Consider the following 55655-nt stretch of genomic DNA (forward strand, 5'->3'; position numbering starts at 1 on the left):
GAACTCAGGCAAAGACAAGCCCTTTTGCATTTGGATGCCATTGACGGACATGATTCACCTCCGTAAAGCAGAACGTTCGTTCACTTTACGCCGCACGAATTGCTAAATCAAGGGTTCCGGAGCAAGAGACATAATCAGGTAGGTTTTTATAATCAGGCTGAAACGCATGCGCAGAATTAGCCATAGAAAATAGTAGTCCAATTATAAGTAAACATTTCTTTAATAGCATATTTAATACCCTATTCATTAATGTGTAAGTCAATCGAGTTACACATAATAATAAAAGCTACACCATTTGGTAAATATGCTATTTTGTAACATGTGTAACCAAGCTGAAGTTAATAAATTCAAATACACAAACCGCTCGTTTATTATTTGAATGTGGTACTGTATTGCAAATTAAAATTTATTTACACATATTGCATACAGGGTATTTAAGTTATTTACTTCAACGCTTCATAGATTGTTTTATTTAAAGTATTTATGACTAAACCACTATCCCCAATTGTGATTGAATTATCTACGCCTTACCTGGCTGGGGATGAGCCCCTACGTTACCAATCCCTGTGGTTGTTAGTGCGCATGGTTTACGCTCAGCAAATCGAAAAACGTCTCTTAACTGCCGCCATCATCCGCGCTAATTTTCCACAGGCACAAGCTATTCGGATGTTAATTTCACGCGCATTTGCAGAATATTCACGCCTACACATCACCGTAGGCTGGGGGCATGATCAACAGCTAAATGTCGCGATGTTAAATCCGGCACAACGCAGCCGAGGGCCGTTTTGGCTAACGCAGAACAGCTTAGAATGCCTAAAATTTACCCAGCAAGGCGTAAGCCTAACCCCCTGCGACCTGGCAACCTTTTTAGGATTACCAACCCCTGCACTACCCAGAATGGGCATATCAGGTGAGCGCAAGGGTGTGGATTATGTCATGCAGGATATGAGTTTTTGGAAGCACCTCACTCAAGGAATGCGTGAAGGTCACGATGGCTTTGTCCGTCCAGCCGCTTTACGCATGAGTGATCCATTTTTGCTTGCTCAAGAGTGCGCCCACGATGATTTTCAGCAGGCGCTCGCCCTGATGAAAGCCAGTCTGGCATGGCGTCGCAGCGATTTATTGCCTGAGAGCAAACAAGCCTTAAAGCGCTTTGAACATATTATTGCGGTGGGACAATTAGCAAGTGCTCAGCCCACATTTGCGGCAATGGCACAAATCGTACACGCATGGGATCGCTATACTCATAGCGATATTGAAGCAGCACGCATGCTACTGCTTCAGCTAGAAGCCTCAACCACACTTGGCCCTGTGGTGCGCTACAACCCTCGCGTACGCTTTGAATACCTTAATTTAAGTGCCTTATTGTACAAATATGACGCGATGGCCGAAGGCTGTACGCTGCGGCAAGAATCCGCCGATGCTGCATTACAAGCGCTAAGCTATGCCTTAGAAGCCGCATGTGAGGCCGATTCTATTGATGCCGTACAACACGTGGCAGCTAATATCGGCTGGTGTTTATGGCTATTTAGCCAACTCAAATTATTAAAGCTCACTCAAGCAAGCGTGCAAGTTCAGGCCATGCGCTGGCTAGGCTTATCAGAATGGATTTGTGATCGGTTTGGTGTTGGTAGTGCCTCAGCGTGGAACACCATTTTTATCCTGCGCATTGCACGCGGTAATTGCTTGCCTGAGGGTGCGGCTTCCTTAGAGGCATTTCGCCTACAACAGCCTTTATCATTAACAGCAGCGGCCACGGCATTACAACCTTTCCCAGCCCCATTTTCAGCGAGTAAAGGCTTTAGCAATTGGTTTTCTTGGGCGCAATTTACGCTAGAAGAATACGACAGTGGCCGTGTCAACTTCCCCGCTTTACAGCTAGCCAATCTCTTACTAGAAGCAGCATGGTTTTGTGTATATGAGCAGGGAGCAAGCCTCATCGCCTATCAAATCATAGAGCGATTGCGCGCCTTGCTATTTGAATTACGCCCAAGCGAGCGAGTATTTTTTCGTGATGCTTTGACGTATATTCCCCTGCCCTAATAAGTAAACGTGTGCCATATAGGGTAAGGGGTGCGCAAAAAAGTGATCAGAAGAGGGGCCTCCAGCAGCGCAACTCAATAACGGCCAGACTTTGCATCTGGCCGCTGGTTTATTTCTTCAAACAAGAGCTCATAAAGGCTTTACGCTCATCACCTTTTTTACCCGTTGCGTCTTTATTACATTGCTTCATTTTATCTTGCTGAGTCATGGGTGCTGAGGCAGGGGCCGCCTTTAAACAGCTACTCATAAATGATTTACGTGCATCGCCCTTTAAGGATTGCGTGGCTGCATCTTTATTACACGTTGCCATTTTTTCTTGCTGTGGGCCCGCATAAGCGCTGCCAACACACAGCGCCAACAAGCTAGCTACTAAACTTAATTTCAACATCGCCATCTCCCTTTAAAAAAACAAATTAAAACTGATTTCCCAGCATCAAGTAATAACGCAGTTTTTTATTATCCCCATAAGCAGCGCCTAAGTAAAAAGGCCCGAGGTAGGTGTCTGCAGCCCAAAACCCTGTTACTGAATTATGCCAACCATCTTTATCATCATTTAAGGGATTGAACGTGCGGCCAGCTTCAAATGCCGCCCCCAAATAGCTGCCCCCTACGCTCAACCCTAATAGAGTCACCGGTGAATAAATCTGCGCCTTGGCGTAAATGGTGTTTTCCCCAAGCAATTCATTTTTGCGATAACTAGATAAATTTAAAAAACCACCCAGCGACTGTGAATCTGGCAAAAATGGCGCGTCTTTATGCGAGTAATGACCGCGTACAGCAAAGTTACCTCTTACACCCCCCACAGAAAACGCATGCTGAGCATCTAAGATCACTCGGCCATAGGGCTTAAAATCACCTTGCCCTTGTAAAGCATAATAAGAAGATAGATGAAATAAATTGCCCTTTGAGGGAAAATTAAGATTATCTAATTGATCATAATACATACTCATACGAACACCGTAATCCCCCATAACATCATAGGAGCCTAGGTTTTCTCCGATTTGCTTTACTGCATCATAGTGCTGATACGCCACACCTAAACGCACCTCACCAAAGCGCGTCAAACTTGATCCTAAATCAATACCAATGCCTGATTGTGTATAACGATATTGAGCGATATTTTCGCCATTCCTCCAGATAGAAACAGGGCTAGATTTAAACTGAACAGAGGGTGCAATAAAAGCATAACCATCTAATTGCAATGGCTGATAAAACTCTGATTGAAACTCCATTGTGTCCCCAACCCTAAACGAGTTTTTCCACTCTGCCCCTAAAGAATTAATCCACGTACGGCGGTACATGCCCGTTAAGCTATATGGATTATTACCTTCAAAATCAGTCCCCATTCCCAAACCAAAGGAAAGAAAATTAGGTCCCCAATCTTTTTCTATTGGAATTAAAGTAAGACGCTGCGCACCATCGTGATCTGTAAGCTCATAATCTAACTGAGAAAAATCTCCTCGAGCGTAGACTTCAGATAAGCGCTTATGAAAAATCTCTGACTCTAATGGTATGCCAATTCGCACATCAACCGCTTCTTTCAAAACGTCTGGATTAATTTTGCGCATAGGCGTTACTTCAACCATTTGCACAGGCTGCGGTGCCATTTTTTTAGCTAATCTTTGCTGTTGCCAAGCTTTATATTCTGCCTCAGGCAAAGCATATTTACTCAACTGATATAAGCTGAGCGTTGCGGCCTCTTCTCCCTTGCTAATCAAATCTTTACCACGTTTAAAATCAGAAGAACTTAAGCCACCTAAATTAGGCGTAATCAAAATATCACGTGGAGTAAGGCTATCTAATTGCGGCTTTACATTTTGTGCCACCATTAAGCGCGTATATTGATCGGCAGTACTTAAAATACTATTAATGTCTTCTCTATTTAAAGGCTGAGCGCCCACATCCACGGCAATAATCACATCAGCACAAAGTGAGCGGGCTACATCCACCGGCACATTTCTCGCCAATCCCCCATCCACTAATAAGCGCGAACCTTGAGCAACCGCAGGAAACAAGCCTGGCACTGCCATACTTGCCCGCATGGCGGTTACAATATCCCCATCTTTTAGTACCACCATTTCACCGTTTTCAATATCAGTCGCCACCGCCCGATAGGGAATCGCTAGCGCATCAAAAGATGAAATCGTGCCGCCAAAAGTCATTTCACGTAGAAATAATTCAATTTTTTGTGTGCTAATTGCAGCAGAAGGCAGAGCCACTTCGCCAGAATCTCTAAGCCCCAACTCAATGCCCACTAAATTGAGCTTATCATCTTGTTTTTTACGAATAGCGCTTAATTGCCTAGGTAAACTAGAGCTTAATAAATCATCCCAATTGGCATCCGTTGCCCTTTTTTCCATTTCAGCCGGTGTGCGGCCTGCAGCGTAAGCACCCGCAACTAAGGAGCCAATACTGGTCCCCACGACACAATCAATAGGGATTCGTGCTTCTTCAAGTACCTTCAATATACCAATATGGGCCAAGCCACGTGCGCCGCCGCCGCCCAGCACCAAGCCAATACGAGGACGATCTGCTGCAGAGGCAAGCTGCGATAGGCCCATCACTGCTAATAAACAAATAATGCCGGATTTATTCAGAAAACTTCTAGCACGAAGCATGCACCGCATCCTATTATTGAAACATCAATTTTTTTCAAGAGTGTAACCCATTCTATGTTGCGACTTGCACATCGCGGTTTACACCGTACAGCTCCAGAAAACACGCTTGCAGCCTTTGCATTAAGCTTAACCGCAGGTTTTAAAGGAATAGAGACAGATGTTAGGCTGGCCGCCGATGGCGAGGCCATTTTATACCACGATAGAAATGCCCCAAATGGCATAGCGGTAGCAGCATTAAGTCGGAATGAATTGTCTCATTTAGCCGGCTATTTAGTCCCTACTTTAGCCGAAGCGCTCGATGCATTTCCAGATGCTTATTGGAATATTGAAATAAAAACCCCATCCGTATTACCTAGCTGCATGAGCATACTAAAAAACTATGTTGATCATCACCAGCTGCTTATCACCTCTTTTCGCCATGAAATTATAATAAGTGTAGCTAAAGAATTAAAAATTGATTGCGGCTTGCTCATTGCTCACCGCCCAGCACAAATCCACGAACTCCTCCTCTCTGCTTTACCCTACCCACGTTTACGTACCTTAGTGTGGGATTACGAAGCCCTAGACAATGAGTTAATCCAACAAAGCCATGCGCAGGGGTTTAATAACTTTGCCTATGGCGCACAAACAGAAGCCGAGCACCTTATTTGCCAAACGTTTTCCTTACAAGGCATTATTACTGACTATCCAGAATTTATTGGCTTAACGCCTCCAATCGCGCGGCAATAAGCCATATTGCTGGCGCTGGGTAAACAAAACCTACCGTTCTTATTTTTTAATGAGTTAGGTGAATAAAATGCATTTAATAACTCGTAATTGCATATTAAATTTACTGTTAATCGTTAGCCCTCATCTTTTTGCTGCTAATGATATGATTAAAATTCGCCTTTCCAATCAAGAATGGGCTCCCTATATGGGGAAAAATTTAGCTTCTTATGGTATTTTTTCTAAGTTAGTTTTAGAGGCCTTTGCCCGAGAAAATGTTCAAGTTAGCTATGAGTTCTACCCCAATAATCGCACCTTAGAAGTGGCACGCAAGGGGATTTTAGATGGTAGCTTTGGCTGGGCCATATCGGCAGAGCGGCAATTAGATCTGCTTTATACCGATCCCGTTCTTTCTGCCAATATGGTTTTCTTTGAGCGCGTAGGTGCAAAAAAAAAATGGGAAAAGCTCAGTGATTTAAAAAAGTCACGCATTGGCATTACTTTAGGCAATTTTTATTCTGAAGAATTTGCTCAACTCCAAAAACAACATGTATTAATAACGGATACCGGCACAGATGATATTACTGGCTTTCGCAAACTGCTTGCAGGTCATATTGATCTGTTTCCTATCGATGTAGAAGTAGGGCAATATTTATTGCAGCAAAATTTCCCCGCAGATAAACGTGCACAAATTACTTGGCAGAAACAAGCTTTTTGGATCGCCCCAATGCATGTGGTTATTTGGAACAAACACCCCCGTGCTGAGGAACTGATCGCCCGTTTTAATCTAGGCTTAAAAAAAATGAAGGACACTGGTGATTTTCAAAAAATTCTTGATGAAACTCGCAAGCAAATTAATCAAGAAAAATAAAGAAGAGGCTAAATTCACTCTCTTTTCTGGGGGCCTCGAAAAATCTATATTGCTAAATAAGACAGCACTTTAAAAAATAGACGCTGCGTATGTTTGATATGTAAGGAGATTTTTTTAAAGCAGAACGCAGTATTATGAGATCAGATGGGTTTTTCGAGGTTACCTTCTGTGCTTTTTGTAGATGCAAAATTGTTCTACATAACATCAGTGAAAAAAGCCGTAAAATGCAGATCTTCATGCCCTTATTAGAATCTGCCTTATGCTGCCTTCAATTCACCAACGTATTGCCAGCGAAATCGTCTGCCGCCCCGCCCAAGTTGCAGCGGCAGTTCAGCTATTAGACGACGGTGCCACCGTTCCTTTTATATCCCGCTACCGCAAGGAAGTGACCGGCGGGCTGGATGACACCCAGCTGCGTAATCTGGAAGTGCGCCTTAGCTATCTACGTGAATTAGAAGAGCGCCGTAGCGCCATCATCAGCAATATCACCGAGCAGGGCAAGCTTAGCCCAGAGCTAAATATCCAGCTGCTTAGCGCCGATAATAAACAGCGCTTAGAAGACCTCTACCTGCCATTCAAACAAAAACGCCGCAGCAAAGCACTCATCGCCAGAGAAGCGGGCCTCGCCCCGCTGGCCGAACAGCTGCTGGCTAACCCTAATCTCAATCCAGAACACGCCGCCAGCACTTTCCTGAATGCAGATATCACGGACACCAAAGCGGCGCTAGAGGGCGCGCGCGCCATTTTAATAGAAAGCTTTAGCGAAGACGCCGAGCTCATTGCTAAGCTGCGTAGCCATTTGCATAGCCAAGCCAGCAGCAAAACAACCGTGATTGAAGGCAAGCAAGAAGAAGGCGCTAAATTTACCGATTATTTTGATTACCATGAAAAAATATCAGCCATGCCATCGCACCGTATTTTGGCGATTTTGCGCGGTAGAAATGAAGGCGTTTTGCAATTATCGGTGCTGCTACCCGAGGAATTAGAGGCTGCTAGCCTGCGTAATGCGCCCCCAAATAGCTGTGAAATGCGCATTGCCGAGCGCTTTGGCGTGCAAAACCTAGGCCGTCCTGCCGACAAATGGCTGAATGACACCGTACGCCAGAGCTGGCGCACTAAAATCTTTACTAGCTTAGAGGCAGAACTACTCAGCCAGCTGCGCGAGCAGGCTGATATTGAAGCCATTAAAGTGTTTGCCAGCAATATGAAAGACCTGCTGCTGGCCGCGCCTGCTGGGCCCAAAGTCACCATCGGTCTAGACCCTGGGCTGCGTACTGGCGTAAAAGTGGCCGTGGTAGACCGCACTGGCAAGCTACTCGATATCGCAACGATTTATCCGCACGAGCCGCGCAAAGCGTGGAACGATGCGCTCGCGACCCTTGCTTCGCTAGCAAAAAAACACCGCGTAGAGCTCATCTCAATCGGCAATGGCACGGCCAGCCGTGAAACCGACAAATTAGCCATTGAGCTGATCAAGCTACTGCCTGAGCTGGCGATGCAAAAGCTGGTGGTGTCTGAAGCGGGGGCATCGGTTTACTCCGCGTCCGAGCTGGCTGCCAAAGAATTCCCAGAGCTGGATGTCAGCATCCGTGGCGCGGTATCGATTGCCCGGCGCTTGCAAGACCCGCTGGCAGAGCTGGTAAAAATCGACCCCAAGGCCATAGGCGTAGGCCAGTATCAACACGATGTAAACCAAAATGAGCTGGCTAGAATGCTCGATACCGTGATTGAAGATTGCGTAAATGCGGTGGGGGTGGATGTAAACTCGGCGTCGGTGCCGCTGCTAAGCCGCGTCTCTGGGCTAACGGCCACTATGGCGGCCAATATTGTGAGCTATCGCGATCAACACGGCGCTTTTGCAGAACGTAAAGCACTGCTAAAAGTACCGCGTATTGGCGATAAAAGCTTTGAGCTGGCGGCAGGATTTTTACGCGTGATGGCGGGCAGTAATCCACTAGATGCTTCAGCGGTTCACCCAGAAGCCTATCCGTTGGTAGAAAAAATCATCGCTAAGGTTGGCAAGAATATCGGCCAAATTATTGGCGACAGCACGCTGCTCAAAAGCCTAAACCCCAGCGAGCTGGCCGATGCGCAATTTGGCGTGCCCACCATTAAAGATATTCTGAGCGAGCTGGAAAAACCCGGCCGCGATCCACGCCCAGAGTTTAAAACGGCCAGCTTTGCCGAAGGCGTAGAAAAAATTTCTGACCTGAAACTGGAAATGGTGCTGGAAGGCGTAGTGACCAATGTGACCAACTTTGGGGCATTCATTGATATTGGTGTGCATCAAGATGGCCTTGTACATATCTCGGCACTGGCCAACCGCTTTATTAAAGACCCGCGTGAAGTGGTTAAAACCGGCGATGTGGTTAAAGTGAAAGTGCTTGAAATCGACGTGCCCCGCAAACGCATTGCACTGACCATGCGCCTGAGTGATAGCGTAGCGCCAAGCGCGGATATGGCCAAGCAAAGCATGACACCAAAAGACAGGAAAATAGTGGAGCGCCAGCCAGAAGCCCAAGGCGCAATGGCTGCAGCATTGGCGGCTTTAAAAACGAAGCGGTAAAAGGATGAAATATAACTTGGGCTAGGGTCTGTTGACGTTTCATTCGCAATTGCGCTGAGCCGAGAAACGTCAACAACCCCTAGGCTTATCAAGCCCAAGTTATCTCTTTATCAGCGCCTTCAAAATCAATTTAACCCAGGCTAAGCGCTGGTTGCCAAGCCTGCCGCAGACTCGGCCTCCCCAATGGAGGCAATAGCCTGATACTTTGCCAGCGCATTTTCAACCCGCTGCGCTTGCCGAGGATGAAAAGGCGTCTCCTGCCTAGTGTTTGCTTGCTGAGCTGCATAGATAGCGGGAGCCATCCAAATTTGTGACTGCAATAATTGATTTTCTACCGATTTGCTACTGGCGATATTTCTTGCTTGCTCATCTGAGGGAGCGGGAGCACTTGCTATTTGATTAGCACGATTGCTAACTTGCTGTGCCTTAATCTCGGCCTCGGCGCGCGCAGCCAACCCTTGCAAGCGAAACTGCTGCTTTTGGTTCGCAACATCAAGTTGATTGCGCGGGCTCCTAGCCGGAGCTGAGATTTGCATTTGGGCATCCATAGCCCCTATCATCTGCGATTTTTCTTAGATCCGGCCAGTGAGCATTACCCAGAGTTAAAGGTAATATTCTTTATATTACAAGAGGATACGTGCCAAAGCGAAGCCAGAACCCACTGAAACCACGGAGCAGACTAGCCCTGGCAGCATAAAGCTATGATTCAGTAAATATTTGCCAATTCGGGTTGTGCCGGTGCGATCAAAGTTAATTGCCGCAATCACGGTTGGATAATTAGGGATAAAAAAGTAACCATTAACGCTAGGAAACATAGCAATAAGAGCGGGGGCAGGTATGCCTAAGGCGATCCCCAAAGGTAGCAAAGCGCGAATCGTTGCAGCTTGCGAATAAAGCATGATGGACATACCAAACAAGGCAATCGAGAACAACCAAGGTTGTGCCATCACAATCTCTTTTACTGATCCAGAAAACAGCGCCATATTGGCGTGAATAAACGTATCCCCCATCCATGCCACACCAAAAATCCCAATCACAGCAGCAGAGCCCGCGCGGAATACCGATCCCTTCACCACCTCATCTGGCTTTACTTTGCAAAACAATAAAATCAGCGCAGAAGCAGACAGCATCACAATTTCAATCGCTTGAGACATCTCGAGCTGCACGCTTTTACCCGCCACATCCCAGCTAGGGCGCAAGGCTGGAAAAGTACCTAGCATCACCACCGAAATCACCGCAAGCAGAAAAACCCATACCGAACGGCTAGCCTCTTTAGGCAGCAGTAGTTGTTCTGCCTTTTGCAGCGCTTGAATTTCACCCCGCTCTAATTTTTCGCGGTAAACCGGATCAAGCTGTAATTCACAGCCTTGCCGGCTTGCGGCAAACGCCCCAGCCAAGGTTCCCAATAGCGTGGCTGGAATAGCAATCTGTAAAATATCACCCAAATGAATCCCAGCAGGGGAAAGCAAAGAAAGCAATGCCACCGTTGCTGCAGAAATAGGGCTTGCCGTAATGGCGGCTTGTGATGCAATCACCGCAATAGATAAAGGCCGCTCAGGCCGTACCCCCGATTCATGCGCAACTTCGGCAATCACGGGCAATACGGCGTAGGCAACGTGGCCAGTGCCTGCAAAAAGAGTAAAGCAATAAGTCACCAAGGGCGCATACAAGGTGATGCGCTTGGGATCTTTGCGCAGCAGTTTTTCAGCAATGCGCACCAAAAAATCCATCCCACCTGCCGCCTGCAAACACCCAGCCGTGGTGATAACGGCAAGAATCATGAGCATGACATCAATGGGAGCGGTGGTCGGCTGTAAACCAAAGATAAATACCAAGATTGCCAAGCCTAAACCTCCCATCACCCCAAGGCCGACTCCAGAGAGCCTTGCCCCAAGCAAGATGGCAGCAATAACTACCAAAAACTGTAAAGCAATCACAATCAATATCCTTATAAAATGCCAATGGGCATACTGCCATGCCCATGATGAAACTCTAATGAGGTAACGCAAACCTATTCCAAATTTAAAGATAGTGACCACAGGTCTGTGTTATGGCGTGCGATGATTGAAGCTATTCGCGCAGCAGAGTATGGTTAAGTAGGAACTTCTGGGAGAACACGTCATGGCTATCGGTATATCAACTAACCTGCCCTCGCTGAATGCGCAAAATAGCTTAAGTGGTACACAAAAAGCGCTCGGCAATACGCTTAGTGAGCTTTCCTCTGCACAGCGCAGCACAACAACAGACCCTGCTAGCACCATCCTGATCGAGCAGTTTGCGGCGCAAATTGCCGGCAGCAATCAGGCTATATCTAACCTTAATGATGGCATTTCACTCACCCAAGTTGCCGATGGTGCACTTGAAAGCCTGCAAGACAATACCCAGCGTATCCGTGAACTATCCGTTGCGGCGGGCAACGACACGCTCAGTAGCCAAGATCGATCCGCCATTCAAGAAGAAGCCAATCAACTGGCTTTATCTAATAGCGATATCGTACAAAACAGTAATTTTAATGGCCAATCTTTGCTGCAAGGCCAGGGGAATTTGAATTTTCAGGCAGGTGCCAATGCGGGTGATCAGCTCTCTATTTCAAGGCCTGACCTGACTCAACTTAATAGCAGCTCAGGGCAAATCAATTTATCCAGTGCCGCATCTGCTGGGCAGGCGTTATCTAAGCTGGATAGCGATTTAGCCTCGGTTTCTAGTGCCAGATCCGATTATGGCGCAGTCAGTAATCGGCTCACAGCAAGCGCCGCCAATTTGCAAAACCGCGCAGAAAACCTTTCCGCAGCAAAAAGCCGGATTGCAGACACAGATTACGCAGCCAGCACTGCAAACCTAGCGCAGCAACAAATCCGCACACAAGCCAATACAGCCGTGCAGGCGCAAGCAAACGCAGCCCCACAACAAGTATTGTCTTTGCTTAAATCCGCCTAGGTTTAATTTGCAACGGTGCTGATCCATAAACCTTATCTAGGTAAAGCCTAGATAAGCGCCAGTTCATCTTGCACCACACAATTGCGGCCCGATGTTTTGGCAATATAAAGCTGAATATCTGCGCGCTGATACAGATGGCTTGGGTCTGTACCATTAGAAACTGCAACACCAACACTCACCGTCACAAATTCAGAGATCGTTGAGGCTTGATGTGGCATTGCTAATGCTTGCACCGTTTGCCTGATGCGCTCCGCCACCACATACGCGCCTGCTAAGGTTGTTTCTGGTAACAAACAGGCAAACTCTTCACCACCGATGCGGGCAGTTAAATCAGCGGGGCGGCGTAGCTCGGTAGTAATCACACCAGCAATACGTCTTAGGCACTCATCCCCTGCGGGGTGTCCATAGCTATCGTTGTATCGCTTAAAAAAATCCACATCGATTAAAACCAAGGAAAGTTGCCCACCCTGCCTTTGTAATCGCTGTGCCTCTTGTTTTAAAGCCTCATCAAAATGACGACGATTGGCTAGCCCAGTTAAAGCATCGGTAATTGCAAGACGATGCAAAAGCTCTCGGGTGCGCTTCATTTCAAGCTGATTGCGAATACGCGCCTTAATACTCAATGCTCGGCAAGGCTTCACAATATAATCAGCACCGCCTACGGCAAAGCCTTTTTCTTCTTGCTCAGGATCGCCCAAAGATGTCACAAAGATTACAGGAATATTGGCACAAAGAGGATCATCTTTGATTCTTTCACAAATGGCATAGCCATTCATATCCGGCAGCATCACATCTAATAAAATGAGATCCGGCTTAGGCAACTCTTTCAGTGCAATTAATGCATCATGGCCGCTTACGGCAAATCTCAGCTCATATTGATCATCCAGCATGGCTGCCAACATTTCAATATTACTAGGCTCATCATCGACAATAAGAACAATAGGCTGGTGAATCAAGACAAGCTCCAATACATTAAACGGCTTCAAACTTGGTCATAAACTTTAAGAGCCCGATGCTCCACGCTCATTAACTTAAATAACTTATCCAAAATTACTTTTTATATCAAAGGATTGCAATGCATTCCTTGCCGCTTGAAAATCTAACTGATCCAAAGCTTGTGCCATCACCAGCGCCTTACTTTTATTAAGCTTACGCAAGCTCGTTTGTAGCTCTAAAAAGCACTTACGCGCACGCAAACTTCTTACCCTAAGCAGCTCGTCTAGCTCACTCACTCTTACCAAGGTAAGCTCTTCGCCGCCACTTGGCACTTCAACAAGCAACTCATCCGAGCCCTTCTCTCCTAGCCAAGCATCAATACTTGCCACCACCACGCCCAGTGCGGTGTTTAACTCAGTCAGCAAGGCATCTACCTCGGTATGCCCAAGGTGCAGCTGATCTTCTAATTTTTGAGCTAAATGATAGACAGGTAAAGCTTCTAATGTACCAGCCACGCCTTTAAGAGAATGAGCCAAACGCTCCGCCTCAAACAGCTCCCCTTTCGTGAGCAATAGCAGTAGCCGTGGGGCTGTATCGGCGTATTGATCACGCAGCCTAGGTAACATGCGTTTTAATAATGCCAAACTACCTAAACGCTCTAAGGCCTTATCTAAACCAAGCCCTGCCAGCTCGGGCAGGGCCTCTGCTACATTATCAGTAGCGAATAACAAGTTTGTGTCGCTCACATTACTTCCTATCCAACGTAACAAGACTTTCAACAAATGCTGAGGATTGATGGGTTTTGCCAGATGGTCATTCATTCCTACTTCTAAGCAACGACGGCGTTCTGCATCCATGGCATGTGCAGTTAAGGCAATAATGGGTAAATCTACTGGGGATAATTTCATCCGAATAATGCGCGTTGCCTCCATACCATCCATTTCAGGCATTTGCACATCCATTAAAATCACATCGTATTTTTTTTGCTGCTGCAAAATAAGATCAACCACCTCACGCCCATTCTCAACGGAATCCACTACCGCGCCTAAGGAGCTTAATAGAGCCGTACTCATTTCACTTAATAATGGAGTATCTTCTGCTAATAAAATACGCATCCCCAGTAATGGCTCAGATTTAGGGGAAAGTATCATTTTTGAAATGGCAGCGTTGTTTAATTCCAAACTAGATTCTATTGTCGCATATAGTGAATGCGCAATAATAGGTTTACTTAAAGAATAAACAGGAGAATGCGGACCCCAACGGTTCATTATTTCATCATGACTTAATACAGAGGTCAGAAAAACCGTCGCCATTTTTGCACGGATATCCCATATTTTTTGCACCGCCTCTATATTCGTATTTTCTAATACATAAGCATCAATAATGAGCACATCATAAGGCTGCTGCACCCTTTCTAGCTCCTGCACTACTTCAACAGCAGTGCAAACACTTTTAACTTGCACGCCCATTTTATCTAAATACAAACACAACTGAATTCGTGTTGCCGTATGTGCTTCGGCCAGTAAAACTCGGCGCCCTAAATATTGAGGGATGAGCATTGCAGCTTGATTACTTTGTTTTAAACAAAGTGAAAATTTAAAACTAGATCCTCTTCCAAGCGTGCTATCAACACTAATCCCCCCACCCATAATATGCGCCAACTGCTGGCTAATCGCCAATCCTAGGCCCGAGCCACCAAAGCGCCGAGTGGTGGATGAATCTGCCTGAGTAAAAGGCTGAAACAAACGGTTTAATACCTCAGGACTAATTCCAATTCCTGAGTCATGGATACTAAAATTAAACTCAAATTCTTGATTGCCTTTATTACAACAAGACACCGCTAATTCAACCTCGCCCGACTCGGTGAATTTAATCGCATTATTAATTAAATTAAGTAATATCTGCCCTAAGCGCAAAGAATCACCAATCAGCCACTGAGGTGCATTCACATCCACACTATAAACCAGTGCCAATTTCTTTTTTTCTGCCTGAATAACACCAACACCCGCTAGATTTTCTAGTAAGAGAAACAAATCAAATGGTGACTCTTCTAACTCTAATTTACCCGCTTCTATTTTTGAAATATCCAAAATATCATTAATCACCCCAAGCAATAAATTAGCCGATGATTGCACCTTTGCCAAGTAATCTCGTTGCCTATTGGCGAGAGGCGTATCAAAGAGCAAATGGGTATAACCCAGAATTGCAGTTAAAGGCGTTCTTATTTCATGACTCATATTGGCTAAAAAATCGCCTTTAACTTGCAAAGCGGCTTCTGCCTGATCCCTCGACACAACTAATTCTGCTGATTGAGCCCTTAATAAAACACTGGCATTTCTAAATACCAATAAGCTTTGTGCCATAACAGAAATTTCGTCTCGACCACTGGTATTAATTTCCACATCCAAATGCCCATCGGCAATATTCTGCATATTGCTAGATAAATTGACTAATCTGGAGCTAATCCTCCTTCTGATATAAATAGAACCAATTCCAAGTGATATCAGCAAACTAAAAAATGTAAGCCCAGCCAAAAGCCATGTACTTTTAGTTAATCGCTGTGATAGCGTTGACATTTCTCCATTTAGCTCATGTTTTAGTGCATATTCAGTTGATTGTGCTTGATTAACGAGTAATTGAGTAGCCATCTGATTTTTTATAATAAGCTGCTGTAATTCATTATCTAACTTAATTTTTTTAAAGCTAACAGAAAATACACCATCTTCTGCCTCGGCTAAAAGAATCAGACTATATAGCTCACGATGTAAATTTTTCAATTCATCGCTATGTTTAATTTCAAGCAATGTTTTTTTAGCCTTAGCCGTAGCCTGCTCAAACATTTTTTTTATTTCTTCTAAGCGAATTAAACTTTGGGCATTGGCAGCTTGGGCAATTAAACTAGCTAGCAACACCACATCCCCCCGAAAATGCTGCACAGCACTTAAAGATGCCACCTGCTCAGCGACTAAAACCACCACGGCATTGGTGGAATCAAGCGTGATTTGATCACTGCGTGAAATCATTTTTAGAGTGGTTTGACTAATTAAGGGCACTAAAACCGCATCAAATATCGCCACCGATCGTGCAACCTCCCGTCTTACATCAAGCAAAGGGCGATGCAAACTTGCCGCTAAGTTTTTTCCAGCCTCTTGGGCTAAGGGATCAGCGTGCAGTAAATTGGCTTGCATGCCCGCAAGTAAGCTCATACCCCGTTTTGCCAAGCCCGTTTCACCTTGCTCACTAACCACCGCGGCCAAACGAAAGGCCTCAGCCCGCGCCTGTTGTAAGGCATGCAATTCTGAAAATTCGGTATCAATCAAAGAATGGACGGAGGCACCTGCAGCAATCGATGCTCGCCTAGTTGCCGAGAGCAAATCTGCATTTTTAGCCAGCAAAATAGGATCAATCGCCTGCAAAAATCGCTGCTGAGCGTCACCCGTGTTTTGCAAAATAATATTTTTTCGCTCGCTCAACAGCAATTGCTGAATCACCAACTCATCCGTTGGAAGTACATTTTTTGATAATTCAAGTACTAAGGTAGTTAGCGTTTCAGCATCTTTTGTGCGGCTCAAGGCCAAAGCATCAATTTGCTTAGGTAGATCTGATAGCGCTAGCTGAACGCGGGATAAGGCGCTGTCTCGGGCTGGCAAATTTTGGGCATTCGCAAGGCTAGCTAGCGCGGATGAAAACTCCAAGCTACTGGCCTCTAAACGGGCGGAAGCAATCGCTGCAGGGAAACTTTGCTTAGAAACCACCGAGTACGTGCTGTCTACAGAATGAAACGCCCATAAAGCAGCGCCCGATGCAAATAACGTCGTTGCAGCAACCACACCAAAGGCTAAGCGAAGGCGCAGCGCAATCGACTGCCTGAATAATCGTTGTTGTGTGGGCATTACCCCCATCTCCAGCAAAACAGCCTAGGTTTCATTTCACTTTCTTGAATATTAATCTACCGAATAGAAACATTCTTTAAAATTTCCAATACCTTACATTCAAATGAGATATATGATTTTAAAATCATCTTTACATGCGCTATGACGTCAATTATGTGTAACCGTTATCTGGAGCCAAACATGCTAAACGCTTCGCTTATGTTCGCAAATATTCCCAGCAAGCAACCATCATTACGGGCAGCATATGAAGCTTGGCTTAACGCTCGCGCAACACAGCCTAAAATTGAAAAGCAAACTAATGCTAATCAATTAAGAGTGGGTATTGTTGGTGCGGGCATGGCGGGGCTGTATGCGGCTTTATTGCTTAAAAGTCGGGGGATAGATTGTCATTTATATGAGGCACACCCCACTCGATTAGGCGGGCGCGTGTATACCCATCGCTTTAATCATGAACCCAATCAGTATTTTGAAGCGGGTGCAATGCGCTTGCCAGAAACCCCTGAGCAACAGCCAGTATTTGATCTAATTGGCTTTTTAAATGAACAAGGTGCTCCCGAATCTAATATCGAGCTTATTCCTTATAATTTATATGATCCAAGTGGCAACTTAGTGTATGTCAATGGCAAGCGGGCTTTTAGTGGCTCCACGATGACTTTGGATTACGCCAATCAGCATCCAGAAGCGCTTGGCTTTAAGCTGCCACCCGATGAGTGTAACAAAACAGCCTCACAGCTACTTGATGAAGTGCTGCAACCCTTTTTCGACTTACTAGAAGTCGATTTCGACTTAGGCTTTGCCAAAATTGTGCAGTACGATAATTACTCGCTCTATACCTATCTAACAGAAATTGCAGGCTGGAGTATGGAGAAAGTTAATTATGTAGAGGTCATGACCTCGGCCACCAATCAGTTTCACAGCAGCTTTACCGAGCTGGTGATTGAAAGCATGGATTTTTCTGGTGCTAAATGGCGCACCATTGCCAATGGCATGGATAGGTTGCCTAATGCTTGTGCCCAGTTAATGGGTGAGGACGCCATTTCAATGGATACTCCTGTTCGGCAAATTGAAAACCTGACGGATGGCCGCGTTGCGGTGCATTACGGTGATGTGGGCGAATTCGCCATTTTTGACCGCGTTATTATGGCAATTCCGCCTGCGGCACTGCGCATGATAGACACCCCTCAGTGGTCTCCCACCAAGATGCAAGCGATTCGTGCTATGCATTACGAGCCTCTGTATAAAATTGGCTTACGCTTTAAAACGCGTTTCTGGGAGCAGGGAGCACACCCCGCTATGGGCGGGCAGTCTGCCACGGATTTACCGATGCGCTGGTGCGTTTATCCCTCCTACGGCCTTGGCGATTCGGGAGCCGGTGTGCTGCTGCTGTATTCATGGATGAGTGATGCCTACAACTGGCTGCCTCAAAGCCAAGAAGAACGAATACGGCTGGCAATCAGAGATTTACAAAATCTCTACCAAGATACGGTGGATATAGAGGCCGAATTTATCGAATCCTATGATGTGGCTTGGCCATCCGAATGGGCCACTGGGGATGCGATGTTTTTCCCAGGGCAATTTAGGCAGTTATTTAATAGCGCTCGGCAACCAGAGCAGCACATTTACTTTGCGGGAGAGCATTTAAGCGTGCATCACACTTGGATTGTGGGCGCTTTAGACTCTGCGCTACTCGCCTGCCAACAGCTACTGGGTGATGACTCACTCAGCCCATTACGCGCCAGCGCCATGCCTGCCCTCAGCCCACATCAGCACGACTACAGCAAATGTGTCGCCGCCCCCGTGTTGCAGCGCTAAGGATTCCGAAATGTGGACTAAATTAACCATCATCGTAGCGCTGCTCCTCAGCCCTCACCTTCACGCCGAAGAAGAGCCCGCCGCCGAGCCACTTAAAGCCATTGGCTCTTGGAGCATGCTGAGCCAGTTTAAAGATTATGAAAAACCTTTCTGGACCGAGCAACTCCCCAAGCAAAGCCAAGGCAGAATCAAAGTAAGCCTCAACGCGTTTAATGATGTGGGCTTAAAAGGCAGCGAAGTCTTGCGCTTGATGAAGCTAGGGATGACTGACTTTGGCACCACCATCTTGGCGTATATCTCCGAGCAAGATCCACGGGCAGAGGCTGTGGATCTTGCTGGGCTAACCATCAATGCTGAGATGGAGCGCAATGTAGTTAACAGCTACCGCCCCGTGCTCGAGCAGTATTTTGAACAAAAGCATGGCATTAAAGTACTGGCGATGTGGCCCTATTCTGCCCAACTCTTAATGTGCAATAGCCCAGTTAAAAACCTAGAGGGGCTAAAGGGCAAAAAAGTACGTGTCAGTATGCGTACCACCAGCGATCTAATCGAAGCCTACGGCGCAATCACGCTCAGTATTCCTTTTGATCAGGTGTATAACAAAATGAAAGATAAGCAGCTAGATTGCCTGATTACTTCGGCGCTAGCCGCCCACACGGCGCACTTTTATCAAGTTGCAACGCATATCTACAATTTGCCGTTAGGCTGGAGCGTGGTGATGCTTGGGGTAAATCAAGCCTCATGGGCAAAGATTGAAGAACGTGATCAAAAAAGTATTGAAACAGGTATCAAAAAGCTCGCGGATGACCTGTGGCAAGCCGCTGATACACAAACGGCCTTGGGGATCGCCTGCAACACGGGGAAAAACTGCAGCCTTGCCGAGCAAGGATCAATGACGCTCATCACCCCCAGCGCAAACGATGAAGCGCGATTAGCCAAAACAGTAAAACAAGTTGTACTTAAGCGCTGGGCCGAGCGCTGCGGCAAAGAGTGTGTGAATGAATGGAATAAAAGCATAGGAAAGTTGCTAAACATATCCTTAGTAGAATAGCTGTGTGCTTTTGATCCCCCGCGTGCCTGACTGAAGTCATGGTTCGCCATGCTTTATCAGCTTTAAAATCGCCGAATAACACAGTATCTTTACAAAACAATGACCGTTAAGTAGCGGTGCACAAAAAATAAGCAGTTCTATTTATCTTCAAATAAACAGCAACTTAAGCACAACATCAACAGCTTATCCACAGCACAGCACTTGGTTTTAGGGGATAAAACCCAAGATATCCACAAGCCCCTCTAGTAAGCTGCAGTGAATCACTCATCTCATCCCTTGGACACCATGCCTATTCTTTTAAACCGCTGCGCTTGGTGCAGCGACGATCCGCTCTACCAAAACTATCACGATTATGAATGGGGCGTGCCGCTGCATGATGATCAAGCACTGTTTGAGTTGTTATGCCTAGAAGGCGCGCAGGCGGGGCTATCGTGGATCACCATCTTAAAAAAGCGTGCTCACTACCGCCTAGTATTTGATGGTTTTGACGCGCAGAAAATGGCCAACTACGACGCAGAAAAAGTCGCTAGCCTGCTGAGCGATGCAGGCATTATCCGTAACCGTGCCAAAGTGGCGGCTTTTATTGGCAACGCCACAGCTTATTTGAAACTTCGCGAAGAAACAGGCTCGTTTGCAGATTTTCTCTGGCAGTTTGTAAACCACCAAACCATCATCAGCCACTGGACAAGCCCTAAAGATGCCCTTGCCACCAGCCCTGAATCGGAAGCCATGAGCAAAGCGCTTAAAAAACGCGGCTTTAAATTTGTTGGCCCCACCATTTGCTACGCTTTTATGCAGGCTAGCGGCATGGTGGATGACCACAGCCCCGATTGCTGGAAGCGTCATCCTAGTTAAGAGCGGAGTAGCAATCAAGTTGAGATAAGAGGCCTCTATGAGGCACTCTTTAAAAATCCAAACAGCAGAAAATTTGAACCCGCAGTCACTTAGAGTTTGAAGCGCCCAACCACCAAGCGCAACTCACCCGCCAGCGCATTTAAATTAGCGATAACAACGCGGGCTTCTTGCAAAGAGGCATTACCCTCTAGTGCCATGGCGCTGATTTTTTCTGCAGAGCGAGCCATTTCAGTGGTTGCCGCTGACTGCTCATTGGCCGACTTAGCAATATCTTGGGTGCGCATAACCACTTCTTGCATCCGCTGGCGAATACTGCGAATTTGTAGCGAGGCCTCACCCGCCAAGCTTGCCCCGCCACGCACAGCACTATACGTGCTGCCCATACTAGTCACCGCCTGCTGCGATTGCTCACGCATGGCACCTATCATTTGCCCAATTTCTACGGTTGCTTGACCGGTGCGTTCCGCTAGCTTTCGCACCTCATCCGCCACCACCGCAAAACCACGCCCCTGCTCACCAGCTCTGGCCGCCTCAATTGCTGCATTGAGCGCTAATAAATTAGTTTGATCCGATATGTCTTTAATTACGCCAACAATGGTACTGATCTGCTCTGAGCGTTTATCCAGCGCATTCATTACAGCGGACAATTCTTCTACATGCGCGGCCACTCGGGCAATTTCATCAGCCACCCGCTCCACTGATTGCGCCGATTCCTCAGATAAATGCCCAGTACTCTGTACAACCTCATCCGCCTCACGGGTATTGGAAGCAATTTGATTAATACTATGGGTAATAGATTCTATGGTGTTTGCTGCGGATGCTGCCATATTACTCTGAGTATTAGCGTCACTAGACAAGGTTTGCGCCAACTCATCAATGCTGCGTACCCCCTCCACCAGCTTCACCGTTTCTTGCTGCACACTCAGAAACATCGTCCTGAGCTGTGACATAAACGTATTGACATGCAAAATAATTTCGCCGATTTCGTCTTGTGACTGCACCGGCAAGCAGATGGTTAAATCCCCATTGCCCTGAGTCAGGCTTTGCATCATGTCGCGTAATCGGGTCAGAGGCTTAGAGATTAAATTACCTAGTAAGGCAGACACCACTACAGCCAGAGCCAACATCACGGCCCCCGTTAGCACCGCGCTTAGTGCCGCCTTTTGCACCGAAGCGGCGATCACATCCGCATTCATATCGGCACAGGCCACATATGGCAAGCCTTTAGAGGTTTTAAGCGGCAAGATAATCGAACGCAAGTGCCCATATATTGGGTCATCTGTTTCTATAAATTGCGCCTTGCCTGTTTGTAAGGCCAACAAGACAGCGGGCTCTTCAGCCGGTACATCACTTGGTTTAAGGTAGAAGTCAAATTGTTTATCGGCAACTTGGGCCTCAGCCATAGAGGCTTGGGTATAAAACACTTTGCCATCGATCACAGTAAAGCCATAGATATACATCACATCCATAAAGTGGGCCGCTTCGGTCAATAAAAGCGATTCACGCCGCTTGGCGGCAAGATCAACCTTACTTCTGTCTGGCAATGTATCGGGGTAATCGCGCCCAATAATATAAACATAGGCTTGAGCCGCAGCGGTCAGCTGGGCATCCACCTTATTTAAGGCCGCTTCACGGGTGAGTATCACTTGCTTAGCAGTGAAAACACCAATGGTTAGAAATGAGACTAGCAAAAAGGCCAGTTGCAATTTGAAGCGCAAATTAATACGCGAAAAAAAATTCATTTATGCCACCCCTATTGTCAACAGCAGCTTTAACGATAGCTTAAGTGCAGGGAGTGGCAAGGTATTAGATTAGACTTGGCTAATTTAATTAATGACTCAATAAAAAAGCAATCGGCACGCCTAGGGGCTGTTAGTGTTTGATTCACAACTGCGCTAAGACGAAAATCCAGCACGGATACTGGATCTCCGACTAAAACCCTCAGAGACGACGACTTACTCAGATCGCTCCTCGGGATTTATCACAAGGCAGCCATTTCTTCCGTGGTAAATAAGCGTGAAATCAAAGACTTTTCAAAGCCCTCTTCCATAGGAATAGAGATTTTCACGCCATTGCCTGCGGCGATATCGCAAGGCTTGCCGCTTTTATCACGCATTTCTGCCAAGGTAATAATCCGATTACCACTTGGGTGAATGATTTCTAGCTGATCGCCAACGGCAAAGCGATTTTTCACTTCGATTTTAGCCCAGCCATCTTTAATACTAATCACTTCGCCCACAAACTGGCTTTGTTTGGCTTTGGAATGGCCATCCAGGTAATTTTGCGCCTCGTGGGTGTAATGACGCTGATAAAAGCCATCGGTGTAACCACGGTTGGCCAAGCCATCTAGATCTGCCAACAGCGCCGGATTAAACGGGCGCCCCGCCACCGCATCATCAATCGCTTGGCGATACACCTGAGCAGTACGCGCCACGTAGTAAAGCGATTTAGTCCGGCCTTCAATCTTTAGCGAATCCACACCAATTTTGCTGAGACGCTCAATATGCTGCACCGCACGCAGATCTTTGGAATTCATAATATACGTACCGTGCTCGTCTTCCAGAATCGGCATCAGCTCATCTGGGCGGCTTTGCTCGGCAATTAAATAGGTTTTATCGGCAGCAGGATGGCGCTCAGCACCACCACAGGCGGCAAAGCTTTGATTCGCCTCTGCCATGGCCTTATTAAAATCAAACTGAATCACTTGTGGTTTTACATCGCCAGCGTCATCTTCCACCGTGTCATTCATTTTGTAATCCCAACGGCAGGCATTGGTACAGGTGCCTTGGTTAGGATCGCGGTGGTTAAAGTAGCCAGATAAAAGACAGCGGCCAGAATAAGCAATGCATAGCGCGCCGTGTACAAACACTTCTAATTCCATATCTGGGCAAAGCTGACGGATTTCTTCGACTTCATCAAGACTCATTTCACGGGATAAAATCACCCGCTCCAGCCCCATCGATTTCCAGAACTTCACCCCAGCATAATTCACCGTATTGGCCTGCACCGAAAGATGGATGACCTGCTCAGGCCATTTCTCCCGCACCATCATAATCAGGCCTGGGTCGGCCATGATCAGCGCATCGGGTTTCATGGCGATCACTGGCTCCATATCCGCTAAATAAGTTTTTACTTTGGCGTTATGCGGCAGGATATTGCTGGCAACAAAGAATTTCTTGCCCCGCTGATGCGCCTCAATAATCCCCTGGCCAATTTGTTCAAGCTTAAATTCATTATTACGTGCGCGCAGCGAATAGCGCGGCTGGCCGGCGTAAACCGCATCAGCGCCAAAATCAAAGGCAGCACGCATTTTATCTAAAGTGCCAGCGGGGAGGAGAAGTTCAGGGGCTTTCATGGGCGTAGTGTCTCGTGCGGCCTGAATTATGCAATTCAAGCGAGGAAAAACCGCGATTATAGCACGGTCTTCTTTGCCTATTTTTTAATCAGCCGCAAAAAAACATCTGAAAACAGCAGCTTAATAGGCTTATCCACAAGCCATCCACGGACTTACAGGGTTATTTATTGGATAATAAAATGCGTTGCTTAAAATTTAAGCAACGCAAAAAAAACCTGCCAGAGCAAGGACTTGGCTAACTTGTCCACAGGACGTACACAGCCTTGTTCGCCCTGAACGGGGATAAGCGGTAGAAATAACGGCTAGAGGCTCAGCGAAACAAGCGCTGAGCCCCAGCTACAGTAGGCCATACAAGGCTAATTTGCTCAGCTTGGCAACAAAACCATCACAATACCAGCGTCTTAAAAATTAGTTCTTTACCAGCAAAACCGTTAGCTTTTTTACCAAGGGCAGCACCAATAAAAGCGTAGGAAATGCAACTAACCAAGACAGGCCCCATGCACTAGGCCATAGCTCAAACAGCCGGTAGCTAAAGCCAACACCACGTAAAGTACTAATCAAAGAAACAACGCAGGTCATAAAAATAGAAAGTAAAAAAGGCAGCACAAAGTGCGCGTACTTAGCCGGAACTTTTAGCCCAGCTTTTGTAGCAAGAGAGGAAGAATTTGAAGATTTCATAGCAGACTCCATAAGCCGAACAAGCAAGCGCCCTCTTTTTGCTAATAGCAAAAGAGACAAGCACCGGACATGTCCGGCGGCTTTGGCGCGTTGATTGACGTAAACGCTTACGGCAAATCAAGAGATGATTTACGCAATTATCATATCAAAACACAAATATCACTGCAATAGACTTACCCATTGTTGAATTTTCCAAGTCCAGCGCTTAATCAACAATGGTGGGGTATAAATTATAAAAACACTATCCCCTGTGCAGCTCACCCAGCCAGCCTCTTCAATCAGGAACGCCTCACCCTCCGCTAACATCACAGTTTGAGGCAGCAATAACTCTCCCAAGTAATGCGATGTAAGTTGCAGGTGCAGCTTGCCATGCTGCACCACAATCTGTGTTCCAGCTCTCAAATAACCACGTAGCATCTGCCCTTTGCGTAATAACTGCTTTTCCATTGCGAAGCTCCCATGTAGAGCAAGCTATTTTATTACGTAGCTAAATGCAAAAACAGCGACAAGATGGGGGTATCTGCTACGCAGCAGAAGCCTAAAATACACGCTGTTATGCTGTGATTTTTAGCCATCTATATCTATGGCAAAGGCATGATTTAAAGCATGATGGTCTTAAGATAAAAAGCAGAGGCAGCTATGGATTATCTTTATCAGCGTTGGGCCGCACATTATCTGGCCGCTATCCTTGCAGGTGCGCTCAAGGTTGGCGAGCGCATGCCATCCCTAAGGGAGCTGATGCGCATGCACGACATCAGCCTCTCTACCGCCTTGCAGCTCTGCCGCCAGCTTGAATCAGATGGCTATCTAGAGGCTAAGCCACGCACTGGTTATTTTGTTCGCCCCCGTATGCAAATCAAACCGGTTACCGAGCCGCAGCTGAATATCGATCCAGCGCAATATGTAGGGATTCATGCCCGTGTATCAGATTTTATTGCGCGAGGTAGGTTACAGCCCATTAAGCATAATTTTTCTGTAGCACGTTGCTCTCCCGACCTATACCCAGGCGAAGCACTTAAAAATGCTGCCATACGGGCGCTGCGGCAAACGCCCAATCTATTTGTTAATGCGGTCCCCAATAAAGGAGAGTTAGCATTCAGATCGGTACTGGCCAAACGTGCCATGAAAATGGGAGTGCTCATCTCACCCGACAAGGTACTTGTCACCCACGGCTGTATCGAAGCATTGAATCTGGCGCTAAGGGCAGTGGCTCAACCTGGCGACACCATCGCGGTAGAATCGCCCACCTTCTATGGCCTATTACAGGTTTTAGAAACCTTAGGCATGCAGGCGATTGAGATTCCCACCAGCCCGCAAACCGGCATTTCTATTGAGGCGCTGGAGCTGGCTTGCCAGACTTACCAAAATATTAAAGCCGTGGTGGTGGTGCCACATTTGCAAAACCCGCTGGGCAGCATCATGCCCGAGGCACATAAAGACCGGCTGGCCGCATTGTGCGAAGCACGCAATATCCCGTTGATCGAGGACGATACCTATAGCGAGCTGGTAAACGATGACATCACGCTGCGGGCAATTAAGGCGCGGGATAAAACCGGCAATGTGATTTACTGCGCGTCGCTACATAAGATTTTGGCCCCCGGCATGCGCTTAGGCTGGATGACAGGTGGGCGCTGGCAGGCACGAATTGAGATGCTGAAATACGCCCAAACCCGCGATAACGAAGCTTGGTCGCAGATTGCTGCTGCAGAATATATGGCATCTAGTGCTTATGATCGGCATTTGCGTCAATTACGCAGCACGCTTAAAACCCAGCGTGAACGCACAGCAGAGGCGATTGCCCGATATTTTCCGGCAGGAACACGGCTAAATATGCCCAATGGTGGGCTAGCCTTATGGGTAGAGCTACCTGGGCAGTTGTCTTCAAAGCGGGTATTTGATGCGGCACTGAACAAAGGAATTTTGATTGCCCCTGGGTTGATGTTTTCAAACTCCAAGCGCTTTGAGCACTTTATTCGCATCAACTGCGGCTGGCCGTTTAGCCCAGAAATTGATCGTGCTTTGCAAAGCTTAGGTGAATTAATTAGCGCCATGAGCAACAACACTGCCGAACTAGCCTACTAAGCCCACTAGGCTTAGATTTCTCTTAGCTGCGCAATTAAATCTTTTAAGGCCTCTTGGGTAACGCCATCTAAGCTAGGTGCTCGCCGCTCAATTTCATTGGCTAAATCAAACAACATCCATTCCATTTCGCTCAGCATAGCCTGCAATTCCGCCAGCATTTCTGGGTCGTTTTCGCCAAAGGCATAAATCATTTTTACATCATCAGGATTTAACCCAGCCTGTAAAATCAAAGAGCGAATACTATCCATACGCTCAAATAAAAAACTTAGCGGAGAGTAGCTCACCCCGCCTGCTTTTACCTGCCCTTCTAGCATGGCATGCAAAGCCATCCACGCTTGCAGCAAGTCCGCAATATGAGCTAATTGCAAGGAAGCATCTTTACTCACCACCGGATAAGTCACCTCATGCGGAGATGAGCGCAGCAAATCACGTAACACTCGCACCGCCGCAGGATCAAAGCGGCATTGATTCAAAGTAAAGAGAACATCCAATCGTGGCAAATCAAACCGGCGTAATACGGCATCAGAAACATCAGCAATGGCAATAATCTGTGCCAGCGAGTGAATCGCTTCTTTACGTAAACCATAGGGATAGCCACTGCCATCTAGCCGCTCATGGTGGTGCAAAATAGCCTGTGCAGCGGCAATAGGAAACTGTGGTAAAGCATGCACCAGTACATAACTTGTAATCGGGTGAACGTGAATATAGCGCCGCTCTTGTGGCGTAATATGGTGGCCCTTGGTGAGAAGCTCTGGATCGGTATGCATCTCACCTAAATCATGGCACAAAGCAGCTAAAGCGAGAGACTCATACTCAGCAGAAGATAAGTCAAGCTGCTGCGCCATCGCATTCGAAACAATACACATTCTAAGTGCATGCTCAAATAACTCAGGCCGCTGATCTTGCATCACCGTTAGCCTAAATCGAATTGGCATCGGCAAAGATAATGCCGCGAGCTGATGCTTAATGGCTAAAGGATCACCCGCTCTAGTCAGCAACCTAGCCAAAGTTGCATCTTTTTCTAGTATTTTTCCAACCTCAAAAGCCAGCTGCCCACCATCAACAGGCCGATCCGTTACCAAGAGTTGGTCGATCGGCGTGGCTAATTTGTGCTTAGCCAAAAGATCAAATTGGCGACTATTAATCTTCGCCCCCTTGGCCAGCAGCTTCATCCCATTGGCGGCAAAAATATCTTGGTCCGCAACCACATCACGGTGATCCCCCATTTGCATAGCTGCACGCACGTAGTGAGGGTTTTCATCGGGCAATTCAGATAACTGAGATAAAGGGTCTGCCGTCATGATGGTGCAATTTAGCAAGAAGACTTCACTAGTCTAGGTTATTTAAAACCTTACAAAAACTTATCTTATTTAAATCAGATTGAATGCCCGATAGCCTTTCCCCATCGTCGCTAATGCCCCTAAATTTTGCTAGCAATAACACGTACTCTTTTACATATAAAAAAACGAGGCATCGCCTCGTTTTTTATCCGCAATCAAAGCAGTGCTTTATATCGCCCAGCGCTCACGAATGCTGGCTTCAATCCCTGCAGCATCTAAGCCACACTCTGCCCATTGCACCTGTTGCTCTGCGTGCTCGATATAACGATCAGGAATCCCCAATTGCAAGCATGGCTTACAGCTAAGCTGCGCCATCATGCTCTCTAGCACTGCCGAGCCTGCTCCACCCATAATCGAGCCTTCTTCAACCGTGACCAGATAATCATGGCTCGCTGCCAACTCAAGAATTAACGCTGCATCAATGGGTTTCACAAAGCGCATATTCACCACAGTAGCGTCTAGCGCCTCGCCTGCCTCTAAAGCCGCAGCAAGCACCGTACCGAACGCGAGGATCGCTACTTTACTGCCACGGCGGCGAACGTCTGCACTGCCCATGGCAATAGCCGTCATGCTGCTTTGCACCTCAACACCTGGGCCAGTGCCACGAGGGTAGCGCACCGCACTTGGGCCATCGTGCAAAAACGCCGTATATAGCATTTGGCGGCATTCGTTTTCGTCGCTAGGCGTCAGCACCACCATATTGGGGATACAACGCAAAAAGGAGATATCAAATGATCCTGCATGAGTTGGGCCATCTGCCCCTACCTGCCCTGCGCGGTCAATCGCAAACACCACGGGTAGATTTTGAATCGCTACATCGTGAATCAACTGATCATAAGCGCGCTGCAAGAAAGTTGAATAGATTGCCACCACGGGCTTAAAGCCCTCACAAGCCAAACCAGCGGCAAAGGTCACCGCGTGTTGCTCGGCAATACCCACATCAAAGTAACGCTCAGGGTATTCTTGCTCAAAGCGCACTAAGCCCGAACCTTCGCGCATGGCAGGCGTGATGCCAAGCAGGCGTTGGTCTATTTTTGCCATATCACACAGCCAATCACCAAACACCTTGGTGTAGCTGACTTTGGTGGCTTTAGCCCCCAACATGCCGTCTTCTTTTGCAAATGGGGTCACTGCGTGGTATTTCACCGGATCAGCAACCGCTTTTTTATAGCCCTCGCCCTTACGTGTCACCACATGCAGAAACTGTGGGCCTTTTAGCTGCTTGATGTTCGCCAGTGTTGTAACCAGCGTATCTAAATCATGGCCATCGATGGGGCCAATATAATTAAAGCCAAACTGCTCAAACATCGTACCCGGTGTCAGTAGACCTTTGACGTGTTCCTCACCTTTTTTGGCGAGTTCTTTTAAAGGCGGTACAACATCTAGCACACGGCCAGAAGCACTACGAATCCCGTTATAAAACTTACTAGAAAGCAATTTAGACAGGTAATTTGTCAGCGCACCGACATTCGGTGAGATCGACATTTCATTATCGTTCAGCACCACCAGTAGATTCACATCACGATCACCCGCATTATTGAGCGCTTCAAAAGCTTGACCAGCGGTCATTGCACCATCACCAATCACGGCGATCGCATGGCGATCCTCACCTTTTAGCTTCGCCGCTTCAGCAAAACCTAAGGCAGCAGCAATCGAGGTACTGGAATGACCCACACCAAAGGTGTCGTATTCGCTTTCTTCGCGCTTAGGAAAAGCAGCCAAGCCGTGCTGTTTACGCATGGTATGCATACGCTGACGACGACCGGTGAGAATTTTATGTGGATAACTTTGATGGCCAACATCCCAAACCAAACGGTCATACGGCGTGTTAAACACGTAGTGCAAGGCCACCGTCAGCTCAATAGCTCCTAAATTAGAAGCAAAATGTCCGCCCGTCTGGCTTACCGAATCTAGTAAACAATTGCGTAACTCGTTGGCTAATTGTGGCAGATCATCTCGGGCTAGCTTTTTTAGCTCGGCAGGACAGGCAACCGTGTCAAGTAAGGGATAACTCATCTCTAGCTTCTTCATATTTTTTATGCGTTCCACTGTAAAACCAGCCAGCAGACGCAATTTATGGGCTGCGGCAAGCTGTTCTTTGCGCGTTTGTTAAGCACAACGATTTAAGGGGTGCAACTAACTAGAACGCTCCACAATAAAATCCGCCAGCATGATCAAGTAGCGTGCTTTCTCACCAAATGGTGCAATCGTTGCCAAGGCATCGGCCTTCAGTTCGGCAGCCTTCTCTTTTGCCGCAGCTAAGCCCAGCAAAGAAACATAGGTCGGTTTATTATTGGCCGCATCTTTACCTGCAGTTTTACCCAAGGTTGCCGAATCAGCTTCCTCATCCAAAATATCATCAACCACTTGAAAAGCCAGCCCAATACAGCGCGCGTAGTGATCTAATCGGCGTCTATCCTCATCACTGATCGCTTCGCCACAATAAGACCCTAATAACACTGCGGCCCGAATCAAAGCACCGGTTTTTAAGCCGTGCATCCGTTCTAGCTCAGGCAAGCTCAAGGCTTGACCCACGCTGTAAAGATCAATCCCCTGCCCGCCGCACATGCCTAAGCTACCTGAGGCGCGGGCTAAGATATTCACCATCGTGAGTTGATCGCTCGCCGAATCGGCAAGGGTATACATAGAAAGCAGATCAAACGCCACAGTCTGCAGCGCATCCCCTGCCAATAAAGCCGATGCCTCGCCAAAAGCCACATGACAGGTAGGCTTGCCACGGCGTAACACATCGTTATCCATCGCGGGCATATCATCATGCACTAGGGAGTAAGCGTGGATCAGCTCCACCGCTGCGCCCGCATATTGCAAGCGCTCTAGAGGTGCATTCACGACCACACCAGCGGCAAACGCCAGTAATGGGCGAACGCGCTTGCCACCATCCAACACGCAATAACGCATGGCCTTATGCAGCTCTGCCGGTAGGACATCTTGTGCAGGTAAAACAGCCGCAAGGGTTTGTTCCATCTGAGACTGGACGCTTTGCATCCAGTGGTTAAATTCTAAAGTCATTTATGCATTATCCGCAGGGAAGGGCTTGAGTTCTGCGCCTTCAAGCACTCGAATACGTTGTTCTGCGTCTGCCAATCGGCTTTCGCAAAACTGCAGTAATTCTGTGCCGCGCTTGTAAGTAGTAAGAGCAGTTTCTAGCGGCAAATTGCCCGCTTCCATTTCAGCAATCAAGCTCTCCAACTCTTGGAGGCCTACTTCAAAGCTCTCGGGGGGTTTAGTTGCTTTCGGCATACGCTAACTTTCCCGAATAAAGTTGTAAACGATAGTCCTCAGGGACTACCCAGTCAATCTTGATAATTACGGTTATCTAAGCGCCACTACCGCCCATCAAAAATAGGCGAGTTGCCTCTCATACCGCAATTTATAGCTAGCAGAGCAGGCAAACAGCTTAAATTCTTTCAACAGACTGAAATGAACTCTTACAATAGTCAATACAAACTGCGCCAATTTTACCTCAAAAATTATTTATAAAATATTCGAGTTAGAATAAAGCGCTATTTATTTATGGTTATCTCAATGCGTATTGCCTATTTGATCCTTTGCCACGCCCATCCAGAACAATTAGGCAGGCTTTGCCAGCAACTTCAGCATCGTGATGCACGCATTTATATTCATGTGGATGGCAATACCGCGGATCAAACCGTGCAGGCCATGCACGCCAATGTGCCTGATGGGGCTCAGTTTATTCATCGGCAAGCTTGCCGCTGGGGTGGTTTTTCATTGGTCAGTGCCAGCCTTGAGCTTATTAGGGCCGCACTGAAAGATGGTTGTGATTATTTAGTTTTGCTTTCTGCTCAAGATTTTCCACTTAAAACGCATGAGCAGATTGTGGCAAAACTCAGCGGGCACGCAGGTTTTATTGAGTTTCGCCGCCAACCCGATCCCCATTTTGATATCCGTTACCGCTATCAAAGCTATCATCCTGAGCGGCTTAATGGCCGTTTAGCTGGCAAATTATTACAAAAAATACAGCGGCCTTTAAACCGACTCGGCTTATTCAAGCGGCCATTACCCCCGCCATTAAAGGCGATTTACTCGGGCTCGCAATGGTGGTGCTTATCAGCAAACGCCTGCCAAACACTGCTTGATTATTGCGAAATTTATCCTGAGTTAATTCGCTTTTTTCGCCACACCTTGGTGCCCGATGAGATGTTTGTGCAAACCGTGTTAATGCACACGCCATTGGCCGATGTGCTGATTAATGATTCTTTGCACTATTTAGAATGGAAAACAGGCGCTTGGTCACCGCGTATTTTTGATCTCAAGGATCTGCCTTGCTTACAAAACAGCTCGGCGCTTTTCGCTAGAAAATTCTCTGTCGATGGCGAGTTAAGCAAGCAATTAAGCCAGTATTTAAGCCCTATATAATTAAGCACCAACTAACAATTCTTACAAAATTAGCCATGCCATTTTATATTTTATGCCCGATAATTAAAAGATTGCATAAACACTGAGAAAAAATATGGGTGCTTTGATTGGAGTGATTGCCCAGGACAATGTGCTAAAAAACATCAACCAGCACCTCAGCCCCCTTATCGAGCAAGGTTATTGCAGCGCAACCTTGCTGCGGGAGCAGAGCACACCCCTTGCCTGCCCTATTCTCACCCTGCACTTACACTTAAATGATTTAAGCGCAAAACGCAGCTTGATCCGGCTAGATTGGGACAAGCCCAATAGCACAAGCATCGCTACCTGCCGCGAAACACTTTCAGTCTGCTGCCGTGGCCTGATTGAAAATACCGAAGAGCTACAAGACAGGCTCGCCATTTTGGGCTATCTGCACGATAAACCCAGCACGGCACAACTTGCCGCAGATCTCATCCATTGGCATTACCGTACCCAACATGATTTACTGCAAGCCGTGCATTTAGCCGCGAGTGAAATCATCGGGGTCTTTGCATTAGGCGTAGTTGCTAGTGATGATCCTGAGCACATCGTTTGCACCTCCAAGCATATCCCGCTGTTTATAGCCCAAGGTAAAAACACGGCAGGGTTTAGCGATCAAGCACAAGCATTGCAAAGCATTGCTCCTGAAATAGTGCGCTTAGAGTTTGGTGATACCGCTAGGCTTAGTAGCCATGACTGCCGTATTTTGAATCAAGAGGGAAGCCCTTGCCAAAGAGTATGTGATGAGGTTCAACAGGCCCAAATAAAGTTACACGGCTTTCATCACTATATGCAAAAAGAAATCAATGAACAGGCGGCTATTTTTGCCGACATTCTTGACCACACCCGCTCTGATGCCAACCTAGCCCAGCTACTTGATGGCGATGCGGCCAGTATTCTTTGCGATGTAGAAGGCGTTACCTTGCTAGCCAGTGGCAGTAGCTACCACGCCTCCCTCCTTGCGCGTTACTGGTTTGAATCTTTGGCTGGCCTACCCTGCTCGGTGGAATTGGCCAGCGAATATCGCTACCGAGAGGCCGTGCAGCACCACAATACGCTGATCATTGCGATATCTCAGTCTGGTGAAACCGCCGACACCATTGCTGCACTTAAATATGCACAAAGCCAAGATCATAAGCACACCCTTGCAATATCAAACGCCTCCCCCAGTACCCTGATGCAATTAGCCCGCTTTCAGTTTTTTTTAGCCGCTGGCCCAGAAATTGGCGTGACCTCCACCAAAACATTCAGCACCCAGCTGCTCGCTTTGTTTCGGCTTGCTCTGAGTTTTGGAAAATTACGCGGCCATCTTACCCCCGCCTCTGAAGCCAGTGCGATTGATGATCTGCAAAGACTACCCCGTGCCGCTAGCGATTTATTCTCCATCACCCCACAAATACAAGAATGGGCACATAGAATATATAAGAGTAAGCAGCTGTTTTTTGTGGGCCGCCATCTTTATTACCCCCTTGCACAGGAAGCGGCGCTAAAGATGCAAGAAGTGGCCTATATTCATTCTTTTGGCTTTCCTGCTGGCGAGCTAATCCACGGCCCACTAACCATGGTAAACAAAGACTTACCCGTCATTGCCTGTTTACCTTGGAACCGCTTAACTGAAAAACTACTGGCTAATTTACAAGAAGTACGTGCGCGCGGTGGCGAATTATTTATCTTATCCGATACCGGATTAGCCTCGGCGGATCACTTTAATGTGATTTGTATGCCGCATAATTTGCACGACTTAACCCCTATTCTCTACGGCATAGCCTTACAAACTCTTGCATATGAAACTGCAATACTGCAAGACAATGAAATAGATTCACCAAGATTTTTAAGTAAATCAGTAACAAAAATATAAGAAAAATTAAGTTTAAAAAATAATGACGACAGCTAAGATTAAACAAAATAATTTGATCGGTAAGTCGTATTTTTTCACTAATTTTTTGTCATAACAATGCAATGCAATAGTCATATTCTTCGCCGTTTTTCTACCTCACATTGATCTAGAGACGCCCGATGAGAATGACCACGCAATTAAAATGGGTGAGTAGCCTAACTGTAACCGCCTTGGTTTTTCTTGCTGGCTGGATGACTTGGGAAACCAAAGCGCTAGCCCATGATTTTCAATTTAATCGCGATAGCCAAAATGCAGTGACTGCACTGAATAAAATTCGCAACACCATGTTGATTATTTCACGGCTAGATCCACTTGCAGATACCGCTGCCAAACAATTAAATAACGCAGAGCAAGCAGTCTTAGCGGCCCTCCCCAGCATTAAAAACCAACTTGCCAGCGCTGAACAAAAGAAACTAGATATAGCCCTTGCTGAGCATTGGAGCAACTATCTCACCCAATTCAAAAGTGCCGTTAAAATTGCGGCAAACAGCCCACAAGACGCGTTAAGCATCCCAGAACAAATTTATAAAAATGATTTAGAGCCTACTTTAACCACCATAAATCAATTAGAAACCGGCCTACAAAGCCAATCACAAGCCGCCAATCAAGCCATTGATGCCCACATGACTCAACTTTTACAGGCCGTGCTTCTCCCGCTGTTATTTAGTGCCTTACTGATCGTGGCCAGCCAATTGCATTTTGCCCGCAAACTTAAACAGCGTTTAAATGCCATGGCCATAGAAACAGCAAGGCTAGAAACCGGTGATTTAACCGGAAGAATGGCAGAAACCCCAGATGAAATGGGCGAATTAGGCAGCGGGATTAATCGCTTTTTAAACCAACTGGAAATCACGCTACAAGAAGCACGCCAAGCCTCACAACTTTCCCGCGATGAAGCCAGCCACGTCACTCATCTGGCCAAAGCCAATCACGAAGGCGCTACGCTACAAACCGATCATTTGCTAGAAATTGGCTCAAGCAGCGTATTACTGCAAGACTCTATCAGCCATATTAGTCAGCAAGCAGTTCGCACCGCCAGTATTAGCCAGCAATCTTTACATAGCGTGCAAGCAGCCAATTCGGCAGGCCAAGATTCAATGCTCAAGCTAGAAGCGCTGACTTGCGATTTCAGCCAAATTGAAACCGCCATGCAGGCCCTAACCGGCGCAATCTGCCAAATCGTTAGCGTTGCAACTATGATTGAGGATATTGCAGGGCAAACCAATTTACTTGCCCTAAATGCCGCCATTGAAGCCGCCCGAGCAGGCGAGCATGGTCGTGGCTTTGCGGTAGTGGCAGATGAAGTACGTAAACTCTCACATCTAACCGCAGGCTCTACCCAAGATATTCGCCGAATTCTTAAAGACACCCAAACCCGCAGCAAAGAAACACTGAATGCGATGCAATCTGCCGCATCTCGGGTAACAGAATGCCAGCAAGACAGCCATACCATTAGCCATGCTCTGGGCGAAATCAATCTAGCAGCCAGCCAAGTCAATAATATGATGGAAACGATTGCCAATGCGGTGGAGGAACAAAATAGCTCAAGCGAAGCCATTAACGAGCGCTTGCGAGATATTGGAGGCAATGCATTAGCAAGTAGCCAGCGCAGTGAGCAGATGCTCAGTGAAATGAACGAGCTCACCCATGCGGCAAATCATCTAGATACACAGCTGGCTTTTTTTCAATTTCGCCGCCATGCACACAATAATAAAGATCATCGACGTATGATCAGTAAAACCCAAACTCCGCATGGTTTACCTTTAGCTGCTTAAACAAAAAGCCCCCAGTGTTGAAGATCTGGGGGCTTTGTTTAACGACGTATTTTTATGATAAATCGGGCAATTTGCAAGAGGCCCATGCCAATCGCAAGGTGTTTTTTCCAGCCTTCAGAGCGTAAAGCCAGCCTAGCTAATTTAAGCCAGCCTAAGATGCCCGCTTGAGGCTGGCTCATGGCTAAGCCCTCTTGCAGCACATTCATAGGCTGGGCCAAGGCTCTTAATTCTTGCCTCAGCTCTTGGCGCTGCTGCTCTGCCTTTAACTGCAAAAACTGCTTACGGTAGAAGCGCGCTAGTTTCATGCTTCATCCTCAGCCGTTTGGCGCAATAAAGCCTTGCGATCTCTCGCCAACTCAGCACATGTGGCTGGAAATAAATCAGCCGCATGCTTTAAGCGATAGCGCAGCCAACACAGGCAAGCCAAGGCACTGCCGCCGTAAACCAGCATCAGCCCAAGCGCAACTGCAATGCGATGACTATCCCAAAAGATAATCAACAGTAACACCGCAGCTAAGGCAAGGCTTAATCCACCCAAGACCGCCGCCAGTATGCCTAAAATTAAATGGCCCAGAAAACGCTGCGAAGCATCTTGCAGCTCTAAACCAAATAGCTCTAGATGAGTACCTGCCAAGCCCACAGCCTGTGCTAAAACACGCTGGATACCTGCCAAATAGGGCAAGGCCACAATTAGCGGCGCGAGATCAGCATGCCTACCAAAGCACCTACAGCAGCAGCCACGCCAATGGCTTGCCAAGGGTGATCGTGTACATATTCATCAGTGACTTTTGCAGCTTGCTTAGCCTTTGCCACCGCCACTTGTTCAACTTCAACTAAACGTGTTTTAGCGGAGCGCAAACGCTCAACAGCTCGTGCATACAGCGCCTCAGCATCTTTACCCCCCGCTTGCGAGGCCTCTAGCAAAAGCTGTTCAGCTTCTTGTAAAATATCTTGGGATTGGTCGAGTAAAGTTTCACTTTTGGTATTCATAAGAAAAGCTCCTTAGAACTACGTGAGAAAAAGACTGACACTGCATAGAATTACTTTTAAAGCAAAAGTTCCATTTACTTGTAATACATGACAACCATAGCAAATAAACATCATTCACGACATATACAAAAATTACGAATAAATGCAGCGGGCTTTATATAAATAAAAAGCATTAATAAATAATTTCATTATGCCAACTTATTTTATTTTTTTCGACTTTTTTATCGTAAATAAAAATCGTTTTAAGCCTCATCAGCAATCAAGAAAAACGCATTGATAAATCTATTGCTTGAATATCTTTAGTTAATTTACCAATCGAAATTCTTTGCACGCCCGTTTCCGCGATCTCGCGCACCGTGTTTTCATCCACGCCGCCAGAGGCCTCTAAAACTGCGCTCTGCCCAGCCAAAGCCACCGCCGCACGTAAGTCAGTTAAATTCATGTTATCTAATAGCACCGACACTGCCCCTGCGTGCAAAGCCTGTTCTAACTCATGAATAGTTTCTACTTCAATTTGGATCGTTACATCGGCTGGAGCCAACTTTACTGCTGCAGCCAAAGCAGCCGCAATACTGCCCGCCGCCATAATATGGTTTTCTTTAATTAAGATGCCATCATATAAACCAATCCGCTGATTGAGGCCCCCGCCCACCGTAACTGCATATTTTTGCGCCAGCCTTAGCCCAGGGATTGTTTTACGCGTGTCATGAATCTTGGCCGAGGTATGTGCCACCAAATCTACATAACGGCGCGTCTCAGTAGCCACCGCAGAGAGGGTTTGTAAATAATTAAGCGCACTACGCTCGGCAGTCAGTAAGCTACGTGCTGGGCCAAGAATAAGGCAGAGCACTTGATCTGCCGCGATACGCTCGCCTTCTTCCACCATCCACTGTACTTGCACCTCATCATCTACTTGGCGGAACACTTCATCAAACCAAGCCCGCCCGCACAATACCGCACTCTGCCTTGCAATCACCGTGGCACTACTTTGGATATCTGAAGCAATCAGCATGGCCGTCCAATCACAGCGACCAATATCTTCCTGTAAGGCTGCAGCAACGTGAGAGGCGATGAGGTGTGAAGCAGGAATCATTGTTTTTCCAATCGTGGTTCAATTTAGGGTATTTATTAGAAACTTTGCAAAACATTATGGCATTAAATAGGAAGCTGTAGCGGTGCAATAGCCGCCGCTAATTCGGCGCGAATCCTCGCCAAACCCAGCGCAGTTTGCGATTCAATTCTGAGCGTTAATACTGGTGTGGTATTTGATGCCCGAATCAAGCCAAAACCATCGGCATATTCAATCCGTAAACCATCAATCGCAAAAATACGTAAGGCCAGCGGAAACACGGCTTTTTTAGCAATCTCAGCCACCAGTTGATGGCCATCTTGCGCCAGGCTCACTTGTAATTCTGGGGTAACTAACGATCTAGGTAAAGCTTGCAGAGCCTGTGCTAAATCTTGCTCTGACATCATGTGTAAAAACTTCGCCCCAGCAAACAGTGCATCATCATCGGGCCAATCATTAAAGGCAAAGTGCCCAGACAACTCACCCGCCACCAGCGCCTTTGTGGCCTGTAAATGGCGCTTCATATGTCCATGCCCCGTTGGAATCGCCTCACAACTACCGCCTTTGCTCCTCACCCAATCTGCAATCAGACCGCTCGATTTTACATCGTAGAGAATGTGCCCAGGCTGCTTGGCTAAGGCGGCTGCAGCAAAAAGCATTAATAGCCTATCGCCTGCAATGCTATCGCCATGCTCTGTTACTACACCTAAGCGATCCCCATCGCCATCAAATGCCAAGCCTAAGTCGGCAGCATGTGCTACGACGGCCCGTTTTAAATCAGCCAGATTTTCTTCTACCTGTGGGTCGGGGTGATGGTTGGGGAAAGCACCATCCACCTGACAATACAGCTCAATCACCTCACAGCCCAAAGCGCGATACAACGCTGGGGCAAACGCGCCTGGCACGCCATTCCCACAATCCACCACTACCTTAAAAGACCGTTGCAGAGGAACAGCCGCCGCCACAGCAGCGTAATAAGCTTGGCAGACGTCTAAAGGCTGAACTTGGCCTTGACCCGCAATAAAATCATCGTTTTCTATACGCTGGCGTAAGGCTTGCAAAGCCTCGCCATCAATGGTTTCACCCGCTAAGGTCATTTTAATGCCGTTATAATCACTAGGATTATGGCTGCCAGTAATCATTACACCAGAACCATTACTATACTGACGGGCCGCAAAATACAGCAGGGGCGTAGCTGCCAAGCCCATATCCAGCACCGTGATCCCACTAGCAACTAGCGCATCAATTAAAGCGCGCGCTAAAGCGGGGCTAGAGAAGCGGCCATCTCTGGCCACCGCAATTTGCTGCACCCCCTGTGCATGCGCTTCCGCCCCCAATGCCAGCCCAACAAAATGGGCTACCTCGGGGGTGAGTAATGAGGTTTGAGCACGAATATCGTAGGCTTTAAACAGACCATGAGCTAAGACGGGCACAAGCAAATCCCTTTAACGAGGCAACGGTAAATGGCACTGAAAAAAACGATGCAGTGTTTCTGGTAACCATTGCAATTGCCCAGGAATAGCACCCGACACAAAGCCAACGTGTCCTCCTTCCAAGGTTTGCAATAAGGTAACGCTATTTGATACCTCTGCTGGCAAAGGCAAAGATTCAAACGGTACAAAAGGATCGTTTTTAGCATTGATAATTAAGCTAGGTAAGCGAATCAAAGGTAAATAAGGCTTACTGCTGGCCTCTTGCCAATAATGTTCTACGCTTTTAAAGCCATGTATCGGAGCCGTCAATAAATCATCAAATTCACGCAAGGTATTTACGCGGCGTAAGCCCTCTTTATCTAAAAAAGGATTATCAACCAGCTTCAGCTTAGCAAAGGTCTTCTTACGTAAGCTGCGTAAAAATTCACGTGTGTACACGCGGCGATTAAAACCCTGATCCAAGGCCTCACCCGTGGCCGCTAAATCCATCGGCGCACATACCGCAGCGGCGGCATCGATCACTGCCGCTGCCGCATCGCCCTGCTCTCCCAGCCACTTTAATAAGGCATTGCCTCCGAGCGACACCCCTACTGCAAAAATAGGCACATCTGGATTTTGAGCGCGAATCCGGCATAGTACCCAATCAATTTCGGCCGAATCCCCCGCATGATAAGCCCTAGGCAAGCGATTTAGCACATTGCCACAGGAGCGAAAATGCGGCACCACACCACGCCAACCAAGCGGATACAAGTAATCAAATAAAGAGGTGGCGTAATGGCTACGCGAACTGCCCTCCAAACCATGAAACAACACCACCAGCGGCGTACCCGCACGGCCATCCACCCAATCCACTACGATCGAATCTAAATCAGGCGTAATCCACGCTTCTCGCCGATAGATAGGCGTTTTTTTCCACATCAAGGTAGCGGGATACAAAGTTTGCGCATGCCCCCCAGGTAGCCATGCAGGGGCTGGATACTCGGTGGTTTCAAAGGGAATGGCACAAGACATAGCGATAAGAAGCCTAAATAAGAACTTGATTAGCTGCTCTACCCAGCACTAGCTGGGTTATTCCCGCGCAAGCGAAAATCCAGTCGCGGTGTAATCCCCCTAGCTCCCCGATAAAAACATTCGAGGATGACGCATTTTTCGTAGGTTTTAGTGCCCATTTTTTTTGCAGAGCAAAGCAGCTAATCAAGAATAATAATGAAATAAAGGGGCGAATAATCGCCCCTTTATTTTACTACAATCACTTACATACTACGTCAATTAAATACTAGAAATAGTGCAAGCACATTTGAGGTTTCAACTTAATCCAAACCACGGCTAGCCAAGTAATCTTCGTAACCGCCCACATAGTAGATATATGTGCCGTCGCCATTGAGCTCTAAGATTTGTGTCGCCAGCGAGCTTACAAAGATTCGGTCATGCGACACGAATAGCAAAGTGCCTTTATATAAATCTAAAGCTAAGTTTAAAGATTCGATCGACTCCATATCCATATGGTTGGTCGGCTCATCCATAATCAACACATTCGGCGTTTCTAAAATCAGCTTACCGTACAGCATGCGGCCTTTTTCACCGCCAGACAGTACCTTAACTGATTTCTTAACATCGTCACCGCTAAATAATAGGCGACCTAGAATCCCTCGGATCACTTGATCATCTGTACCAGGCTGGCTCCACTGCTTAACCCAGTCAAACAGCGTGATGTCTTCTTCAAAATCAGCTTCGTGATCCTGAGCAAAATAACCCAGCTGTGCTTTTTCGGCCCACTTAATCTTGCCGCTATCTGGATTAATCACATCCATCAAAAGCTTCACTAGGGTAGATTTACCCACGCCGTTACCACCAATCACCGCAATCTTCTGACCCGCTTCTAAAATCAGATCTAAATTCTGTATCAAAGGCTTATCAAAAGACTTAGACACGCCAGCAAGCTCAACAGCCTGACGGTGTAGTTTGGCTTTTTCATCCACGTCAAAGCGGATATAAGGATTCTGACGGGAGGATGGCTTCACCTCTACCATAGCTTCCTTAATCTTATCTGCCAGTTTCAAACGGCTGGTAGCCTGACGCGCTTTCGATTTATTAGCAGAGAAACGCGCAGCAAAAGAATTTAACTCAGCTACTTTTTCTTTCGCCTTAGCGTTGTCTGTCAGCAGGCGATCACGTGCTTGCGTAGAAGCAATCATATAATCATCGTAAGTACCAGGGTAAATACGAATCTCACGGAAATCAACGTCAGCGACGTGCGTACACACTTGATTCAAAAAGTGACGATCGTGCGAAATAATAATCATAGTGGAATCGCGCTCATTCAACGCGTCTTCCAACCAGCGAATGGTATTAATATCCAAGTTATTGGTTGGCTCATCCAGCAGCAATACTTCTGGATTAGAAAACAAGGCTTGCGCCAGTAATACACGTAGCTTCCAACCTGGTGCCACATCGCTCATTGGGCCAGTGTGCTGCTCAATAGGAATCCCCGCACCCAACAGCAGCGCACCCGCACGCGCTTCAGCAGTATAACCATCGTACTCGGCCACTTTGCCTTCTAAATCGGCCGCGCGCATATAATCATCTTCGGTGGCTTCTAAATTGGCGTAAATCGCATCGCGCTCAGCCAGCACCGCCCATAACTCAGTATGGCCTTGCATCACCACATCAATCACGCGGCAATCTTCAAAAGCAAACTGATCTTGCTTGAGCTTACCCAAACGAACGCCAGGCTCTAGACTTACATTACCGCCCGTTGGTTCTAGATCGCCACCCAAAATTTTCATAAAAGTGGATTTACCGCAACCGTTTGCACCAATCAAGCCATAACGATTACCGTCACCAAACTTAACTGAAACCCTTTCAAACAAAGGTTTCGCGCCAAATTGCATTGTAATATTTGCAGTACTAATCATGGTTTGTTTGCCCTATTGCTACCCAGATACATCGTTGTATTCTTTAAAAGAAATGGTAATTTACCTGCACAGCGCGCAAGCTCATCGTTACATCACTGATAAAAACTTATAAAAACTGAAATATTTTTTCCGCCTGATCGCGAGTTGGCTCCTGCGCCGCTGCCAGCCGTAAAAAGCCCGTAAAAAAATCCTAACTATGCAGTTTACTCAGCCCAGATGACTGTTAAGGTACAAAACCAACAGCAAGCTAGGGATCGTTCTTTACAGGCAGTGAGTTTGATTTAAGCTACGTTTTTTCTCTTAACGATGCAAAAGCTTCGTCAAAAGTAAGAATATAGATTCTGCCCGCCTAGTTTTATTTCACACTACGCCAACAGAAAGGCGCTGATTTTATCACACCGCAGCGCCGCTATGCCCTTGCCGCACAGCGGAGGGTTTTAGTTTGCTATTTTTCGGTGGAAAAAGAAGCAAGCTGTAGCTTAAGAAAAGCTAACAACACAGCAGCGTTTATGGCAGCGCTGCCGCTGCCGCTTGACTATACTCTGACAAAGAAAATCAAGATGGCTAGCAGGCGGTTTTGATTTTTAAACTATATACTTCTTTAATTTTAAATTACGAGAAGTGTAAAAAACATATAATCAAAGTTTACTTCAATTAAATATGACTCTCGCTGATTTTTAGCCATTTTATAATGCTGCTGTAAACAGTAATACCTTACTTGTAATACAGAACTAGACGCTTTACTCTCAAAACGAATTAGTATCATTGGGTAAAAAAAGATGTTTGACATAAAAGGCCTTGTAAATTCACTCTTTCGCCCCGCCACGCAAGAAGGCGTGTTTGACCTTAAATCAGCAACTATATTTATGGATGAGCTGCCAGAAAGTGATATTTTGCAAGCTCAAATGGAAATCGTAAAAGCGCTGCAGCAGCTCAATCAAAACCCCCAAATCAGCAGTAATGAGCTTTTTAAAACCATCCCCTATCTGGATGAAAAAGCCGGCCCATTACAAAGCCATTTACTAGATATTTACCATGGGCGGATCATCGAAGAAGGTATATCACCCCATCAAGTACTGCCCACCATCTTATCGTTTTGGCAAGAAATGGCCACGGGCTACTTAAGCGGCATCAAGCTAGCAAGCCAAAAAATTAGTCGCACCCAAGACAAAAAGCTGCAGTTATTTACCCTAAGAGCCGTTGAACTCTTTGCCACGCAAGCACGCTATGCCTATTTGCGTCATATGGATCTAGACAATCATATTTGGCGAAACCTGAACCGCTTATATCATTTTGCTGAGCAAAATAATTTTGCAAAAACGCCACAAACCACTTACAGCAGCAGTGAACCTTCAAGCATTCAAGATCATTACATCCAAACGCTTATGTTATCGCTAGCTAACCCTGACAAAGTTCAATCCAGCCAAATTAACCTGATTGCTGCATGGTTAAAAAAATGGAGCCTGCTTATTGAGCTAAAGTCTGAGTTAAAACCGCAACAACACCTATTTGCAATCAATATCACAGGAACAGGCAAACCCAAGCGTATACGCCGAGATATGGTGGGTGAAAACTGGCGTTATTGGTCTACCACCGCCGTTGCCGAGCAAATAACCCTGCTGATTACGCAGCTAAACCAAGGCCAATCCGCAGCCAATCTTGGCTTACCTGAAGAAACATCATCACCTGCCAATTTAGATTTACTGCAAACTCTGAGTAATCTTTGGTCACGCGATGCGCTAACCCCAGTAAGGCAACATGAAAGACAAAACAATACAAAATCAATCCATGTGATTACGGGGATTCAAAAAATAGTCCCATTTATTATGCAACAAACCGCGGCAAGCAGCGCAGACCATTTGGAAGCTCAAAAATGGGAGTTAGCTGATGCAAGCGCGGGGGGCTTTGGCTTGAACTATCACAGCGACACTCCATTAGAAGTAGGCGAGTTTCTGGGTTTAGCCAATATTGGCCAGCACCCTTTTACGATAGGTATTGTGCGCCGGGTGAATCGCAGCCAAAAAGGCATGATGAGTATTGGTGTAGAAACGCTGACTCAAAGCCCTGTGATCGTCACCTTAACCCCTTTACTAACAGAAGATAGCTTTCAGTGTATTTATGCCCCAGAAGGCCCTAGTACTAACCCTGCACGCTTCCTCATTATTCCTAGCGCTTTTTTTACCGAGAACAGAGAATATAAATTCACTGCCCAAGATAAATCTTACCGTATTCGCTTATCCCCAGCGATGGAGCACACCGAGCACTGCGTATTAGCTAAGTTTGCAGTACTTGAAAAACTCTAAAGTGCTTGTGTACCGCGCTTTATCAGCGTTTTTTTAAACATTTTAAGTATCCAAACAAAAAAAGCTATTTTCTATTCAAATTGTTTACACAAGCCTAAAAAAGCTGCTAGAATGCGTTCCTGTCTGAGTTGCAAGACAAAGACACAAAGGAAGTGTGGCCGAGTGGTTTAAGGCAGCAGTCTTGAAAACTGCCGAGGATGCAAGTCCTCCGTGGGTTCGAATCCGACCGCTTCCGCCAAGATTCAAAAATAAAGCCCCTGATGAAAATCAGGGGCTTTATTCGTTTATGGCAACGTACAATGTCTACCCACCCCCCACCCCACACACACTTAACAAATGCAAAAAACCCCGCCTAAGCGGGGTTTTAATTTCGTTTAAATAATTTAAACGATTAGAAGCCTGTCCATGTACCAACAACCAGACGTTGCATGCTGTCTTTGCTGCTATCGATACCTTGTGCTTGCCATGTGAAGCCCTCAGGCTTCAGACCTGCACCACCCAGTTTAATATAACGATACTGCACAAATGCCATAGTGTTCTTAGACAAATTGTAAGCAAGCTGAGTGCTTAGCTGATCAGCTTTTTTATCACCGGCGCCATTATCCTTTATATGCGTCCAGCCTGCATTCAGAGACAGTTTGTCATTGAAGCTATAGCCAACCTTACCGTGGATTGCGTCTTCTTTAACATCAGTACGATCATATTTGTCATGCGCCCAGTCCAGAGACAAAGTCAAAGGACCAAAAGCACCACGGCCACCCACGAAGAATGTGCTGTCATAACCAGATGCAGACACTGCTGCAGTACCTGCAGTAACTTTACCTGTTGAATCTACTTTACCGTCAGTAGCAGCAGCACCGTTCTTTTGAGCTAGGTAAGATGCATCAATGTGGAAAGCACCAAATGTTGCGCCACCACCTAATTCATAACCTTGCGAACCATTCTTTTTATCAGTAAAACCATTACCTAAGTCTGCAGATGCGAATACGTTAACAGCACCAAATGTGCCTTCGTAGCCAATCGCATTATCAAAGAAAGCGCTTGAGCCAACACCACGGTCTTCACCAGTGTTGCCCGAACCGTCAGTCAGGTAAGGCCAGTCTTTTTGCAGGTAAGTTTGTTGGAAAATGCGACCAAACTTAACCGAACCAAAGCCACCTTTAGCGCCGATGTAAGCTTCACGAGTACCAAATGCAACTGGAGCAGTTGCTTTATCGCTACCGCCAGGGCCTGGCTTTTGCGAAATACGCCAGATAGTGGACATACCATTGTCCCACTTATCCACACCGTCAAAATTCAGAACAACCGGTGTATCAATAGCAAATTTGCCCTTACCATCAGCAGTTTGATTGCTGTAGTACATAACATCCAGTTCTGCTGAACCACTAATAGTTACTTCAGCGTAAGCAGAAGCGGAGCAAGCAGCTGCAACAGCAGCCACGATCAGAGCACGTTTAAACATAATTCATCTCTCCTAAAGGCGAATTTGATTTTTTTAACTTCAGTACATCAAGGCATATATTGCTTGTGCTACCAGCCAAGAATACTCAATAGGTACAAACCCACGCAATATTGCGTCGTATATCCGCAACATTGTGTGTCCCAAACGCAACACCGATTTGCTATAAATGGCGCAGATGCTGGCACGCACAAAAAAACGCCACGATTTACATCGTGGCGTTTTTTAAGTGGCTAAGCGCCTCACCAGCATATTGCCGACGTATTGCTTATGAGCAGGTTCTAAATTAGAACGCTGTCCATGTACCTACCATCAGACGTGTTGCGTTTTTCTTGTCTGAACCGATAGCAAAACCATCAAGCTGTGTATCAGCTTTCATTACACTAGCTTTACCAGCTGTATCTAACATGTGATGACGAACTTGTGCAAAAGCAACAGTGTTCTTAGACAGTGTGTAGTTGTACTGAGCGTTAATAACGTTCATGCCGTTATCAACTTTATTGCCATCAGTCTTGCTGTCTTGCACACGTTGATAGCCAAGGTTGAAGTTGTTTTTGCCCATAGTGTAACCAGCAGCAACCAAGAATTGGTCAACTGTAGTTTTTTGGCCAGCTACAGCCAAATTAACAGTGCCATTCCATTCGTTACGCTTGTAACCAGCAGCTAAATCAAATGCGCCAGTCTTGTACTTAGCATCGATATTGTAAGTACGCAGTTTGTTTTCTGCATTAGTACCTACAAGGAAGTCACCTGAGTTTCCCCAGCCCTTACCATTGCTACCAAATGTACCAGCGTCAGAAGAGGCACTTTTACCGTTCTTCGCTTCAGCAGCACCAGCAGCAACATTAAAACCGTAGCCAGTGTAGTTCGCTGTCAATTCCATAGCGCGGGCTGAGTTACGGCCGTTACCTAGATCATATTGACCAGCAAAGCTAAAGCCGCTGAATTTAGGTGAGAAGTAGCTTACGCCATTCGCGTATTGAACTTGTTGCGAACCAAAGTCAGCCCACAAATTGCCTGAACCATTGTTCGCGAAACCATCCATTTCAAGGTATTGGTTAGAGAACTGGTTACCGAAGCGAACTTCACCGAACTTAGTTTCGTAACCGATCCAAGCTTCACGTGCACCGAAGCTATCGTAACGACTTGGAGTCGCTACTTTTTGCGCCAGACGCCATTTTAGTGTATCACCAGTGTCCAGTTTGTCTGTACCGTCTACGTTGATCACAACGGCGATTTCTTCAGCAACTTTACCCTTGCCGTCTGTACCAGATTGGTTGGTCTTGTACATCAAGTCCATTTCAGCAGAACCGCTGATAGTTACGTCAGCGAATGCAGGAGCTGCAAACATTGCGGATACGGCAGTAGCGATAAGAACGCGCTTAAACATACTGAAATTCCTTTATATTGGTTGAGCCACGAATTCACCGTGTGAATTCGGATCCATATGATTTTAAAGATCACCTTGTCGCGCTTTACTTAAAGTTAATTCATCACTACGAATCTGCTAATAAATAAAATATGCGTACTAGGTGCTCCGAAGCCCATATATAAACACAGCGATTAATTTTGTTCTGCTGTAAAAATACCAAACCCTTATAAGTAAAAATACCAACAAAGAAAAAAGGCACTTATACTAAGGGATAAACCTTATTTTTAATAAACGAGCGCGCATATACAGGTTAAAAATAAAAAAATCTCACAAATAAAACCAAATAAAAATTCAAAAATTACCAAGATATTAATAAAAAAATTTGATATGAAAATCAAGAAATACCCATAAAAAAATTAAAAATATTTTCATACCTGTAATGACAAATAGAAATAAAAAAAGCCGGTAAATTCATTTGGCATTTAAAATTGTGTTGGTAAATGATAAAACTCCGTCATTAAGCAAGAGCAGATGTTGTTGATCTGCAACATCTATTAGTCCAAAGTATGTAAAAAAACATCGTATAAGTGCTCCGCAATAAGTTTTTCAACATGATGCAAATCAGGATCGCTCTAACCGCTTAGGCGAAAGTGCAGCGATACACTAGGATCCCCGATAAAAACACTCGGAGATGACGCTTTTTGGGCCGATCTAAAATGCAGCTTGCTACTTAGCAAGCTCAAGAATTTGCCACCTAGCTACTACGCCCAAGCAAAAGCACACATGAAGGTCCAAGTTACCTTCTAGCCCAGCGTGCGCTACTTCTAAGCAAGCGCAATGGCCGTTTTAAGCCCAGGACAAACCCATGCATCCAAAGACAACAAAGACCTACCTAATTATGCCTCTTGCTTAATCTCATTATAAATATCGTAGGGCGGGGGAAACCCGCGTATTTCTTCTGCATGGCTCGCGGGTTTCACCCGCCCTACTCATTCAAAAACCACGTCCAACACTCAAGAAATCCATCTACACGAAGTTCATTGAGCAAGAGGCATAATCAGGAAGACCTAAGCTAAAGCTATAAATCAACGATAGGCTGGCTAGCTATGCATCAACTCGTGATGAACTTGAAGCGCTTATAGAGAGGCCTAGTGTGCCAAGCTTTAAATGCACGGGATTTTTATTTTTTTACATAGCCCAAAAATAGCAGGCAAAAAAATGCCCACATCGCTGTGGGCATTTTTTCACAAGCAGTAATGGGCGCTTATTTTGCGTTCCACAAAGCCTTAGTGGTATCCAGCATACGGTTGGAGAAACCCCACTCGTTGTCGTACCAAGACAGCACTTTCACCAGCGTGCCACCAGACACTTTAGTGTGTGATGCATCGTAAGTGGAAGACGCTGGATCATGGTTAAAGTCGATCGATACCAAAGGCAGGTCGCTGTAATTCAACACGCCCTTCATTACGCCTTCTGATGCTTCTTTCATGATTTGGTTGATTTCTTCAACTGTTGTTGCACGTGCAGCAGTGAAAGTCAGATCAACCAAAGACACATTGATCGTTGGCACGCGCACAGCAAAACCATCCAGCTTGCCTTTCAACTCTGGCAATACCAGTGCAACCGCAGCGGCAGCACCCGTTTTAGCAGGAATCATCGAATGCGTTGCTGAACGAGCACGACGTAGATCTTCGTGATACACATCAGTCAGAACTTGGTCATTGGTGTAGCTGTGGATGGTGGTCATCAAGCCAGAAACCAGACCGATTTTATCGTGCAATGGCTTAACCAGCGGCGCAAGACAGTTGGTTGTGCATGATGCATTTGAAATCACGGTATCTGTGGATTTCAGTGTGTCATGGTTTACGCCGAATACGATGGTCGCGTCTACATCGCTGCCACCAGGAGCAGAGATGATGACTTTTTTCGCGCCAGCAGTAATGTGCGCAGAAGCTTTTGCTTTGCTAGCAAAAAAGCCAGTACATTCCATCACCACGTCTACGCCGATCTCTGCCCATGGCAGATCAGCCGGGTTACGCTGAGCGCAAACGCGAATTTTATCGCCGTTTACGATCATGAAATCGCCATCAACCGATACTTTGCCAGCAAACTTGCCGTGCACAGTATCGTATTGTGTCAGGTGAGCGTTGGTTTTAGCATCGCCCAGATCATTAATTGCCACAATTTGGAATTCATCAGTGCGGCCAGATTCATACAAAGCGCGTAGTACATTGCGACCGATACGACCGTAGCCGTTAATTGCGATACGAATTGCTGCCATTGCCTGGTGCTCCTCAGTGAGATCAGAAAAAGCGCTTACCTAGGGTAGGTAGGCATAAAAAATTGAATATAGAGCATAACCAACTGTCGTCTTGCTGACGATATGGCTATTCCCTATAAATAGTGAAATATTGATGCATATCTTAAGGCTGGCATATTTTTATGCCCACGCGAATTGAGCCATGCCATTACGCGTAGGTACAAAAGCCGTGCCCACCCTAAGTTTTAATTATTTAGCCAATGCTGCTGCAGCGCGGGCCAAAGCGGTAATACCCGCCCAATCACCCGCTGCAACCATTTCCTTAGGGGCCAGCCACGAGCCGCCCACGCAGCCTACGTTTGGCAAGGCCAAGAGCTTAGGTGCAGATTCAAGGCTGACACCACCAGTTGGGCAGAATAAGATTTGTGGCAGCGGCCCACCGATGGCTTTAAGCATACCTAAGCTACCGGCTTGTTCAGCAGGGAATAATTTCAGCGCATCAAAGCCCTCTTCCAAAGCAGCAATCGCTTCAGAAGGCGTCATCACGCCTGGTAGTAATTCAATTTTTGCAGCACGAGCAGCAGCAGCTAGCTTAGGCGTAAGGCCTGGTGTTACGGCAAAAACTGCACCGGCCGCTTTCGCTTCAGCAAATTGCTCAGGACGCACCACGGTACCCACACCCACAATAGCACCAGGCACATTATCAACAATCGCACGCACTGCAGCCAAAGCCGCTTCGGTACGTAAAGTCACTTCAAGAACACAGATACCCCCCTCAACCAAGGCCTTGGCCAAGGGTACGGCGTGTTCTACTTTCTCGATGACCAAAACCGGCATCACCGGACAAGAGCGCATGATTTCGCGAATTTGCATGGGTCGTTCTTCCTGTTCTGTAGTAAATGATGAAATGAGTAGGATGGGTTAAACGCAGCTCCCCCCATCCAACGTACAACTTAATTAATGAGCCAAGCCCATACTGATCGCGCCTTCTTCTGCGCCGGTTGCTGCACCACGGAAAGTCGCGAACAACTCGCGCCCCATGCCATGTTCGTTCGCAGATAAATCTGCAGTATCCACGGTTCGAGCAGCCCATTCGGCCGCATCAACCAAGGCTTCAACCACGCCTGCATCGGCATCTAAGCGAATCATATCGCCGCTTCTCACCTTGCCAAGTGGCCCGCCGTTTAATACTTCGGGTGTCATATGAATCGCCGATGGCACCTTGCCCGATGCGCCCGACATGCGGCCATCGGTAACCAGCGCCACTTTAAAGCCACGATCTTGCAATAGGCCCAATACTGGGGTGAGCTTATGCAGCTCGGGCATGCCATTAGCACGCGGCCCTTGGAAGCGCAGCACCACCACAAAATCTTTCTCTAACTCGCCACGCTTAAATGCGGCCAGCACATCGTCTTGATCATTAAACACAATGGCAGGGGCAAGCACGCTGCGGTTTTCTGGCTTAACAGCCGAAATTTTAATCACGGAGCGACCTAAATTACCGGCGAGGAGACGTAAACCACCATCGGCGCTAAATGGATTAGTGGCGTGACGAACCACATTGTCATCCACTGGCTCGGTAGGTGCAGCACGCCATACCGCCTTGCCCTCTTCGCCAAGGAAAGGCTCATTGGCGTAAGGGCGCAGGCTCTTGCCTGCTACGGTCAGCACGTCTTCGTGCATTAAACCTGCATCCAGCAGCTCGCGAATCAAAAACCCCATCCCACCAGCGGCATGGAAGTGATTTACATCTGCCGAGCCATTGGGATAAATTTTGGCGAGCAGCGGAATAATCGCCGACAAATCATCAAAATCTGTCCAATCAATAATAATGCCCGCAGCGCGCGCAATAGCGATTAAATGGATAGTGTGATTGGTTGAGCCGCCGGTTGCCATCAGGCCAACAATACCGTTCACAATGCATTTTTCATCGACCACTTTACCTACAGGGGTAAACTCATCGCCCTTATACGTAATGGCAATCGCACGTTGTGCTGCCGCAACAGTCAAGGCATCACGCAGCGGTGTATTTGGGTTTACAAAGGCCGCACCTGGCAAGTGCAAGCCCATCACTTCCATCAACATTTGATTAGAATTGGCCGTACCAAAAAAGGTGCAAGTACCCGCACCGTGGTAAGAGCCTTCTTCTGAAGCTAATAATTCTTCACGGCCACATTTACCTTCGGCAAATAATTGGCGCGCCTTGGCTTTTTCACTATTAGCAATGCCAGAAGTCATTGGCCCAGCGGGAACAAACACCGTTGGCAAATGACCAAACTGCAGAGCACCAATCAATAAGCCCGGTACAATCTTGTCACAAACGCCTAAGCAAACTACGCTATCAAACACATTGTGCGATAGGCCAATTGCGGTAGACATTGCGATCACATCGCGGCTAAATAAGCTCAGCTCCATACCCGGCTGGCCTTGGGTTACCCCATCACACATTGCAGGTACGCCACCCGCAAATTGTGCAGTTGCACCCGCTTGGCGAACAGCTTCTTTAATCAGAGCAGGGAAAGTTTCAAAGGGTTGGTGTGCCGACAGCATGTCATTGTATGCAGAGACAATTCCCAAATTAGGTTGACGCATTTCGCGCATCATAATTTTGTCGTTTTCTGGCGCAGCAGCCCAAGCATGAGCCTGATTTGTACAGGCTAAACCTTTACGCGATGGCTCCTTACTCGCAGCCAACTCAAGGCGGGCTAAATAACGTGAACGAGGCCCTTGGCTTCTTGCAATAATACGGGCGGTGACTTCAGCAAGCTTGGGATGAACAGACATAAACAGGGGCTCCGAGTTACGGCGGCATCACGACGCCACGTACATTTCTATAAAATTGAGCGTAGTTTTACTACAAAGCATCTATAACTTCAACCGCATCGACTGGGAATTTCCATTTCGTTGCGTTGCATCAATAGTCAACATTTACACAGGGTTACCATTCTACGCTACGTGTTAACCCCCATCATTAACAGCCCTTGGCGAATTTCGTTTGCGCCACTATTTAGCTGTGTAGTAAGATTACAAAGTCTTACGCGCCAAGTAGGCTCAACTGTGTTTTGCAGAGCAGTTCTGCCAAGGGCCAAAAACCGACTCAAGTAAAAGGATTTTCGCGGATGACTCAGATCGACGCTTTCGACATGGTGCTGTTCGGCGGCACTGGTGACTTGGTAATGCGTAAGTTGCTACCGGCACTGTACCACCAACATCAAGAAGGCAATCTGCCGCAAGAAGGGCGCATTGTCTGTTTGGGCCGTAGTGTTCCTGATACCGCCGCTTACCTCAAAAAGGCGCATGCCCTAGCCACTGGCTACCTAGGTAAGCACTATAACGATGCCGATTGGGCCTCGTTTGCTGAGCGCATTGAATACCTGCAATTGGATGCCAATCATCCTGCAGAATTCACCAAGCTAGCCGATACGCTAAACGCCTTTCCAAAGCGTGTACGCGTGTTTTACCTCTCCACCGCACCTGATCTATTTGCGCCTATTTCCAAAAGTCTGTCCGAAGTAGGCCTTGCCGCTGGCAATGCCCGCGTAGTGCTTGAAAAGCCATTAGGGCACGATTTAGCCTCATCAAATAAAATTAATGATGAAGTCGGTGAATATTTCCAAGAACACCAAATTTATCGAATCGACCATTATTTGGGCAAAGAACCTGTCCAAAACTTAATGGCACTGCGCTTTGCCAATACCCTGCTTGAGCCACTTTGGCGCAGAGAATGGATTCGCGACGTACAAATTACTGTAACCGAACAAGTTGGCGTTGAATCCCGCGCGGATTTCTACGACAAAACCGGTGCGCTGCGCGATATGGTGCAAAACCATCTCTTGCAACTGCTCACCATCGTTGCGATGGAGCCGCCAGCATCGATCGATGCCGATGCGGTTCGTGATGAAAAACTCAAAATTTTACGTGCCTTAAAACCGCTCTCTACCGAAGACGTCCACACCAAAGTAGTACGTGGTCAGTATCGTGCAGGGGCGGTGGCAAGCAAACCTGTGCCTGGTTATTTAGACGAGCCAGATGTGCCTGCTGGCTCCAAAACCGAAACCTTCGTTGCACTTAAGGCAGAGATTCAAACTTGGCGTTGGGCAGGTGTACCGTTTTATCTGCGTACCGGCAAACGCCTTTCTGAGCGTCTTGCTGAGATCGTGATTAACTTCCGTGAAGCACCACACTCCATTTATGGCCGTAGCGCCAGCACGCCTAATCGCTTAGTGATTCAGCTGCAACCCGATGAATCGGTTCGCTTGTATATGATGGCAAAAGAGCCTGGTAATCAAGGCCGCTTGCGTCCTGTGCATCTAGATATGGATTTTAAAGAAACCTTTAAGACCCGCAGCCCAGAAGCTTATGAGCGCCTGTTGCTAGATGTAATTCGTGGTGATCTATCATTGTTTGTACGCCGCGACGAGCAACGTGCGGCATGGCGCTGGGTGGAGCCTATTATTGACAACTGGGAAAGCAGCACAGATGGCCCTAAGCCATACACTGCAGGCACTTGGGGGCCAGCAGCATCTTCTGCCTTGCTATCCCGTGATGGCCTTTGCTGGCACGAAGAAGAGTAAATAATGTAACAAGCGGGCCGGTTTTCTGGCCCGTTCTTTCATCATCATTAAAGGTAACTACATGTCGTCTCTGTCCTGGCAGGAATTTGTCTCAAAAGATGAACTGGATCTTCAATTGGCTGACTTTATCGCTCAAGCATTAAGCGCGGCCATTGCTGCACGTGGCCAGGCAGGGATTGCGGTATCTGGCGGTAGAACGCCAGCAGGCATGTTTAAAGCGCTGCGTGTGAAAGAGCTAGATTGGTCAAAAGTAACCATTACCTTGGCCGATGAGCGTTGGGTTGCCCCCGATCACGCCGATAGTAATGAGCGCCTAACCCGCGAAAATTTACTGCAAGATAAAGCCGCTAACGCCACATTTATCTCACAAGTTTCCAGTGCCCCAACTGCCCATGAAGGGCAAGCCACGATTGAAGCTCGCCTTGCTGCCCTGCCCGCTCCGCTTGATGTATTGATTTTAGGCATGGGGGACGATGGCCATACCGCATCGCTTTTCCCTGCTGCAGCAGAGCTAGAAGCCGCCTGTACCTCAACAGCACGTTGCGCGGCAGTCACCCCGCCAGCCGCACCGCATCAGCGCATTACGCTGACACTGCCCACCTTGGCAGCAGCCCGCTCGGTAATCGTACATATCACGAGTGATAGTAAAAAAGCATTATTGCAAGACGCTTTACTTGAGCAAAAAGCCGAAACAGAGCTATTTCCTATCCGCCGTGTGCTGGATAAATGTTTGGGGCTCAAACAGGTATTTTGGGCCGCATAAGAGATGTAGGGTGGGCATCCTTGCCCACGCGTTGATGTCAAAGTTCTGCGTGGGCGAATGCCCACCCTACAGTGAGAAAAATACATGCTCGAACGTATCAAGGCCGCACTCGATAGCCTCAGCAAATCAGAACGAAAAGTGGCTGAATTAGTCATTGAGCAACCTAATTTGGTTGCTAATGCCCCCATCGCCCAAATTGCCGAGTTGGCACTGGTTTCACAGCCCACCGTGATTCGCTTTTGTCGTTCACTCAACTGCTCTGGCCTGCAAGATTTTAAATTGCGGCTCACTCGCAGCTTGGTCTCTGGCGTGCCTTATGTGCACTCCATGGTCAGCCGCGATGACTCTGCACACGATCTAGCACGCAAATTATTTGATAACAATATTTCGCATCTGCTCCGTTGCCGTAATGAGCTAGACACCGATGTGTTGGAACGTGCAATTACCATTATGTCGAATGCCAAAAAGATCGAAGTCTATGGTCAGGGGCAATCCGGCGCAGTGGCCATTGATGCACAAAACAAGTTTTTCCGCTTGGGCGTACCTACCGTTTCCTATACCGATCCGCATATGCACGGCATGAGCGCATCGATGCTTGGGCCAGGAGATGCGGTGGTTGCCGTATCAAACTCAGGCCGCACTTTAGATTTACTGCGTTCAGTAGAAATTGCCCGCGATGCAGGAGCC

The 55655-nt window shown here is 46.9% G+C and carries 42 protein-coding genes and 1 tRNA gene; 17 read left to right on the plus strand and 26 right to left on the minus strand.

The window, feature by feature from the left end; translation table 11 throughout:
• The first annotated feature begins 483 nt into the window (after nt 1-483).
• The gene (locus Q0R17_RS04495) at nt 484-2043 is read left to right on the plus strand and encodes a hypothetical protein (RefSeq protein WP_293932511.1); all 1560 of its coding nucleotides are present in this window, start codon (nt 484-486) and stop codon (nt 2041-2043) included.
• A 109-nt stretch (nt 2044-2152) separates the two neighbouring features.
• On the opposite strand, the gene Q0R17_RS04500 is transcribed toward Q0R17_RS04495, so the two are convergent.
• Nucleotides 2153-2431, minus strand: a complete 279-nt coding sequence (locus Q0R17_RS04500) for a PsiF family protein (protein ID WP_293932513.1) — start codon at nt 2429-2431, stop codon at nt 2153-2155.
• A gap of 25 nt (nt 2432-2456) precedes the next feature.
• Nucleotides 2457-4661 (minus strand): patatin-like phospholipase family protein, encoded by a 2205-nt coding sequence (locus tag Q0R17_RS04505; protein WP_293932515.1) that lies wholly within the window; start codon nt 4659-4661, stop codon nt 2457-2459.
• Nucleotides 4662-4715: 54 nt separating this feature from the next.
• On the opposite strand from Q0R17_RS04505, the gene Q0R17_RS04510 reads away from it, so the two are divergent.
• The 3 genes from Q0R17_RS04510 to Q0R17_RS04520 all read left to right on the plus strand — a co-directional run bounded on the left by Q0R17_RS04510 (nt 4716) and on the right by Q0R17_RS04520 (nt 8803).
• The gene (locus tag Q0R17_RS04510; protein ID WP_293932517.1) at nt 4716-5390 is read left to right on the plus strand and encodes a glycerophosphodiester phosphodiesterase; all 675 of its coding nucleotides are present in this window, start codon (nt 4716-4718) and stop codon (nt 5388-5390) included.
• 142 nt (nt 5391-5532) lie between these two features.
• Complete coding sequence (locus Q0R17_RS04515; RefSeq protein WP_293932518.1) at nt 5533-6237, plus strand: ABC transporter substrate-binding protein; 705 nt, start codon at nt 5533-5535, stop codon at nt 6235-6237.
• A gap of 259 nt (nt 6238-6496) precedes the next feature.
• Nucleotides 6497-8803: a Tex family protein gene (locus Q0R17_RS04520; protein WP_293932520.1), complete on the plus strand. Its 2307-nt coding sequence runs from the start codon at nt 6497-6499 to the stop codon at nt 8801-8803.
• Nucleotides 8804-8943: 140 nt separating this feature from the next.
• On the opposite strand, the gene Q0R17_RS04525 is transcribed toward Q0R17_RS04520, so the two are convergent.
• Together Q0R17_RS04525 and Q0R17_RS04530 are read right to left on the minus strand one after the other, a co-directional pair.
• Nucleotides 8944-9339, minus strand: a complete 396-nt coding sequence (locus Q0R17_RS04525; RefSeq protein WP_293932522.1) for a hypothetical protein — start codon at nt 9337-9339, stop codon at nt 8944-8946.
• 87 nt (nt 9340-9426) lie between these two features.
• A complete protein-coding gene (locus Q0R17_RS04530) occupies nt 9427-10740 on the minus strand; it encodes an anaerobic C4-dicarboxylate transporter family protein (protein WP_293932524.1) in 1314 nt (437 codons plus the stop codon).
• 184 nt (nt 10741-10924) lie between these two features.
• Here Q0R17_RS04530 and Q0R17_RS04535 point away from each other — a divergent pair, with 184 nt between their 5' ends.
• Complete coding sequence (locus tag Q0R17_RS04535; RefSeq protein WP_293932526.1) at nt 10925-11740, plus strand: flagellin; 816 nt, start codon at nt 10925-10927, stop codon at nt 11738-11740.
• Nucleotides 11741-11787: 47 nt separating this feature from the next.
• Here the strand turns inward: Q0R17_RS04535 and Q0R17_RS04540 are convergent, their stop codons facing one another.
• Both Q0R17_RS04540 and Q0R17_RS04545 read right to left on the minus strand, forming a co-directional pair.
• Nucleotides 11788-12696 (minus strand): diguanylate cyclase domain-containing protein, encoded by a 909-nt coding sequence (locus Q0R17_RS04540; RefSeq protein WP_293932528.1) that lies wholly within the window; start codon nt 12694-12696, stop codon nt 11788-11790.
• An 84-nt stretch (nt 12697-12780) separates the two neighbouring features.
• A complete protein-coding gene (locus tag Q0R17_RS04545) occupies nt 12781-16569 on the minus strand; it encodes a response regulator (protein ID WP_293932530.1) in 3789 nt (1262 codons plus the stop codon).
• A 180-nt stretch (nt 16570-16749) separates the two neighbouring features.
• Between Q0R17_RS04545 and Q0R17_RS04550 the strand changes: the two genes are divergently transcribed.
• The 3 genes from Q0R17_RS04550 to Q0R17_RS04560 all read left to right on the plus strand — a co-directional run bounded on the left by Q0R17_RS04550 (nt 16750) and on the right by Q0R17_RS04560 (nt 20287).
• Nucleotides 16750-18381, plus strand: a complete 1632-nt coding sequence (locus tag Q0R17_RS04550; protein ID WP_293932532.1) for an NAD(P)/FAD-dependent oxidoreductase — start codon at nt 16750-16752, stop codon at nt 18379-18381.
• Between the two features lie 10 nt (nt 18382-18391).
• Nucleotides 18392-19432: a TRAP transporter substrate-binding protein gene (locus Q0R17_RS04555; RefSeq protein ID WP_293932534.1), complete on the plus strand. Its 1041-nt coding sequence runs from the start codon at nt 18392-18394 to the stop codon at nt 19430-19432.
• A 285-nt stretch (nt 19433-19717) separates the two neighbouring features.
• Nucleotides 19718-20287 (plus strand): DNA-3-methyladenine glycosylase I, encoded by a 570-nt coding sequence (locus Q0R17_RS04560; protein ID WP_293932536.1) that lies wholly within the window; start codon nt 19718-19720, stop codon nt 20285-20287.
• Nucleotides 20288-20376: 89 nt separating this feature from the next.
• Here Q0R17_RS04560 and Q0R17_RS04565 read toward each other — a convergent pair whose 3' ends face one another.
• From Q0R17_RS04565 to Q0R17_RS04580, 4 genes are all read right to left on the minus strand, one after another.
• The gene (locus tag Q0R17_RS04565) at nt 20377-22029 is read right to left on the minus strand and encodes a methyl-accepting chemotaxis protein (protein WP_293932538.1); all 1653 of its coding nucleotides are present in this window, start codon (nt 22027-22029) and stop codon (nt 20377-20379) included.
• Between the two features lie 239 nt (nt 22030-22268).
• Complete coding sequence (yegQ, locus tag Q0R17_RS04570) at nt 22269-23642, minus strand: tRNA 5-hydroxyuridine modification protein YegQ (RefSeq protein WP_293932540.1); 1374 nt, start codon at nt 23640-23642, stop codon at nt 22269-22271.
• Between the two features lie 408 nt (nt 23643-24050).
• The gene (locus Q0R17_RS04575; RefSeq protein WP_293932542.1) at nt 24051-24320 is read right to left on the minus strand and encodes a DUF2798 domain-containing protein; all 270 of its coding nucleotides are present in this window, start codon (nt 24318-24320) and stop codon (nt 24051-24053) included.
• Nucleotides 24321-24479: 159 nt separating this feature from the next.
• Nucleotides 24480-24767, minus strand: coding sequence for a hypothetical protein (locus Q0R17_RS04580; RefSeq protein WP_293932544.1), 288 nt, complete (start codon nt 24765-24767; stop codon nt 24480-24482).
• 192 nt (nt 24768-24959) lie between these two features.
• Here Q0R17_RS04580 and Q0R17_RS04585 point away from each other — a divergent pair, with 192 nt between their 5' ends.
• On the plus strand, nt 24960-26402 hold the full coding sequence (locus tag Q0R17_RS04585; RefSeq protein ID WP_293932546.1) for a PLP-dependent aminotransferase family protein: 1443 nt from the start codon (nt 24960-24962) through the stop codon (nt 26400-26402).
• 11 nt (nt 26403-26413) lie between these two features.
• On the opposite strand, the gene Q0R17_RS04590 is transcribed toward Q0R17_RS04585, so the two are convergent.
• From Q0R17_RS04590 to Q0R17_RS04605, 4 genes are all read right to left on the minus strand, one after another.
• Nucleotides 26414-27703, minus strand: a complete 1290-nt coding sequence (locus Q0R17_RS04590; RefSeq protein ID WP_293932548.1) for an HD-GYP domain-containing protein — start codon at nt 27701-27703, stop codon at nt 26414-26416.
• Nucleotides 27704-27910: 207 nt separating this feature from the next.
• Nucleotides 27911-29758 (minus strand): 1-deoxy-D-xylulose-5-phosphate synthase, encoded by a 1848-nt coding sequence (gene dxs / locus Q0R17_RS04595; protein ID WP_293932550.1) that lies wholly within the window; start codon nt 29756-29758, stop codon nt 27911-27913.
• Between the two features lie 120 nt (nt 29759-29878).
• Nucleotides 29879-30772 (minus strand): polyprenyl synthetase family protein, encoded by an 894-nt coding sequence (locus Q0R17_RS04600; RefSeq protein ID WP_293932552.1) that lies wholly within the window; start codon nt 30770-30772, stop codon nt 29879-29881.
• Nucleotides 30773-31003, minus strand: coding sequence for an exodeoxyribonuclease VII small subunit (locus tag Q0R17_RS04605; RefSeq protein WP_293932554.1), 231 nt, complete (start codon nt 31001-31003; stop codon nt 30773-30775). It abuts the gene before it with no gap.
• A gap of 285 nt (nt 31004-31288) precedes the next feature.
• Here Q0R17_RS04605 and Q0R17_RS04610 point away from each other — a divergent pair, with 285 nt between their 5' ends.
• From Q0R17_RS04610 to Q0R17_RS04620, 3 genes are all read left to right on the plus strand, one after another.
• Nucleotides 31289-32140, plus strand: a complete 852-nt coding sequence (locus Q0R17_RS04610) for a beta-1,6-N-acetylglucosaminyltransferase (RefSeq protein WP_293932555.1) — start codon at nt 31289-31291, stop codon at nt 32138-32140.
• 94 nt (nt 32141-32234) lie between these two features.
• Nucleotides 32235-34016: a glutamine--fructose-6-phosphate transaminase (isomerizing) gene (glmS, locus tag Q0R17_RS04615; RefSeq protein ID WP_293932557.1), complete on the plus strand. Its 1782-nt coding sequence runs from the start codon at nt 32235-32237 to the stop codon at nt 34014-34016.
• Nucleotides 34017-34174: 158 nt separating this feature from the next.
• Entirely contained in the window at nt 34175-35830 is a 1656-nt protein-coding gene (locus tag Q0R17_RS04620; RefSeq protein ID WP_293932559.1) for a methyl-accepting chemotaxis protein, read from the plus strand.
• A gap of 38 nt (nt 35831-35868) precedes the next feature.
• On the opposite strand, the gene Q0R17_RS04625 is transcribed toward Q0R17_RS04620, so the two are convergent.
• From Q0R17_RS04625 to Q0R17_RS04655, 7 genes are all read right to left on the minus strand, one after another.
• A complete protein-coding gene (locus Q0R17_RS04625) occupies nt 35869-36135 on the minus strand; it encodes a hypothetical protein (RefSeq protein ID WP_293932561.1) in 267 nt (88 codons plus the stop codon).
• Nucleotides 36132-36518, minus strand: coding sequence for a phage holin family protein (locus Q0R17_RS04630; protein WP_293932563.1), 387 nt, complete (start codon nt 36516-36518; stop codon nt 36132-36134). Before Q0R17_RS04630 ends, Q0R17_RS04625 begins: the two co-directional genes overlap by 4 nt.
• 2 nt (nt 36519-36520) lie before the next feature.
• A complete protein-coding gene (locus Q0R17_RS04635; protein WP_293932565.1) occupies nt 36521-36820 on the minus strand; it encodes a YqjD family protein in 300 nt (99 codons plus the stop codon).
• Nucleotides 36821-37079: 259 nt separating this feature from the next.
• Nucleotides 37080-37913: a carboxylating nicotinate-nucleotide diphosphorylase gene (nadC, locus tag Q0R17_RS04640; protein WP_293932567.1), complete on the minus strand. Its 834-nt coding sequence runs from the start codon at nt 37911-37913 to the stop codon at nt 37080-37082.
• Between the two features lie 62 nt (nt 37914-37975).
• Nucleotides 37976-39322 (minus strand): phosphomannomutase/phosphoglucomutase, encoded by a 1347-nt coding sequence (locus tag Q0R17_RS04645; protein ID WP_293932570.1) that lies wholly within the window; start codon nt 39320-39322, stop codon nt 37976-37978.
• Between the two features lie 12 nt (nt 39323-39334).
• Nucleotides 39335-40333: a YheT family hydrolase gene (locus tag Q0R17_RS04650; RefSeq protein WP_293932572.1), complete on the minus strand. Its 999-nt coding sequence runs from the start codon at nt 40331-40333 to the stop codon at nt 39335-39337.
• A gap of 299 nt (nt 40334-40632) precedes the next feature.
• Nucleotides 40633-42237: an ABC-F family ATPase gene (locus Q0R17_RS04655; protein WP_293932574.1), complete on the minus strand. Its 1605-nt coding sequence runs from the start codon at nt 42235-42237 to the stop codon at nt 40633-40635.
• 779 nt (nt 42238-43016) lie between these two features.
• Here Q0R17_RS04655 and Q0R17_RS04660 point away from each other — a divergent pair.
• Together Q0R17_RS04660 and Q0R17_RS04665 are read left to right on the plus strand one after the other, a co-directional pair.
• Nucleotides 43017-44540, plus strand: a complete 1524-nt coding sequence (locus Q0R17_RS04660) for a hypothetical protein (RefSeq protein WP_293932576.1) — start codon at nt 43017-43019, stop codon at nt 44538-44540.
• Between the two features lie 148 nt (nt 44541-44688).
• Nucleotides 44689-44778, plus strand: a tRNA-Ser gene (locus Q0R17_RS04665).
• Between the two features lie 153 nt (nt 44779-44931).
• Here Q0R17_RS04665 and Q0R17_RS04670 read toward each other — a convergent pair.
• The 5 genes from Q0R17_RS04670 to edd form a co-directional block, all read right to left on the minus strand.
• Entirely contained in the window at nt 44932-46002 is a 1071-nt protein-coding gene (locus Q0R17_RS04670) for a porin (protein ID WP_293932578.1), read from the minus strand.
• A 283-nt stretch (nt 46003-46285) separates the two neighbouring features.
• Nucleotides 46286-47389, minus strand: coding sequence for a porin (locus Q0R17_RS04675; RefSeq protein WP_293932581.1), 1104 nt, complete (start codon nt 47387-47389; stop codon nt 46286-46288).
• A gap of 1246 nt (nt 47390-48635) precedes the next feature.
• Nucleotides 48636-49652, minus strand: coding sequence for a type I glyceraldehyde-3-phosphate dehydrogenase (gap, locus tag Q0R17_RS04680; protein WP_293932583.1), 1017 nt, complete (start codon nt 49650-49652; stop codon nt 48636-48638).
• A 228-nt stretch (nt 49653-49880) separates the two neighbouring features.
• Nucleotides 49881-50504 carry a bifunctional 4-hydroxy-2-oxoglutarate aldolase/2-dehydro-3-deoxy-phosphogluconate aldolase gene (eda, locus tag Q0R17_RS04685; protein ID WP_293932585.1) on the minus strand — a complete coding sequence of 208 codons (624 nt, stop codon included), beginning with the start codon at nt 50502-50504 and terminating at the stop codon, nt 49881-49883.
• An 84-nt stretch (nt 50505-50588) separates the two neighbouring features.
• The gene (gene edd / locus Q0R17_RS04690; RefSeq protein WP_293932588.1) at nt 50589-52415 is read right to left on the minus strand and encodes a phosphogluconate dehydratase; all 1827 of its coding nucleotides are present in this window, start codon (nt 52413-52415) and stop codon (nt 50589-50591) included.
• A gap of 335 nt (nt 52416-52750) precedes the next feature.
• Here edd and zwf point away from each other — a divergent pair, with 335 nt between their 5' ends.
• From zwf to Q0R17_RS04705, 3 genes are all read left to right on the plus strand, one after another.
• Nucleotides 52751-54205: a glucose-6-phosphate dehydrogenase gene (gene zwf / locus Q0R17_RS04695; RefSeq protein WP_293932590.1), complete on the plus strand. Its 1455-nt coding sequence runs from the start codon at nt 52751-52753 to the stop codon at nt 54203-54205.
• A 61-nt stretch (nt 54206-54266) separates the two neighbouring features.
• Complete coding sequence (pgl, locus tag Q0R17_RS04700) at nt 54267-54968, plus strand: 6-phosphogluconolactonase (protein ID WP_293932592.1); 702 nt, start codon at nt 54267-54269, stop codon at nt 54966-54968.
• An 84-nt stretch (nt 54969-55052) separates the two neighbouring features.
• A partial coding sequence (locus Q0R17_RS04705) for a MurR/RpiR family transcriptional regulator (RefSeq protein ID WP_293932594.1) occupies nt 55053-55655 on the plus strand: 603 nt, incomplete at its 3' end.

The sequence above is a fragment of the Iodobacter sp. genome (assembly GCF_025352645.1).
Lineage (GTDB): Bacteria > Pseudomonadota > Gammaproteobacteria > Burkholderiales > Chitinibacteraceae > Iodobacter.

What these genes read in the sequence shown, in the direction of transcription:
- Q0R17_RS04495 (WP_293932511.1), top strand. Translation starts at nt 484, where the DNA reads ATGACTAAACCACTATCCCCAATTGTGATTGAATTATCTACGCCTTAC.
- Q0R17_RS04500 (WP_293932513.1), bottom strand. Translation starts at nt 2,431, where the DNA reads ATGTTGAAATTAAGTTTAGTAGCTAGCTTGTTGGCGCTGTGTGTTGGC.
- Q0R17_RS04505 (WP_293932515.1), bottom strand. Translation starts at nt 4,661, where the DNA reads ATGCTTCGTGCTAGAAGTTTTCTGAATAAATCCGGCATTATTTGTTTA.
- Q0R17_RS04510 (WP_293932517.1), top strand. Translation starts at nt 4,716, where the DNA reads ATGTTGCGACTTGCACATCGCGGTTTACACCGTACAGCTCCAGAAAAC.
- Q0R17_RS04515 (WP_293932518.1), top strand. Translation starts at nt 5,533, where the DNA reads ATGATTAAAATTCGCCTTTCCAATCAAGAATGGGCTCCCTATATGGGG.
- Q0R17_RS04520 (WP_293932520.1), top strand. Translation starts at nt 6,497, where the DNA reads ATGCTGCCTTCAATTCACCAACGTATTGCCAGCGAAATCGTCTGCCGC.
- Q0R17_RS04525 (WP_293932522.1), bottom strand. Translation starts at nt 9,339, where the DNA reads ATGCAAATCTCAGCTCCGGCTAGGAGCCCGCGCAATCAACTTGATGTT.
- Q0R17_RS04535 (WP_293932526.1), top strand. Translation starts at nt 10,925, where the DNA reads ATGGCTATCGGTATATCAACTAACCTGCCCTCGCTGAATGCGCAAAAT.
- Q0R17_RS04545 (WP_293932530.1), bottom strand. Translation starts at nt 16,569, where the DNA reads ATGCCCACACAACAACGATTATTCAGGCAGTCGATTGCGCTGCGCCTT.
- Q0R17_RS04550 (WP_293932532.1), top strand. Translation starts at nt 16,750, where the DNA reads ATGCTAAACGCTTCGCTTATGTTCGCAAATATTCCCAGCAAGCAACCA.
- Q0R17_RS04555 (WP_293932534.1), top strand. Translation starts at nt 18,392, where the DNA reads ATGTGGACTAAATTAACCATCATCGTAGCGCTGCTCCTCAGCCCTCAC.
- Q0R17_RS04560 (WP_293932536.1), top strand. Translation starts at nt 19,718, where the DNA reads ATGCCTATTCTTTTAAACCGCTGCGCTTGGTGCAGCGACGATCCGCTC.
- Q0R17_RS04565 (WP_293932538.1), bottom strand. Translation starts at nt 22,029, where the DNA reads ATGAATTTTTTTTCGCGTATTAATTTGCGCTTCAAATTGCAACTGGCC.
- yegQ (WP_293932540.1), bottom strand. Translation starts at nt 23,642, where the DNA reads ATGAAAGCCCCTGAACTTCTCCTCCCCGCTGGCACTTTAGATAAAATG.
- Q0R17_RS04575 (WP_293932542.1), bottom strand. Translation starts at nt 24,320, where the DNA reads ATGAAATCTTCAAATTCTTCCTCTCTTGCTACAAAAGCTGGGCTAAAA.
- Q0R17_RS04580 (WP_293932544.1), bottom strand. Translation starts at nt 24,767, where the DNA reads ATGGAAAAGCAGTTATTACGCAAAGGGCAGATGCTACGTGGTTATTTG.
- Q0R17_RS04585 (WP_293932546.1), top strand. Translation starts at nt 24,960, where the DNA reads ATGGATTATCTTTATCAGCGTTGGGCCGCACATTATCTGGCCGCTATC.
- Q0R17_RS04590 (WP_293932548.1), bottom strand. Translation starts at nt 27,703, where the DNA reads ATGACGGCAGACCCTTTATCTCAGTTATCTGAATTGCCCGATGAAAAC.
- dxs (WP_293932550.1), bottom strand. Translation starts at nt 29,758, where the DNA reads ATGAGTTATCCCTTACTTGACACGGTTGCCTGTCCTGCCGAGCTAAAA.
- Q0R17_RS04600 (WP_293932552.1), bottom strand. Translation starts at nt 30,772, where the DNA reads ATGACTTTAGAATTTAACCACTGGATGCAAAGCGTCCAGTCTCAGATG.
- Q0R17_RS04605 (WP_293932554.1), bottom strand. Translation starts at nt 31,003, where the DNA reads ATGCCGAAAGCAACTAAACCCCCCGAGAGCTTTGAAGTAGGCCTCCAA.
- Q0R17_RS04610 (WP_293932555.1), top strand. Translation starts at nt 31,289, where the DNA reads ATGCGTATTGCCTATTTGATCCTTTGCCACGCCCATCCAGAACAATTA.
- glmS (WP_293932557.1), top strand. Translation starts at nt 32,235, where the DNA reads ATGGGTGCTTTGATTGGAGTGATTGCCCAGGACAATGTGCTAAAAAAC.
- Q0R17_RS04620 (WP_293932559.1), top strand. Translation starts at nt 34,175, where the DNA reads ATGAGAATGACCACGCAATTAAAATGGGTGAGTAGCCTAACTGTAACC.
- Q0R17_RS04625 (WP_293932561.1), bottom strand. Translation starts at nt 36,135, where the DNA reads ATGAAACTAGCGCGCTTCTACCGTAAGCAGTTTTTGCAGTTAAAGGCA.
- Q0R17_RS04635 (WP_293932565.1), bottom strand. Translation starts at nt 36,820, where the DNA reads ATGAATACCAAAAGTGAAACTTTACTCGACCAATCCCAAGATATTTTA.
- nadC (WP_293932567.1), bottom strand. Translation starts at nt 37,913, where the DNA reads ATGATTCCTGCTTCACACCTCATCGCCTCTCACGTTGCTGCAGCCTTA.
- Q0R17_RS04650 (WP_293932572.1), bottom strand. Translation starts at nt 40,333, where the DNA reads ATGTCTTGTGCCATTCCCTTTGAAACCACCGAGTATCCAGCCCCTGCA.
- Q0R17_RS04655 (WP_293932574.1), bottom strand. Translation starts at nt 42,237, where the DNA reads ATGATTAGTACTGCAAATATTACAATGCAATTTGGCGCGAAACCTTTG.
- Q0R17_RS04660 (WP_293932576.1), top strand. Translation starts at nt 43,017, where the DNA reads ATGTTTGACATAAAAGGCCTTGTAAATTCACTCTTTCGCCCCGCCACG.
- Q0R17_RS04670 (WP_293932578.1), bottom strand. Translation starts at nt 46,002, where the DNA reads ATGTTTAAACGTGCTCTGATCGTGGCTGCTGTTGCAGCTGCTTGCTCC.
- Q0R17_RS04675 (WP_293932581.1), bottom strand. Translation starts at nt 47,389, where the DNA reads ATGTTTAAGCGCGTTCTTATCGCTACTGCCGTATCCGCAATGTTTGCA.
- gap (WP_293932583.1), bottom strand. Translation starts at nt 49,652, where the DNA reads ATGGCAGCAATTCGTATCGCAATTAACGGCTACGGTCGTATCGGTCGC.
- eda (WP_293932585.1), bottom strand. Translation starts at nt 50,504, where the DNA reads ATGCAAATTCGCGAAATCATGCGCTCTTGTCCGGTGATGCCGGTTTTG.
- edd (WP_293932588.1), bottom strand. Translation starts at nt 52,415, where the DNA reads ATGTCTGTTCATCCCAAGCTTGCTGAAGTCACCGCCCGTATTATTGCA.
- zwf (WP_293932590.1), top strand. Translation starts at nt 52,751, where the DNA reads ATGACTCAGATCGACGCTTTCGACATGGTGCTGTTCGGCGGCACTGGT.
- pgl (WP_293932592.1), top strand. Translation starts at nt 54,267, where the DNA reads ATGTCGTCTCTGTCCTGGCAGGAATTTGTCTCAAAAGATGAACTGGAT.